Origin of the sequence: Nocardia sp. NPDC059154, from assembly GCF_042755705.1 — a bacterium.
Lineage (GTDB): Bacteria > Actinomycetota > Actinomycetes > Mycobacteriales > Mycobacteriaceae > Nocardia.
On sequence record NZ_JBHZCS010000084.1, the window covers coordinates 1 to 42369 of the forward strand.

Consider the following 42369-nt stretch of genomic DNA (forward strand, 5'->3'; position numbering starts at 1 on the left):
CACCCCGCCTCAAACCCTCACCCCGACACCGACCCTCCCACGCTCACCACACCATCGCCTGCCGGAAGGTCGATCCTTTGGCTTCACAACCGATCAGCACTGTCCCCCAACGAGCCCCAGGCCATCACGTGGCGACCCCAACCCCGTAATCCCAGCGAATACCTCCTGCAGTAACCCCACATGCGGCTTCAAAGGTGAGGGGGCTGGAAGGTGCAGGCGCGGACGTGAGCCCGACCCCCTCCCTTCTCCAGGCATCTTTAATCTTTTGATCTTTTGTCTTTTGGCTTTTGGGGTTTGTCTTTCGGGCTTGACCTGAACCTTGGTCGAGGTTGGAGAGTGGGGTCATGCCTACCGAAACCACACTCAGCGCAGCCCCTTTCGATACCACTACGATCGACACCCTCGCGCAGTCGCTGTCAGCCGCGACCGTGGTCGGGATCGGCGAGTCGACGCGTTTCGCTCAGGAGACGTTCGCGCTTCGCGACGAGTTGTTCCGGAATCTGGTCGCGCACCACGGATTCCGTACGCTCGCCGTCCAGGACAGTGCCGATGTCGGCGAGACCCTGGATGCCTACGTGCGGGAGGGCACGGGGACGGCGGTGTCGGCTCTCGAACTGGCCTGGCGTCCCTGGCGTACCGCGGAGATGGCTGCGGCACTGACCTGGATTCGTGAGTTCAACGAGGCCCACCCCGGCGATCAAGTGCGCGTCATCGGCGTCAAGCCGGCCCAGGCCAAGCCGGAGGATTACGACGCCGTGCTCGATGCGGTCCGGACCCAGGCTCCGGATCATGTGGCCGATCTCGCTGCCCATCTGGAGCCCATCCGCACCGCCCACACGCTGGACGAGCACGTCCAACGTGCCCGAGGCGTCCACCCGGGCCGCCCGTTCCTCGACCACGCCCGCGACGCCTCGACGCTCCTCGCCTCGATCCCGGACATCAGCGAAACCGTCCGGGCCCGAATGGCTCTGATCGAGGACTTCCACCGCCACAGCGTCGCGGGCCGCGGCAGCTATGCGGGTGAAGCCGAACTGTGGGCCTCCTCGATCATCGGCCACTACCAGCGCACCGGACTGCGAACCGTGTACTGGGACGGCATATCGCATGTCTCCGCCGATGCTGCGGCCCTGGGTCTGGCCCGGGACCAGGTCTCCCAATCCAGTGTCGGCAGTGTTCTCCGTGAGCATTTCGGCCGCGGCTATGCCCCGATAGCCATCGGCTTCCACCACGGCAATGTCGGTGTGGCCGAGATCCCCGCCCCCGCACCGGATTTCCTGGATGCGACGCTGGGTGAGATGGGCTTTCCGCAACTCTGGCTCGACATGCGCACCGCCCCGATCGCAGCCCCCGCCAAGATGCGCGTGATCAGCGGCGTCTACGACCCGGTCCGGGATGCGGACGAGCACTTGGCGATTCGCGACCTGTCGAAGGCCTTCGACATTCTCGTCCACATCCGGGAGGTGACCCCGGTCCACTGGCTGCCGTGAATCCCACGGCCATCCGATACGTCCCCGTCACATACGCTGCCGCGGTGAGCGAAGACCTGAGTGAAGACGTCCGGCACCCGACGGAAGAGCAACGGCGGCAACGCAATGCGGAGGCCAACCAGTGGTGGGCGCGGAACTACGGACGCCGCGTGGAACTCGGTAGCTTCGGTCAGACCATGTCGGTATTGCTGGCCGCCGAACTCGATACGTGGTCCCGGACCGAGATCGACGGTGTCTACGCGAAATTGGGGTGGGAATCGACCGGTGACGCAGCTGCGCTGACTGCGGAAGGCGCAGCGCTCGTCGCGGTCGAGACGCCGCATTCGATCACGGCGCCGGGCTTCGGATACGGGGAGATCAAACAGCTCCTGCTGTCGTACCCCTGTCCGCCCGCGCTGGTCGATCACGTGTTCACGACCGCGCTGGCCGAGTGCATCGGAATCCTCGGCGAACCGGATCTGGTGGGCGGCCCCGGCGCCCTGGCGATCTGGCTGCGCCCCGACGAGATCGTGACGCTGGGCCGATCGATCCGCCCGATCGAGGTGAGCCTGCGGATCGAGCCGCGCGGGCCGCGTACGGTCGAGCGCGAATTCGACTGGGAATACGACGAAGACCACCGGCCCACCGAGTGCTGGCTGGCGTGGCCGGACGAGTCGCGGCGCACAGAGGTCGGCGCCCTCGGCTACAAGGAGCCCGACGCACCGACCCTCGACGAACTCGACGACCACATCGACCGGTTGTTCCTCTCCCTGGCGGTGGATCTCCCGGTCCTGCATCCCCTGGTGCCGTACGCGATCTGGGTTCTCACCCTGGCCGACGAGCCGGAGTGGGTGGCGCAGGGCTTCTTCGCCTCCAACGCCCAGTCCCGCCTGGAGGTGCGCGAGGAGGGCGGGGTGCGCGGCCAGATGTTCAACCACGGTGTCGCCTCGGCGCGGCAGATCGCGGCGGAGACGAAGGCGGCGATCCGTCGGTCGGGCGCGAAATATCCGTCGGACTTGCGGTTTCAGGCGTGGCTGTCGCCCTCGAAGCCCGGGCTGCAGGCCTTCCGGCTCGGATTGCAGTGGGACGAGCGGGAACCGGAGGACACCTGACGCCCGCGCTACCGCGGCATGCGGCTACCCGACCGCGGGGATATGGGGGAGCTGATGGCTCATCCGATCGCGCTTGGTCGCGAGGTAGTGCACATTGTGCTCGGTCGGCTGGGTCTGCAGGGGGATCCGCGCGTGCACCGCGATGCCATTGGCCTGCAAGCCCGACTGCTTCGCCGGGTTGTTGCTCAGCAGGCGCACCGACCGCACACCCAGATCGGCGAGGATGCGGGCGGCGGCGCCGTAATCGCGGGCGTCGATGGGCAGGCCCAGGCGGACGTTCGCGTCCACGGTGTCCGCGCCCGCGTCCTGGAGTTCGTAGGCGCGGAGCTTGTTGAGCAGGCCGATGCCCCGGCCCTCCTGGCCGCGCAGATAGACGATGACCCCGCGCCCTGCCTCGGCGACGGCCTCCAGGGCGGCGTCGAGTTGCTCGCCGCAGTCGCAGCGCAGCGAGCCGAAGGCGTCGCCGGTGAGGCATTCGGAATGCACTCGGGCGAGCGTGTTCTCGCCCGACGGATCGCCCTGGACGAGGGCGAGGTGTTCCGCGCCGGTGTGGGCGTCGGAGTAGCCGTAGACGTGGAAGTCGCCGAAGCGGGTGGGCAGCCGGGTCTCGACCTCGCGGATGATGCCGTGCTCCAGCTGCTTCCGATGCGCGATCAGGTCGGCGATGGAGACGAGTGGGATACCCCATTCCCGCGCCATGACCAGCAGCTCGGGCAGCCGCGCCATGCTGCCGTCGTCGGTGACGACCTCGGCGATGACACCGGCCGGACGCAGCCCGGCCAGCCGCATCAGATCGACCGCGGCCTCGGTGTGGCCCGGACGGCCCAGCACGCCACGGGGATTCGCGCGCAGCGGGAACACGTGCCCGGGCCGGGAGAGCTGGGCCGCGGTGGTGCGCGGGTCGGCCAGCAGGCGCATGGTGCAGGCGCGGTCGGCGGCCGAAATGCCGGTGCTGACACCGGAAACGGCGTCCACCGAGACGGTGTAGGCGGTGCCCTTGGGATCCTCGTTGATCGAGGTCATCGGCGGTAGCTGGAGGCGGTCGCAGTCCTCGCCGGCCATCGGCACGCAGAGCACCCCGCTGGTGTGCCGCACCAGGAACGCGATGTTCTCCGCGGTCGCGTGCTCGGCGGCCAGGATCAGATCGCCTTCGTTCTCGCGGTTCTCGTCGTCCACGACCAGCACCATGCCGCCGCGGGCCACCGCCGCCACCGCGGCTGCGATCGAGTCGAGTTCACCGGTCATCGTCGACCACCTCCTCCGGCCGCACGGGCTGGCGACCTATTTCCAATCGAAATATGACGAGTGCGGAACAACGAGGTGAGGTCCCGCTCAGCGGTCAGGAAAGTGCGGTCAGTGCACGCTTCGGGTCATAGTGGTGACGGAGTTTTCCAGTACGCCACAACGGCCCGGAGGCGAATCGCCTCCGGGCCGTTGTTCATTCGGTTGTCAGTGCCTCACACGAGTGTCAATGCGCGGCACCACCGGTGGCCGGGGTCCGGCCGTGCTTCATGATGAGCGCTCCGATCAGTGCCACCGCGGCCGAGATGGCCACGAAGTAGAAGCTGATCTCGTAGCCCTTGTCGGCGTAGAGCAGCGGGATGTCCTTGGTGACCGGCGCCTGGCCCGCCACCGACACCACTGCCTTGACCGGATTCGCGGTCAGGAACGCGGTGGCCACCGCGAGGCCGATGCCGGCGCCCATGGCCTGCATGACGCCCAGCATGCCCGCACTGATGCCCTGCTGTTCCGCCGGAACGCCTTCCACTATCAGGTTCGGCGTGGATGCGTAGTACAGCGCGAACGCGATGCCGTACACGGCGCTGATCAGCGCCTGCGTCTGCCAGCCGTGTGAGAGCGCCGCATAGGCCAGGCCGCCGCCGACGAAGATGACCAGTGCCGTCACCAGTGGCCAGCGGGCGCCCGAGCGGCGGATCCACAGGCCGCCCAGGAAGCCGAAGATCATGGCGATCAACGATTGTGCGAGGGTCACGTGGGTGGCGTACTTCAGCAGCGAGAAGTTGTCGCCGTAGCTGTAGCCCGGCTGCAGATCCACCTTGACCATGTCCGGCGGCAAGTGCTGGTACACCATCTCCGGCGGCACCTGCGCGTTCACGACCTCCGGTGTCACCTGCGCATTCACCGTGTCCGTCAGCTTCTTGACCACATCCGGCGGCAGGTCCATGCCCGGCGGCAGCGCAGCCTTGGCCTGTGCCTCGGCCGCGGCGAGCCCCTGCGCTCGTGCCTGAGTGAGAGCCTGGGCCTGTGCCTGGGCCAGGGCGCCGGCCTTCACCTGATCCCAGGTGGCGTCCTTGACCTGCGACACGACCTGATCGGACGGTGGCGACTGGGTCATGTAGCCGGTCGCGTAGGACTGGTAGCCGATCATGAACGAGGCCAGCAGACCGATGAACAGCACCACGCTGACGCGCGGGTTGAACAGCAGCTTCATGTCCATGATCGGTTGCTTGGCACGCATTTCCACGATCGGGAACAGGGCCAGCAGCACCAGGCCGCCGATCAGCCACGCCAGCGTGGAGGGCTTGGTCCAGCCCCAGTCCTGGCCCTTGTCCAGGTAAAGCAGGGTGAGGGTGGCGCCCGCGCCGAGCAGCACCGCGCCGACGATGTCCAGGCGCTGCGGGGTGCGCAGCTTCGACTCCGGCACCACGATGATCAGCAGCGGAATCATGATCACGGTGAAGACGAACAGGAACCAGAACAGTCCGCGCCAGCTGTAGTGATCGGTGATGTAGCCGCCGATCAGCGGACCGGCGAGGGCGGATACGCCCAGACCCGTGGAGGCGATGCCGAGGCCGACGGGAACCAGCCTGCGCGGCATCAGGTCCCGGATCAGGCCGTAGGACACCACGGTCGTCGCGATGGCCGTCGCTTCCAGCGCGCGGCCCACGAGGAACACCGCCCAGTTGCTGGTGACGGCGCACAGGGCCGTGCCGATGAGGAACAGCACACCGCAGACCAGGAACATCTTCTTCTTGCCCCAGATGTCGCTGAGCTTGCCGATCAGCGGGGACACGGCGGCGCCGAAGATGCCGAAGACGATGATGGCCCAGTTGATGTTCGCGCCCTGGTCGGGGAAGGTGGGCGCGATCTGTCGCAGTGCCGACGCGACCATGACGTACTGCATCGGGGAGACCTCGGTGAACAGCACGATGACCGCGAGGACCGACCAGATCCTCAGATTCGAGGCGCCGTCGAGGCGCCCGGATTCGTTCGGCGCGGGACTCGTTGGTACCGCGGTGTCGACGGAGGTGGCTCTGTCGTCGTTCAAGGACATGTGGCGTCCTCCAGGGTGGGTAGTAACACGATCGTGTGAACCGTGTCACGGCCACTGGGCGCCGACTATCACCAAGTCCGTTCAGTGGGAATCGCTGGAATTCTGCTTCTTCGCAGGCTTCCGGCGGCTACGCTGTCTCGCCAATTTGTCCAAATCCGCCAGCAGTTCCTCGGCGAATTCCTTTTCGGCCTCGTAATGCTTGACGCACCAGCGCAATACGGCGCTGGGATATGCCCAGTCCGGATTCACATCCGCGCCCTCGGCGTCGGCCTGTGCACGCCGCCGCATGGTCTCGGTGTATTCGATGTGCTGGGTGAGGATCTCGCGCATGCGCTCGGGCTCGGCCAGGTGCCCCAGCCAGGCCCGCAGCATCACACTGTGCTTGAGGACGGGGGCCTCGACGGGGGAGTGGTTGACCCAGTTCGACGCTGCTTCGCGCCCGCTCTCGGTAATGGCATACATGCGTTTGCCGCGCATGCCGTCCTCGGACACCACGGTCCGGGAGATCGCGTAGCCGTGCTTTTCCAAACGCTTGAGCTCGGCGTAGATCTGGCTGAACGACGGACTCCAATAGAAGAACTGCAGACTCCAGTCGGCCCATTTCTTCAGGTCGTATCCGGACAGTTCTTCGGCGTGCGAGAGCATTCCGAGAACCGCCCACGCCGTTGTGGGAAGTTCCGGAATCGCCTGCGCCTCTTCGGCAGGCACGCCATCGGTCATGATCGAACTGTATCGCCCCCGCATGCCCTGGCTCCGCTCAACGCCAGTGGGCGCGACGCGGGAACAGGGTGCGGCCGGCCTCGTGCGCGACCTCGAGCACGACGCGGGCCAGCCGGTCGTAGCTCATGCCGTCGGCGCGGCCGGACAGCGACAGGGCGGCGGGCGCGGTGCCGCGGCCCCGCAGCGGCGCTGCGACACAGGCGATTCCGGCGACGGCCTCCTCGCGGTCGATGGCCACGCCCTGCCGCATGCGGATCTGCTGCAGTTCGCGCGAGAGCGCCTCGGGCTCGCAGATGGTGCGCGGGGTCAGGCGCGGCAGCCGGGTGCGCAGCGCGGCCTCGGCGATGTTCGGCTCCAGGCAGGCGAGCATCGCCTTGCCGAGCGCGGTGGCGTGCGCGGGCATCCGGCCACCCAGGCGGGTGGGCAGGCTGGCGGCGAAGCGGCCGCCGGCCTTGTCCAGGTAGACCACGTCGCGACCGTCGAGGACGGCCAGGTGTCCGACCATGCCGGTGCGCTGGCTCAGCTCGTGCAGCAGCGGGGACACGGCGTCGCGAATCTCGTTGTGGTCGGCGGTGAGTCCGCCGAGCTCGAGTGCGCGCATGCCCAGCCGGTAGCCGCCCGAGGTGTGGGCCAGCCAGCGCAGCTTGATCATCTGGTCGAGGATCCGGTGCACGGTGGACCGCGGCAGCCCGGTGCGCTCGACCAGGCCGAGCAGCGTGAGGGTGGGGGTGGATGCGTCGAATGCGTCCAGGATCAAGGTCATCCGCTCGATCATCGAGACGGGAACTTCAGCGCTGGCGCGAGATTCCTTGGCGCGCATGGGGTTGTGTGGGTGTCGAGTCTCCGCCGGGGGCAGCATGGTGACGGACATATGTACCTCCGTTGGTTCATATCCAGTCTAGGACTATTCCGATTAGGCATGTACCTAGTTCGGAGCTTGTGCTACCCATCACAGTGCCTCGTGCCACAACCTGCGGAATCGGGAGAACTACGTAAAACCTACGCATCCGTGTCCCGATCACCGAACCACGGAGTTGACGCCTCCTGCGCGCGACCTGCTGTCATGACTGCTAGCTATATTTCGGATCGAAATAAGGAGGCGCCGGTGCTTACTGGTGTCAATGTGCCCGGCGGCCGGACACCGGCCATCGACGCGACGGCATTCAAGACCGTTCTCGGCAGGTTCTGCTCGGGAGTCACCGTGATCGCCGCCCTTGACGAGGACGAACCCCTCGGCTTCGCGTGCCAGTCGTTCGCATCGCTGTCCATCGACCCGCCGCTGGTGAGCTTCTTCCCGGCGCGGACCTCGAGCACCTGGCCGAGGATCCGTGCGGTGGGCCGGTTCTGCGTGAACATCCTGGCCGACGATCAGGCCGAGATCTGCCGTCAGCTCGGGCGTCCGGGTGCCGACAAGTTCGCGGGCGTGGAGTGGACCGCCTCGGAGAACGGCTCGCCCTTGCTCGCCGGGGCCATGGCCTCCATCGACTGCGAGCTGTACGACGAAGCCGACGGCGGCGACCACACCATCGTCATCGGCCGCGTGACCTGCTTGAATGAGCATTCCGAGGCGAAGCCGCTGCTGTTCTACCGCGCGGCGTTCGGTCGTCTCGACACGCAGTAGGCACGGTCGTCCCGAACATCAGTGGGCGTAGTCGTCCCGGCCATCGGCCGGCGCGGTCGTCTCGTCCATCAGTAGTCACAGCCCGGCCAGTGAGACTGCGCTGTCGTCGCCGTCACATCGGCCGCAACCATCGAAGCAAGGCAAGGGAGAGGAATTCACATGACCACCATGGACGGTGAGGTGCGGGTCATCGACGCGGGCAAGCCCCCGGCGCGATTCGCGCGCGGCTGGCACTGCCTGGGCCTGGCCGACTCCTTCCGCGATGGAAAGCCGCACACCGTCAAGGCTTTCGGCACCGAGATCGTGGTGTTCGCGGCCGAGGACGGCACCCTCAACGTGCTCAACGCGTACTGCCCCCACATGGGCGGCAACCTGGCCGACGGCACCGTCAAGGGCGACTCCATCGCCTGCCCGTTCCACGACTGGCGCTGGAACGGCAAGGGCAAGTGCACCGGCATCCCGTACGCGCGCCGCGTGCCCCCGCTGGCCCGCACCAAGGCGTGGCCGACCATGGTCGAGAACAAGATGCTGTTCGTCTGGAACGACCCGGAGGGCAAGCAGCCGCCGGCCGAGCTGGCGATCCCGCGCATCGACGCCGCCTTCGACGACGAGTGGACCGACTGGACCTGGAACTCGATGATCGTCGACGCCAACTGCCGCGAGGTCGTCGACAATGTCGTGGACATGGCGCACTTCTTCTACGTGCACTACGGCTTCCCGACCTTCTTCAAGAACGTCTTCGAGGGCCACACCGCCAGCCAGTACATGACCTCCGTGTCGCGTGAGGACATGATGGGCGAGACCGCCAAGGCGCTGGGCGGCAAGAACGTCCTGCAGTCGGAGGCCTCCTACTACGGGCCCTCCTACATGATCGACTACCTGAAGAGCGAGAGCCCGAACGGGCTGGTCGTCGAGGGCTACCTGATCAACTGCCACTACCCGATCAACGAGAACCAGTTCGTGCTCATGTACGGCGCGATCGCCAAGAAGCCGGAGGGTGTGCCCGCCGCGCAGGCGCAGGAGATCGCCGAGAAGTTCGTGGGCGGCCTGGGCAAGGGCTTCGAGCAGGACGCGGCCATCTGGAAGCGCAAGTCGCGCATCAACAATCCGCTGCTGTGCGAGGAGGACGGGCCGGTCTACCAGCTGCGTCGCTGGTACGAGCAGTTCTACGTGGACACGGCCGAGGTCAAGGACGAGATGACCGACCGCTTCGAGTACGAGGTGGACACCACCCGCGCGGTCACCGCGTGGGAGGCCGAGGTCGCCGACAATATCGCCAAGCGCGAAGCCGCCGTTGCGAGCAACGTCTCCGACGCAGTGGCACAGGGCTGAGAGACGCTGCCATGGACAAGGTTTCGTGCCGGTCCTGCGGGACCTGCGTGCTGGTGGAGAAGTACAGCGACCAGCACACCAGCGTGCAGTGGAACAGGGACGCGCAGGCCGCCTGCACGGAACTCGCGGACACCGGACTGCGAGCTCACACGTGCCCGGCGCTGCGGGCCAGCATCGACGAGGCCGTCGCCTCGGGTGCGTTGACCGTCAGCACGCGTGACGTGGACGTGCGCACTCGCGGGCGAACTCTGGCCTGAGTGGAGTCGCCGGCTGCGGTCGGCGTCCTCCGGGTGGGCCTCCCGACATCGTCGGCGGTCGGCCCCGAGTAGCGGATACCCCTCCGGGACGGGGTCGAAACTGACAGCACAGGAATGGAACTGGTGGAACGGATGACGGTCACGGACTTCGAGGTGGACGCGGCTGTGGAAGCCGCGCAGGTGAGCGGGATCACATCGGTGCGGATCGTGCGCGTGGTGCGCGAGACGGCCGACGCGGTGTCGCTCGAGCTGGCGCCGGACGCCGCGCACGCCGACTGGTTCTCGTATCGTCCGGGACAGTTCCTGACCCTGCGCATCCCGAGCGATCTCACCGGGTCGGTGAGCCGCTGCTACTCGCTGTCGAGCGCGCCGCACGAGGGCGGTCCGCTGAAGGTCACCGTGAAGCGGACCGTCGACGGCTACGGCTCGAACTGGCTGTGCGACAACGCCACCGAGGGCCTGACCCTGGACGTGCTGCCGCCCGCCGGCATCTTCACCCCGGATTCGCTGGACACCGACCTGCTGCTGTTCGCCGGCGGCAGCGGTGTCACGCCGGTGCTGTCCATCCTGAAATCCGCGCTGGCGCAGGGCTCCGGCCACTGCACGCTGATTTACGCCAACCAGCACGAGAATTCGGTTATCTTCGCCGAGGAGCTCGCGGAACTGGCTGCCGCGCACCCGGATCGGCTCCTGGTGCTGCACTGGCTGCAGTCGGTGCAGGGCTTGCCGAGCGTGGCCGGTCTGGCCGCGATGGCGCGTCCATGGGCGGGCCGGGAGGTTTTCGTCTGCGGTCCCGGTCCGTTCATGGACGCGGTCGCGGCGGCCATGGCCGAGCTCGGCGCCGACCGCAAGCGCGTCCACTCGGAGAAGTTCGTCTCGCTGTCCGGCAACCCGTTCGAGATCGACACGGCCGCAACCGAGGTGGTGGCCGACGACGGTGACGCCGCCCTCGCGCGGGTCGAGCTCGACGGCGAGAACCACGAGCTGACCTGGCCGCGGCAGCAGACCCTGCTCGACACCATGCTCGCCAAGGGCCTGGACGCCCCGTACTCGTGCAAGGAGGGCGCGTGCAGCGCCTGCGTGTGCCGGGTGGTCTCCGGCGAGGTGAGCATGCGCCGCAATGAAATCCTGGAGGACGAGGACATCGCCGACGGCTATGTGCTCGCCTGCCAGGCCGTTCCGGTCACCGACGACGTCACCGTCACCTATTCCTGATATCCCGAATCTCCCGAGGAGTATCACCATGGCTGCCTTCGCCTCGCTCGGCTACGTGCGCGCCCAGATCGCCGATGTGGACGCCTGGCGCGCATTCGCCTTCGACACCATCGGTTTCGCCGAGGGCTCCGGCCCGAACGCCGATTCGGTGTACCTGCGCGTCGACGAGCACACCTACCGGCTCGAGCTGGTACCCGGCGACCGCGACGCGGTCATCGCCGTCGGCTGGCAGGTCGCCGACCGGCGCTCGCTGGAGCTGGTGCGCGAGATCCTGGAGAAGGCCGGCGTCGCGATCACCACGCTGACGCCGGCCGAGGCCGCCAACCGGCACGTCGAGGAGGCCATCGCCTTCGTCGATCCGTCCGGGTTCACCATCGAGGTCTTCCACGGCCCGCTGCTGGACCACAGCCCGGTGGTCGGCAAGTTCGGCAACCGGTTCGTCACCGGGGACCTGGGTCTGGGCCACGTGGTGCTGCCGGTGCGCGATATCGAACAGGCGCGCAAGTTCTACACCGAGGTGCTGGGCTTCGCCTCCCGCGGCTCGTTCCGGGTGGGCCCGCCCGAGCATCCGATCTGGATCCGCTTCATGGGCGTCAATGCCCGCCATCACAGCCTGGCGCTCATCCCGGGCTCGCGCCCGGACGGCCCGGGCATCGTGCACGTCATGATCGAGGTGGACTCGCTCGACGATGTGGGCCGCGCCCTGGACCGCGTGAACAAGGCGGGCTACCACCTGTCCTCCACGCTGGGCCGCCACACCAACGACAAGATGATCTCCTTCTACGTCCGCACGCCGGGCAACTGGGATCTCGAATTCGGTTGCGAGGGCATGCTCGTCGGCGACGACTACGTCGCCGAGGAGATGACCGCCGACAGCTACTGGGGCCACGAGTGGGCTAGGGGCTGACCCACCCGCACCCGCGCTCCCGGCACGGAAGGACAGTGACATGCGTGCGGTCGTCATGCGGAATCGGAAACTCGTAGTCGACGAGGTGCCCGAACCGGTCCCGGGACCCGGGCAGGTGCTGGTCGAGACGATCGCCTGCGGGATCTGCGGATCCGACAAGCAGGCGCTCGACCACACCGACGAGTTCCTGCAGGCCTCGCGCGACAGCGGCGTGCCGACCTTCCTGTTCGATCCGCACCGGGACCTGGTGCTGGGCCACGAGCTGGCCGCCCGGGTCATCGGCGCCGGACCGGACACGCCGTTCGTGGCGGGGCAGCACGTGGTCGCGCTGCCCTGGGCGCTGGACGCCGCGGGCGGGATCCACGGAGTCGGATACTCCAACGAGTTCCCGGGCGGCTTCGGCGAGCGCATGGTGTTGCAGGCCATGGCGCTCGAGCCCATTCCCGATCATGTGCCGCCGCATGTCGCGGCCCTGACCGAGCCGCTGGCGGTCGGGTTCGGCAATGTGGCGCGCACCGGCATCGGGCCGGACGGGACCGGGATCGTGATCGGTTGCGGGCCGGTCGGTCTGGGTGCGGTGGCCGCGCTGGCCGAGCGCGGCGTCGCACCCATCGTGGCCTCGGATCCGTCGAAGCTGCGCCGGGAGGCCGCGCTGCGGCTGGGCGCGCACCGGGTGGTGGATCCGGCCGTCGAGGATCCGGTCGAGGTGTGGCAGGAGCTGTCCGCGCCGGGGCAGAAGCTGCACGTGTGGGTGTGCGCCTCGGTGCCGGGATTGCTCAACGACCTCATGTACAGAGTCCCGCGCGAGACGGCCATCCTGCAGATCGGCGCGGTCATGACCGACGACGTCATCCGGCCCATCGTCGGCATCTACAAGGACATCTCGCTCCAGATGTGCATGGTGTACCCGCACGAGGAGTACGCGAAGACCCTGCGCCGCATCGCCGACGGCACCGTGGACGCCGCCTCGCTCATCACCGATCAGGTGGGGCTGGACGGGGTCGCGGGCGCCATCGAGTCACTGCGCAATCCCGACGATCACATTCAGATCCTGGTCCGTCCCGGAATGTGAGCGCGCACCAGCCGGCAGAAGTCGACCGGGTGCAGGCCGTCCGCACGCTGCCAGAGGGCGGCGTCGACGGCGGTGTGCTGCGAAATATGTTCGGCCACAGTGAATCCGTGCCGATCGAGCAGCGCCGTCACAGACTCGGGTGAGAAGAAGCTGAGCAGCGGCTCACCCTGTTCGGCGGTGGCGGCGAGCGCGAATTCGGCGAAGACACGGCCGGATTCGTCGCGCAGCTCCGGTAACAGCGCGTACTCCATCACCACTTCGGTGCCGGGCGCCCAGCCCGACAGCGTGTCCAGGGTGGCGCCGATCGCCGATTCGGTCAGATACATGGTGACGCCCAGCCAGCTCACCAGGGCGGGCCGATTCGGGTCGAAGCCGTGCGCGGCCAATTCCGCGGCCAGGTCGTCGCGTTCGAAATCGACGCCGACGAATTCGACCGTGTCGACGCCGATTCCGGCGGCGGCGAGCAATTCCCGCTTCCACGCCTGGGTGGCGGGATGGTCCACCTCGTAGACCGCGACCCGCCCTGCCAGGGGCGAGCGGTAGGCGAAGGTGTCCAGGCCCGCGCCGAGGATCACGTACTGCTCGAACTCGCCGGCCGCCAGCCGGGCCTCGGTGTAGTGACTGCGGGCGCTGACCTGGGATCTGGTGCCACTGAGCACCGGGTGATCGCCGGACTCCCGGTGATAGGAGATGAGTTCGGCGGCCCGCTCGCCCAGCAGCGTCTCGGCCACGGTGTCCTGGAACAGATGCGGTGGGCGATCCACGATCAGATGCGCGGCGCGTCCGGCCGCCGCCATCATCGCGGTCCGGCTCGGGCCCCTGTTGTCCGTCGAGCCGTTGTCCATCGAATTCTCCCTCCACGTACGGATGCGCGGCAGCCCATTATCGGTAATCGCTACCGCGAGACCCGATGGTAGACAGGAGAATTCGATTTCGCCTTCACCATATCACACGGAAATAAATTCCCGATTACGGTGAAATGCCGTCGGACTATCGATCGGTGAAGGTGATCCGGACCGTCACCGGATCGCTCTCCAGCGCCGCGAAGAAGCCGCGGGTGAACGGGGCCAGCGCCGGATGCGGGGCGAAGGTGCGGGCGCGGGCCACCACATCGTCGTCGGGGAGCAGCGCGGCGGTGCCGGTGCGCCAGTTATCACCCTGGCGGACACGGACATTCGGGTTGGCCGTGAGGTTCAGGCCCCAGCCCGACCGCAGGCCGTGCTGGCAGATGGCCCACGCGCCCTCGTCGTCGAACAGCAGCGACACCGGCACGCGGCGCGGCTGCCCGGACTTGCGGCCGACGGTTTCGATCTCGCTGGCGAAGGCGGTGCGGATGCCGATCCGGTCCAGGGCGCGGACGGTCGGGTTCATCACGTAGCGGCCCACGGCGCGCTCGGTGCGGAACTTGCGGGCCGCCCGGTCGGCGGTGGTGCGCGGGGCGGCGGATCGCTTGCTGCGGAAGGCGTCGAAGCCGTTGCGGCGCAGCATGGTCACCGCCGTCAGCCAGGGTGAGCGGTCCGGATCGGGATCCTTGCCCGCGCCGAGCCGGTGCAGCTGATCGGTGTGCCACTGCAGGTCGAGCGCGCCGTCGAAGGACTTCAGGCCGCCATTGGCGGCCAGGCGCGGGGGCAGGCCCAGCGAGATGTGCGGCGGGCGCAGCGCATCGGTGCGCTCGGTGAGCAGATCGGCTGCGGCGCTGGGGATCACGGCCGCGGGGCGGCCCAGGCCGACCAGGTCGCAGGTGCCGCCGGCCAGCGCGTCGGACATGGCGGCGCGGGAGCGGAAACCGCCGGTCACCGCGATCGGGACCGAGCCCGCGGCCTGCCGGGCGGTCTCGGCGTAGTCCAGGAAGTACGCCTCGCGGGCGCGGGTGCCGGCCGAGGCCGTGCGCGGCCGGCCCATCATGGCGGGGGATTCGTAACTGCCGCCGCTGATTTCGAACAGGTCCACCTGCTCGCCGGACAGCTCCTCGATGACCGTGCGCGACTCGTCCTCGGTGAAGCCGCCGCGCTGGAAGTCGGCCGAATTGAGTTTGATGCCCAGCCCGAAGCCCGGGCTCACCGCAGCGCGGATGCTGCGCGCCACCTCGACCACGAATTGCCGCCGCCGCTCGGCGTCGCCGCCCCAGGCGTCGGTGCGCTGATTCGACAGCGGGGACAGGAACTGCGAGACCAGATAGCCGTGCGCGCCGTGGATCTGGATGCCGTCGAATCCGGCGGCCTCGGCGACCCGGGCGGCGCGGCCGAAGCGGGCGATGATGTCGAGGATCTCGTCCTCGGTCAGCTCGCGCGGGGCGGGCACGCCGGGGATGCCCATGGCAATGGCCGAGGGTGCGACCGCGCGGGTGCGGGTGACGATCGGATTGGCCTGCCGTCCGGGATGATTCAGCTGCACCCAGACCTTGGCGCCGCCGTCCTTGGCGACCTTGGCCCAGCGGGTGAGGGCCTCCAGGTGCCGCTCGTCCTCGATGGCCACATTGCCGGGTTCGCCGCAGTGCCGGCGGTCGACCATGACATTGCCGGTGACGATGAGGCCGTAGCCGCCGCGGCTCCAGTGGCCGTACAGTCGTTCCAGCCGCGCGTCGGGGGCATTGTCGCCGTTGGCCAGCCCTTCGCTCAGGGCGGATTTCATGATCCGATTGGGTAGCACCTGACCGCTGGCCAGCGGCAGGGGATCGTGCAGGGTCGACTGTCGCGCGGTGGATGCTGACGGCATGGTGTGGCCCCGATTCCTCGTCGAAGAGTTGAGCGGCGGACTACACTGAGTAGACCAATCGGTATATCCGAAAACGCTAGTACACCGATCGGTATAGAGCAAGGAGGAACCGTCCATGGGTGCCCGCGACCGCCTCATCGACAGCGCCATCGCCCTGATGCGGTGCAATGGCATCGCCGGGACCGGCATCGCGCAGCTGCTCGAGCACAGCGGCATCTCCCGCCGGTCCATCTACCTGAACTTCCCGGGCGGCAAATCCGAACTGGTCGCCGAGGCCACCCGGACCGCCGGACAGGCCACCAGCGCACTCATGCGAACCGTCACCGCCGGCACCGATCTGGCCGGCGCCATCGCCGCCTTCCCGGCCCTGTGGCGGGACGTGCTGGTCTCGAGCGACTTGACCGCGGGCTGCCCGATCGTGGCCGCGGCGCTCGGCCGCTCGGAATCGCCCGAGGCGGCCGACGTGGCGGGGGAGACCTTCGGAGAGTGGGAGGGCATCCTGGCCGACCGGCTCGAGGCCGAGGCCGTGGAACCCGCCACTGCCCGCTCCCTGGCGACCACCATCATCGCAGCGGTCGAGGGCGCGGTCGTCATGTCGCTGGCGACCCGCTCGACCGCACCCCTGGAACGGGCCGGCCAGCAGATGGCCGACCTGGTCGCCCTGCACACGGGCAGGACGACCTCGGTCGCCTGAGCCTCAGATCAGGCTCAGGCCGCCGTCGATGGTGACGATGGTGCCGGTGGTGTAGCCGGACCGGTCCGAGGCCAGAAACGCTGCCATATCGGCGATTTCACGCGGATGGGCCGGGCGGCCGAAGGGGAAGTCCGCCGCCATCCCGGCGAAACGGGCATTGGTCTCGATGAGTGTGGTGATGCGCGAGGTGGCCACCGGGCCCGGATTGATGCCGACCACCCGGATGCCGTCGCGCCAGCTGCGGCTGCCCAGCGCGCGGGTGAACGCCATGAGCGCCGCATTGCCGGTGCTGCCCGCGATGTACTCGGCATCGGGCCGCTCGCCCGCCGAACCGATGACGTTCACGATGACGCCGCCGCCCCGCTGCGTCATGTCCGCGTAGACGCGGCGGCTCAGGTCGATGTAGCCGAAGACCTTGAGCTCCCATGCGTGCCGCCAGGTTTCGGCGTCGACGGCCGTCAGGGTTCCGGCCGGAATGTCGCCGGCATTGTTGACCAGAATGTCCGGCGCGCCGACCGCGTCCGCCAGCCCGGTGAGATCCTCGGCCGACCGCAGGTCCACCGGGTGGGAGCGCACCTGCACCCCGTACTCGGCGCGCAGCCGCTCGGCGATCTCGTCCAGCCGCTCCTTGTTGCGGGCGGCCAGATGCAGATGGCAGCCCTCCGCGGCGAGCACCCGCGCGATCTCCGCGCCGATGCCCGCCGACGCGCCGGTCACGAGCGCGGTTCTGCCGCCCAGTCTCAAATCCATTGGCCCATCTCCTGAATCTCGTGTCCGATGCCGATGTCAAACGGTGCGGACATTCGTCGGGTTCAACTTTTGGTCGAATGTCCACATTGATGGAAAAGGCGGATCGCCGCCATCTGTTCCCGGTGCCCGCTACGCCGTCGCGGCGGCGGTGGGCACTATGCCCGACAGACCGAGCGCGCGCTGGAATACCCTGTCGCGCAGCCCTGCCGGGATATGCGACAACAAGACCGCGAGTCGTGCATCGGATCCCGCTTCCGGCGGCTTCCGCGACGCTCGCGGAATCGGTGACATCGAGCGTGAGCTGGGTGATGCCGGTGGCGTCCAGGTCCGGTGTCGGGGTGCGGACCCCGGCGTAGACGTGGAATCCCTTGGCGGCCAAGGCCAGTGCGCAGGCACCCTTTCGTTGACCCTCACCACATAATCACACCCGGCTATCGCGCCCCGGACCCGCGAGCACGCCCTCGACCTCCGCCGACTCCGGAATCGAGGCACTGGCACCCAGTTTCGTCGTGGCCAGCGCCCCCGCGGTACAGGCCCAGGCCAGCGCGGAAGGGGGCCCCTCGTGCCAATGCGCGGCGAGCGCGCCGGTGAAGGTGTCGCCGGCACCGGTGGTGTCCACGACCTGCACGCGAATCCCCGGATGGGCGAGCTCGACACCGTCGGGACCGCGATAGCTCGCCCCCGCGCCGCCCAGCGTTGTGATGACGTGCGGCACGTCGGTGAGCGCAGAGGCCAGTCGAGCCGCCTCACCTTCATTGACAACCGCGACGTCGACCTCGGCCCACAACTCGTCCGGAAGCTCTTGCGCCGGTGAGGGATTCAGCACCACCGTGGTGCCATTGGCCCGCGCGTGCCGGGCGGCCGCGAGCACCGTGGGAATCGGAATTTCCAACTGGCACATGAGCACATCCGCGGCGGCGATCGTATCCAGGTCCGCCGTAGTAAGTTCCGTCATCCGCCCATTGGCGCCCGCCACCACGATGATGGTGTTCTCGCCATTCCGGTCCACCACGATCGTCGCGATCCCACTGGGCCCCTCGACCTCGCGCAGCCGTGAGACCCCAACCCCGGCCTCGTGCAACACCTTCCGCAGCGCGTCGGCGAACACATCCCCGCCGACCGCCCCCACGAACTCGACCTCGGCCCCCGCCCGCCGCGCCGCGATCGCCTGATTCGACCCCTTCCCACCCGGAACCAGCGCGAACCCGTCCCCGGCCACCGTCTCCCCGGCCTCCGGCCGCCGCCCCACGGTCGTCACCAGATCCATATTGATGCTGCCCACCACCGCAATTCGCGCCATGGTCCGGACCGTAGTGCAGGCGGCTCAGCCGAGGGCGGATTCGACGATGGACGTGGCCTCGGGGGTGACGGGGTCGAGGACGTCGTCGAAGTCGTGGTGTTTTTCGACGTAGGCCTTGACGAAGGGGCAGCTGGGGACGATGCGTTTGCCGGCGGCTCGGGTGGCGGTGAGGGCGGCGCCGATGAGTTTGGAGGCCAGGCCCTGACCGGCGAAGGCCTCGTCGATCTCGGTGTGGAAGAAGATGCGCTGGCGGCCTTGATCGACGTAGGCGGTCAGGCCGGCGCGGGTATCGCCGACCTTGATGGCGAAGTACTGGGGGACGGTGTCGGTGACCTGGGAGATGGTCGGCTCGGGCGCGGTCATGAGGGCTCGCTTCCAGTCGGGGTGGTGTGGTGGTCGGGTTCGAGGGGCGGGCTGGCGACGGCGGAGAAGGTGCGGCACTCCGGTTCACACGAGGGCGGGGCGGTGCGGAGGGCGTCGTCGCGGACGGTGAAGAAGGCCAGGGCGGCGGCCGCGATCATGAGGATGGCGCAGGTGAGGATGGCCAGGTGGAAGCCGTGGGCGAAGTCGGGCGGATGGGTGTACGCCGCGCCGGTGAGTCCTGCCAGGGGCGGAATGGCCGCCACGCCCAGCAGACCCGCGGCGCGGGCGACCGCATTGTTGACGCCGCTGGCCACGCCCGCATGGCGTTCGTCGGCGGTGGCGAGGACGGTCGCGGTCAGCGGCGCCACCGCCAGCGTCAGGCCGAAGCCGAAAACCAGTGCGGCGGGCAGCACATCGGCCAGGTAGGAGGTGTGGATGCCGATGCGGGCCATCAGCAGCATGCCCGTCGCGGCGAGCAGTACACCGACGGTGATCGGCCAGCGGGGTCCGATGCGCTGGGCCAGCGCGCCGGAGCGGGCCGAGAACAGCAGCATCAGAACGGTGACCGGCAGCATGGCCGTGCCCGCGGCGATCGGCGTGAATCCGGCCACCACCTGCAGGGTCAGCACCAGCAGGAAGAAGACCACGCTCATGGCCCCGTACATGACGAAGGTGACCACATTGATCGCGGTGAACTGCTTGGAGGCGAACACCACGACGGGCAGCATGGCGGCGGGATCCTGGCCGTCGCGCGACCGCCGCCGCTCCACTGCCACGAATCCCGTACCCGCGGCGACGCCCGCGATCGCGCTGCCCCACACCAGGATTCGACTCGTACCGTGCTCGGGCGCCATGGTCAGGGCGTAGGTGATCCCAGCCAGGCACAAGGCCGCCAGCACCGCGCCGAGCACGTCGAACCTCCCGTGCGCCTCGGCATCGCGGGTCTCGGGCACATGCCGGACCGTCACCGCCACCACCACAGCGGCCAGCGGAATATTGAGCAGGAACACCCACCGCCAGCCGGCCGCCTCCACCAGCCAGCCGCCCAGGAAGGGCCCGATGGCGCCGGCCACGCCACCCAGCCCGGACCAGGCCCCGACCGCGCGCGCCCGCTCCTCGGGCCGGAACGAGGCCTGAATGATGGCCAGTGAGCCGGGCGTCAGCAGCGCACCGCCCACACCCTGCAGGGCCCGTGCCGCGATGAGCATCGAAACGTCTTGCGCCGCACCGCACAATGCGGAGGCGATGGCGAACCACACCACCCCGATCAGGAACACCCGCCGCCGCCCGTACCGGTCACCCAGCGACCCGCCCAGCAGGATCAATCCGGCCAGCGTCAGCGTGTACGCGTTGACCGTCCACTGCAGTCCCGCCATCGATGCGCCGAACTCGTCACCGATCCGCGGCAGTGCCACATTCACGACGGTCGCGTCCAGCATGGCCATCCCCGAACCGAGGACGGTGGCCAGTAGAACCCATCGGCCGGTGCCCGAGGACAACCGGATGCTCGCGGTCATGCGCTCACGGTAACAACCTGCCCCCGACCGGCGGCAGATCGTCATCAGTAATCTGTCCTTATGACTGCTCCCACGACCACAGATCGGGACGCCGTCCGCGAGGTGGTGCACGACTCGGCGCGCCGGGCTCGGGTGGCGTCGCGGACGCTCGCTCAGCTCACCACCGCGCAGAAGGACGCCGCGCTGCACGCCGCGGCCGACGCGCTGCTCGCGGCCAAGGATGCGGTACTCGCCGCCAACACCGAGGACATCGAGATCGCCCGGGCGGGCGGCACCGCCGAGTCGCTGCTGGATCGGCTGCGGCTGACCGAGGCCCGCGTCGACGGCATCGCCTCGGGGCTGCGGCAGGTGGCCGGGCTGCCGGATCCGGTCGGCGACGTGGTGCGCGGGTCGACGTTGCCCAACGGTCTCGAAATCCGCCAGGTGCGGGTGCCGCTGGGCGTGGTGGGCATGGTGTACGAGGCGCGGCCGAATGTCACCGTCGACGCCTTCGGGCTGGCGCTGAAGTCGGGCAATGCGGCGCTGCTGCGCGGCTCGTCCTCGGCGGCGAAGTCCAATGCGGCATTGGTCCAGGTGCTGCGGGAAGCGCTTGCAGCGCAGGGGATTCCGTCCGACGCGGTGCAGCTGCTCCCGGCGGAGGACCGCTCCAGCGTCACCCACCTGATCCAGGCGCGCGGCCTGGTGGACGTGGTGATCCCGCGCGGCGGCGCGGGCCTGATCAATGCGGTGGTGCGCGATGCGCTGGTGCCGACCATCGAGACCGGCACCGGCAACTGCCACGTATTCGTCCACCGGGACGCCGATCTGGATATGGCCGAGTCGATCCTGATCAACGCCAAGACCCGCCGGCCCTCGGTGTGCAATACCGCCGAGACGGTGCTCATCGACCGGGCCATCGCCGAGACCGCGGTGCCGCGCATGATCAAGGCCCTCGAGGACAAGGGCGTCACCATCCACGGCGACCTGCCGGGCCTGGTGCCCGCCACCGACACCGACTGGGCCGACGAATATCTGTCCCTGGACATCGCTTTGAAGGTCGTCGAAGATCTCGACGCGGCCGTCGAGCACATCAACGAGTGGGGCACCGGCCACACCGAGGCCATCGTGACCGCCGATCTGAAGGCCGCCCGCGAGTTCACCGCTCGCGTCGACGCCGCCGCCGTCATGGTCAACGCTTCGACCGCCTTCACCGACGGCGAGCAGTTCGGATTCGGTGCGGAGATCGGCATTTCGACCCAGAAGCTGCACGCCCGCGGACCCATGGGCCTGCCCGAACTAACCTCCACCAAGTGGATTGTGTGGGGCGACGGGCAGATTCGCCCCGTCTAGCACCCGCTGGATACGAAAGGACCGCCGTGGCTCCCACCACCGCACCCAACCAGGAGCCGATCTTCTCGTCGGTCGACGATGTGATCGAGCGGCTGGCCCGCACCGGCTACCTGGCCGACAAGGCCACCGCCACTTCGGTTTTCCTCGCCGACCGGCTCGGCAAGCCGCTGCTCATCGAGGGACCGGCCGGTGTCGGCAAGACCGAGCTGTCCAAGGCCGTCGCGCAGGTCGCGGGTGCGGAACTGGTGCGGCTGCAGTGCTACGAGGGCGTGGACGAGGCGCGGGCGCTCTACGAGTGGAACCACGCCAAGCAGATCCTGCGCATCCAGGCGTCCTCGGAGAACGACTGGGCCGAAACCAAGGCCGACGTCTTCACCGAGGAGTTCCTGCTGGAACGCCCGCTGCTCACCGCCATCCGGCGCGACGAGCCGACCGTGCTGCTCATCGACGAGACCGACAAGGCCGACGTCGAGATCGAGGGCCTGCTGCTGGAGGTGCTGAGCGACTTCTCGGTCACCGTGCCGGAACTGGGCACCATCAGTGCGACCCGCAAGCCGTTCGTGGTGCTCACCTCCAATGCCACCCGCGAGCTGTCCGAGGCGCTCAAGCGGCGCTGCCTCTACCTGCACATCGACTTCCCGGACGAGGAGCTCGAGCGCCGCATCCTGGCCAGCCGGGTGCCGGAGCTGAAGCCCGCGGTGGCGGCGCAGCTGGTGCGGATCGTGCACGTGCTGCGCGGCATGCAGCTCAAGAAGCTGCCGTCGGTCGCGGAGTCCATCGACTGGGCGCGCACGCTCCTGGCCTTGGGCGCAAAGGATCTCGACGACAAGACCGTGCGGGCCACGCTCGGAGTGGTGCTGAAACACCAGGCCGATCACGTGCGTGCGCAGTCCGAGCTGAAGCTGGCCTGATCGTGGCCGGGGCGTCGGAGCCCTCGAAGGGCAAAGAGAACTCGCCGCGCGGGCTGGTTTCCGCCGCCATGCGGGCGATCTCGGGCGGTACGCCGGCCAAGCCGGTGCAGGTGTCGGGACCGACGGCCGAACACGGCCTGCCCGGGCATCTGGTCGGCTTCGTGGAGGCGTTGCGCGGCCGGGGAATTCCGGTCGGGCCGTCCGAAACCGTGGACGCCGGACAGGTTCTCACCGTCCTGGACCTCATGGACCGGGAGGCGCTGCGCGAGGGCCTGGCCTGCGCGCTGCTGCGCCGCACCACCCAGCGCGCCACCTTCGACGGCATGTTCGACCTGTGGTTCCCGGCCGCGCTGGGGGAGCGGATCGGGGCCGAAGAGGTGGAGCTGCCGATCAAACCGGACGGCTCGGTCGACATCCTCGAACTGCGGAAGATGCTGGCGGAGTTGCTGATCCAGGACCCGTCGGGTGAGCAGGCGCAGCAATTGCAGGCGCTGGCCGCGCAGATGGTCGACCAGATGGGCCAGTACCAGGCGGCGGGCGGGCCGTCCTTCTCCGCCTACCAGACGCTGAAGGATCTCCAGCCGGAACTGCTGGTGAGCAGGATTCTCGCCGGTCTCGCCCAGGGCATGGACAATTCCGACTTCGACAGCGAGATCGCCCGCCGCACGGCCCGCGGCCGGATCAAGGACTTCCGCAGCACCGTCGAAGCCGAGACCCGCCGCCGGGTCGCCGAGCGCATCGGCCGCGAGCGCGTCGCCACCTACGGCGTCGCCCGGCAGGCCGAGGACGCCGACTTCCTGCGCATCTCCCAGGCCGAACTCGACGAACTGCGCCGCAGCAGCCAGCGCCTGGCCCGGGTCCTGGCCTCCCGCCTGGCCGCGCGCCGCCGCCGCGCCCGCCGCGGCGAGATCGATCTGCGCAAGACCATGCGCAAATCCATGTCCACCGGAGGCGTCCCGGTGAATCTCGTCACTCGCAAGCCGCGTCCCGGCCGCCCCGATCTCGTCCTGCTGTGCGACATCTCGGGCTCGGTTGCGGGCTTCTCCAGCTTCACCATGCTGCTGGTGAACGCCCTGCGCGAGCAGTTCTCCCGGGTCCGCATCTTCGCCTTCGTGGACCGCGTCGACGAGGTCACCCAGCTGTTCGACGCGGCCACCCCGCTGGATCAGCTGACCCGCCGCATCTTCACCGAAGCCGAGGTCGTCGGCATCGAGGGCCACTCCGACTACGGCTCGGCCCTGGAGGGTTTCGCCGAGCGGTTCCCCGACGCCGTCACCAGCCGCACCTCCCTGCTCATTCTCGGCGACGCCCGCACCAACTACCGGGACCCGGCGCTGGACACCCTCCGGCAGCTGGTCGACACCGCCAAGCACGCCTACTGGCTCAACCCCGAGGCCGAGAAGATGTGGGGCACCGGCGATTCCGCCGCCGACCGCTACGCCGACATCATCGAGATGCACGAATGCCGTTCGGCCCGCCAGCTGACCGCCCTCGTGGGCCGCCTGCTGCCGGTCTGAATCCGGATGGCCGGCCGGCTGAGCCCCGCCGGTGCGGGGGCGGCGCAATCGCCCCCGGTAAGCTCGCTTTTCGTGCATACGAACGGCCGCCGCAAGCTGGGCGTGATGGGTGGCACCTTCGACCCCATCCACCACGGGCACCTGGTCGCGGCCAGTGAGGTCGCGAATCGGTTCGACCTGGACGAGGTGATTTTCGTACCGACCGGTCAGCCGTGGCAGAAGGGTGATCGCGCGGTCAGCCCGGCCGAGGACCGGTATCTGATGACGGTCATCGCGACCGCGTCCAATCCCCGGTTCCAGGTGAGCCGCGTCGACGTGGACCGCGGCAAGGAGACCTACACCGTCGACACCCTGCGCGACCTGGCCGAACTCCACCCGGACGCGGATCTGTACTTCATCACCGGAGCGGACGCGCTGGCCAGCATCCTGACGTGGCAGGATTGGTCGGAACTGTTCGAGCTGGCGAAATTCGTCGGCGTGACCCGTCCGGGCTACGAATTGAATATCGACCATCTCGCCGACCACCTCCGCGACTACCCGGAGGGCACGGTCACGATGATCGAGATTCCGGCCCTGGCCATCTCGTCGAGCGAATGTCGGCGGCGGGCGGCGGAGGGCCGGCCAGTCTGGTACCTCGTCCCGGACGGGGTCGTCCAATACATATCGAAACGGCACCTGTACGTGCCGCAAGACAGTGCATGGTGAAAGTGCGCAGGGAAGAGGTATCAGGGTGACAGCATCGGCAGAAGCGGTCTCGATGGCGACGGTGGCCGCACGGGCCGCCGACGAGAAACTGGCCGCCGACGTGGTCGTGCTGGATGTCTCCGAGCAGCTGGTCATCACCGACTGCTTCGTCATCGCGTCCGCGCCCAACGAGCGCCAGGTCAACGCGATCGTCGACAATATCGAGGACAAGCTGCGCGAGGCCGGATACAAGCCGGTGCGCCGCGAGGGCACCCGTGAGGGCCGCTGGGCGCTGCTGGACTACGTCGAGATCGTGGTCCACGTCCAGCACGAGGACGAACGCGACTTCTACGGCCTCGAGCGCCTGTGGAAGGACTGCCCGGCGGTGCCGGTCGACGGCATCGGCGATCCGCGCGCGACGACCGAGGAAGACAAGGGCGGGGACGACGAGTGAGCAAGATGGCCGGCGTCCGCCGGTTGATTCTGCTGCGGCACGGACAGACCGAATGGAACGCCGGCGACCGCATGCAGGGCCAGATCGACACCGAACTCGATGACATCGGCAGACGGCAGGCCAAGGACTGCGCGCCCGACATGGCGACCAGCGACCTGATCGCCATCGTCTCCTCCGATCTCAAGCGCGCCCACGACACCGCGCTCGCCGTCGCCGAATGCGCGGCCATGCCGGTCGTCACCGACGAGCGCTTGCGCGAGACCAACCTCGGGGACTGGGAGGGCCTGGACCACCACCAGGTCGACGCCGAGTACCCGGGCGCCCGCAAGGCGTGGCGGCTCGATGCCCGCTTCACCCCGCCCGGCGGCGAATCCAAGCTCGAGGTGGGCGCGCGAGCACTGCCCGTGGTGACGGAACTCTTCGCCGCGCGGGAGGACTGGCCCGGCCGTACCATCATGCTGGTTGCGCACGGCGGGCTGATCGCGGCGCTGACCGCGGCCCTGCTCGACCTGCCCGAGGCGAACTGGCCGGCCCTGGGCGGCCTGGCCAATACCAGCTGGGTGCAGCTGACCAGCCACGGTCCCGGCGTCGACAAGCCCGGCTGGCGCCTGGATGTGTGGAACGCGGTCGCGAAGGTAGCCCCTGATGTCCTCTGAGAGTTCGAACGCCCAACCGGCGCAGGACGGTTCGCCGCAGCGCAAGGTGCTGGTGGTGGTGGCGGACTCGCTGTCCTACTTCGGTCCCAAGGGCGGGCTGCCCGCCGACCATCCCGGCATCTGGCCCAATCTCGTTGCCGCCGAGCTGGACTGGGACGTCGAACTGGTGGCCCGCATCGGCTGGACCTGCCGTGACGCCTACTGGGCGCTGATCGGCGACCCGCGCATCTGGGCCGCGGTGCCGCGGGCCGGGGCCGTGGTGTTCGCGACCGGCGGCATGGACTCGCTGCCCTCGCCACTGCCGACCGCGCTGCGCGAGCTGATCCGCTATGTGCGGCCGTCCTCGGTGCGCCGGCGGGTGCGCGACGCCTACAACTGGGTGCAGCCCAGGCTGTCCCCGCTGGGCTGGCCGGTGGCGCTGCCGCCCGCGGTGAGCGTCGACTACCTGGAGCAGTCGCGGCACTCGCTGGCCCAGCTGCGGCCCGAGCTGCCGTTCGTGGCGGTGCTGCCCTCGGTGCACAGGTGCGAGGCCTACGCCGGGGTGCACACCGGGCGCGAGCCCATGGTGCGGGCCGTGTCGGCCTGGGCCGCCGAGCACGCGGTGCCGCTGGTGGATCTCGGTGACGCCGTGCGCGACAACGTGTTCAACGGCCCCGCCAACCCGGACGGCATCCACTGGGGCTGGGAGGGCCACAGCGCGGTCGCGCGGGCCATGGTGAAGGTGCTGACCGAGGCCACGGCCGACGAGGTACACACTGCATGACCGTGGTGGTGGTGACCGACTCGTCGGCCAGCCTGCCGGCCGGCCTCACGGCTGATCTTGGTGTGCTGGCCGTGCCGCTGCACGTGCTGGTCGACGATCGCGAGATTCGGGAGGGGATCGACGACTGCGACATCGACTACGGCTCCTCCCAGGTCACCACCTCGGCCGCCTCGCCGGGTGATCTGCGCAGCGTCTACGAGCGGGCCCTGGAGCTGTCCGACGGCGACGGCGTAGTGGCCGTGCACATCTCGCGGCAGCTGTCGGGCACCTGGGAGGCCGGGCGGCAGGCCGTGCGGGACATGGATGCCGCCGATCGGATCCGGCTGGTGGACTCGCTGAGCGCCGGGCTGGGGACCGGGCTGCCGGTGCTGGCGGCGGCGCGCCGGGCACGGGCGGGCGAGCCGCTCGATGTCGTGTACGACTCGGCGGTGGCGGCGGCCAGCCGCGGGCGCGCGTTCATCGTCGTCAACCGGACCGAGCAGCTGCGGCGCGGCGGGCGGCTGAGCACGGCCGCGGCGTTCTTCGGCACCGAGCTGGTCACCAAACCGATCATCCAGATCGTGAACGGGCGGCTGGAACTGCGCGAGAAGGCCCGCACGCGCTCCAAGGCGTTCACCAAACTCGTTGCGGCCGTAGTGGATGCGGCCGGCGAGGACGGGGCGGCGGTCGCGGTCCAGCATCTCGGGGCCGAGGAGGCCGCCAACACCATCGCCGGTCAGCTGCGGGATCTGATTCCCGGTATCCGGGAGGTCATCATCGCCGAATTCGGCCCCACCCTGGGGGTGCACCTGGGCGTGGGCGCGGTCGGCGCGCTGGTGGTTCCGGGCGGCTGCGGCTAGTGGAAACGGCGTTGTCCACAACGTGATTCGCTATCCACAGGTCGGCTGAAAGCCCAGGTCGCGTGGGCGGCCGGGGTCGTCGTCGCTCCTACCGTGAGCTGCATGCCACGACTCGACGAACTCACCCCGCTGCAGCGCCTCAACGCCCGCACCGCCGCCGACCCACGCCCCGGCCCGGCCGAGGTCACCGCCGATCCGGCGGAATTCGCCTCCGGCCGTCCACATCCCGGCCGTTGGGACGAGGACTCGCTCGACCAGCTCATCGACCCTGATCGCCGGGGCGCTGATCGGCATCCCGGCGGATCCTCGCCCGACTGGCTGTCCGAGCCCTGCGGCAGCGTGTCCCTGTGGCACGAACGACTGGTCCCCGAACGTTTCCGCGGCACCCGCTGGGATCCGGGCCCGCGCGGTGTCCTCGTCATCGCCGCCCTCGGCATTCTGGCCATCCTTTTCGCCGGCTACGTCACCCTGCGCGAAAAGCCTGTCTCCCAACCGGTCCCGCCCATCGCCGCGCTCAGCGAAACCGCGCCCGCCGACCAGGATGGTGCCGCACCCGAAGCCGCCGCTTCCGCCGCGACGGTCACAGCCACGCCCGTGCCGGGCGTGGCCCAGCCGCCCGCGTCGCGGCCCGCCGCCTCGCAGCCGGATCGAATCCCGCTCGCTACCACGGCAACCGGCGCTCCGGGGGCTGCCGCCGCCCCCGGCGAGCTTGTCGTCAGCGTCGTCGGTCTCGTCGAGCACGGCGGGCTCCGCCGCTTCCCCGCCGGAGCCCGGATAGCCGACGCCCTCCGCGTCGCCGCTCCCCGTCCCGAAGCCGACCTCTCCACCCTCAACCTCGCCCAGCCCCTCACCGACGGCGATCAGATCATCGTCGGCCGCACCACACCCCGCCCCACCACCCAGCAGGTCGGCACCACCATCGTGAATTCCGCCCACCCCCCGGCGAACTCACCCCCATCCTCCGGCCCGCCCCGCTCCACCGCCCTCCCCGCGAAGGTGAACCTCAACACCGCCACCGAATCCGACCTCGACACCCTCCCCGGCGTAGGCCCCGTCACCGCCCGCGCCATCCTGACCTGGCGCACCCGCCACGGCCGCTTCACCTCCATCGACCAACTCTCCGAAATCGAGGGCATAGGCCACTCCCGCCTCAACCGCCTCCGCGACCGGGTGACGATATGACCACCGTGAATTGCCTTGCCGCGCACCAGTACGTTCGCACCGGTTGCCGGAAAGCCGAATCGGAGGGCGTGAGCACGACTCGGACAGCGAGGCGTGCGGGCGCTCATCGGGGCCGGCAGGCGACGGCCTGCGCCGAGCAGGGCAGTCGCGCAGAGTTGCTGGGGCGCAACGATCGCGCCGCCGGTGGACAATCGGCACCCGGAAGTGGAATGGCGCCGGTAGCGAAGCTGCGGTCAGAGCCGGGGCGGTGGCGATGACAGCGGGGGCGACCGACCGCGTCGATGCCGGGGATCGCGGGCCCGTCGAAATACCCGAGGTGCTGGATGCGCGACTGGTTCCGGCGGCGGTATGTGGTTGGGGCGCGACGGTGGCGCCGCTGGTGGCGGGGTGGCGGGCCGGGGTCGGGGTAGCGGCCGGGTGTGGGCTGGTGGGGATGTGTGTGGCGGCGTGGGCGATTCGGCGGGTGCGGGCGGGGCGGGGGAGTGGGGTGGCGTGGGTGGTGCTGGGGGCCTTGGTGATCGGGGCGGGGTTCGGGGTGGCGGGGGCGTGGCATGCGCATCGGGTGCAGACGCATCCGTTGCGGGCGGTGCGGGCCGGGCAGCGGCTGGTCGCGGTCGTGGAGCTGACCGATGATCCGAAGCGGGTGTCCGCCAGGCCGTTCGGCGGGCCGAAGGTGATGGTGCGGGCCGGGCTGGTGGATTACCGGTTGGGTGGACGGATTGTGCATTCCGGCGGATCGGTGCTGGTGATGGCGCCTGCGGCCGGGTGGCGGACCCTGCTGCCCGGCCAGCGGGTGGAATTCCGTGCCCGCGTGGCCCGTCCGTGGCGTCCGGACATGACGGTCGCCATCCTGCGGGCGGAGGCCGCTCCCACCTCGGTGAGCACCCCGCCCTGGTGGCAGCGCCTCGCCGGACAGGTGCGCGGCGACTTCGCGACCTCCGCCCACCGCGCGCTCTCCGACGATGCCGCCGGCCTGCTCCCGGGCCTGGTCATCGGCGACACCTCGACCCTCACCGACCACGTCCAGGAGAACTTCCGTGAGTCCGATTTGACGCACTTGACAGCTGTCAGCGGGGCCAATGTGACGATTTTGCTTGGGGCCGTGCTGGTTTCGATGCGCACCCTCACGGTGGATCCACGGGTCGGCGCGGTGGCCGCGGGTGCGGCTCTGGTCATGTTCGTGATCCTGGCCCGCCCATCGCCCAGTGTCCTGCGTGCCGCCGTCATGGGAGCCATTGCGCTGCTGGCTCTCTGCACGGGCCGCCGTAAGCAGGCCCTACCCGCCCTGTGCGCCGCCATCATCGGATTGCTGGCCTGGTCACCGGGTCTCGCGGTGGACGCGGGATTCGCCCTGTCGGTGCTGGCCACCGCGGGACTGATCGTGATCGCCCCGGGCTGGTCGGATTGGCTTCGCGCCCATGGCTGGTGGCGGATCCCCGCCGACTCCTTCGCGGTGGCGGCCGCGGCCTTCGTGGTCACCACGCCGCTGGTGATCGCCATGACCGGCCACCTCAGCCTGGTCGCGATCGTGGTGAACATGCTGGTCGAACCGGTGATCGCGCCCATCACCATCCTCGGCGCGCTGGGTGCGCTGCTCGCCTGCGTGTGGTCGCCTCTCGCTGCGGCGGTCATGCACTGCACCGCACCGCCACTGTGGTGGCTGCTCACGGTCTCCGACCGAGCCGCCGCCCTGGGAGCCTCGGTCTCACTACCGACCGGTCTGCGTTCAGGTCTGGTCGCAACGGTGGTGTGCGCCTTGGTGATCGCGGCTCTGCGCCCTGGCCGCTCGCGGGCGGATCCGGACGCCGTGACGGGATCGGTGCCGCCTCGGCCGGGTCGAGACGAGGACTCGCCGTCCGGCTAGAGGGAGTTCAGGAACTCGTTGACGGCGTCGGCGAAACCAGCGGGGTCGTTCGCGTAGACGAAGTGGTCGGTATCGAGTTCGACCACGCGGGTGCCCGGGCGCCGGTCACGCATGGCCTCGGCCATGTCGGCGGGGATGACGCCGTGCGCGGCACGGATGAGCAGGGCCGGGCAGGTGCCGGCGACCCAGTCCGACCAGTGGTCGCCGTGCACCAGGTCTTCGGAGGCGACGATGTCGAGGGGGTGGAAGGGCAGGCTCCAGGAGCCGTCGGCACGCTCGCGAACCAGCGCCCCGAAGTGCGCGGCCATCGGGCCCATGGCCTCGATCAGCTGCTCACGGGTCGCCGCTTCGTAGGGGAGGCCGGCCACGAAGCCCAGCGGGTTGTGGCCGTCGAGGCCGAGCGCGGCGGGTGCGTCGATATCGATGATCGCCGCCACCCGCTCCGGGTGGCGGGCCGCGAACTGGTAGGCGTTGATGCCGCCGAGCGAATGGCCCAGCAGCACAGCGCGTTCCAGGCCGAGGTGGTCGAGCAGGGCCAGGATGTCGGCGAGGTAGCCGTCGCGGCTGTAGTCGGCGGCGCGATCGGAGTGGCCGTGGCCGCGCTGGTCGAGCGCGACGAGCCGCCACCCCGCGGACAGCCGCGTGGCAAGGTCGGCGAAGCTCTCGCCGTCGGACATGTGCCCGTGCAGCGCGATGACGGTCCGGCCCGTACCCCCGAAATCCACGTAGGACAGTCCGCGGCCGTCGATGTCGAAGCTGGTGCGGGTGGCGGTGCGTGTGGTCATTGTCTGCTCCGATCCTTGTTCCGGTGTGCTGAGCATGACCCTAACCGATGATTAGACATTTGTGCAAGACGTATGAGTAATACATATGTGTCACACGTTTGTGTGCCGGTGCTGACCGGGTGCGGGATGCATGGGTTGTCGGAGCGGGCTCGTAGGATCGGGGCGTGAACCAGCGACCCGCGCCCCTGCATCTCGTGCTCGGTGAAGAGGAATTGCTGATCGAGCGGGCGGTGGCGGGAATTACCGCGCAGGCCCGGGCCGGCTCGGCGGACGCTGATGCGCTGCCGGTGGATCGGCTCCGGGCGGGGGATGCCAGCACGGCGGAATTGGCTGAGCTGCTGAGTCCTTCGCTGTTCGCCGAGGATCGGGTGATCGTGCTGGAGTCGGCGGCCGACGCGGGCAAGGACGCGGTCGCGGTCATCCAGGATGCGGCGTCCGCGCCGCCCGAGGGCGTGGTGCTGGTGGTGCTGCACAGCGGGGGCGGGCGCGCCAAGGCGCTCGCGCCGGCCCTGCAGAAGCTGGGCGCGGTGGTGCACGACTGCGCGAAGCTGACCAAGGCGGGGGAGCGGGTCGAGTTCGTGCGCAACGAGTTCCGGGCCGCCAATGTGCGGGTGCCGGCGGACGTGGTGCAGGCCATCATCGAGGCCGTGGGCTCGGACCTGCGCGAACTCGCCGCCGCCAGTTCGCAATTGGCGGCCGACACCGGCGGCAAGGTGGATCTCGCGGCGGTGCGGCAGTACTACTCGGGCAAGGCCGAGGTGACCGGGTTCGATGTCGCCGATCTGGCCGTGTCGGGGGATCGGCCCGCTGCCATGGAGGCGCTGCGCTGGGCCATCGATCGCGGCGTCCCGGCGGTCCTGCTCGCGGACGCCCTCGCGGATTCGGTGCACACCATCGCCCGCGTCGGCTCGGCCGGGCGCGGCGACCCGTTCAAGATGGCGGGTGATCTGGGGATGCCGCCGTGGAAGGTGAAGAAGGCGCAGGGCCAGGCGCGCGGCTGGACCGGCGCGTCCATCGGGGCGGCGCTGCAGGTGGTGGCCGCGCTCAATGCCGACGTCAAGGGTCAGGCGGCCGACGCGGATTACGCACTGGAGCACGCGCTCTCGCGCATTCTGGACCTGCGCGAGAGCGCCTCGTAGCGGGAAGGCCCGGGACTACTCCGGCTTCCAGGTGATCTTGCCGCCCTGGAACTCCTGGGCCTTGCCGCCCTGGTAGTCGTACTCGTCGCTGGTCGGGTAGCCGTAGCGGCCGTTCTCGGCGCCATTGCGCACCCACTCGTCGCGGATCGAGCCCCAGACGACATGGGTCCCGGTCTTCTGGGTGGAGTAGACGGCCCCGCCCTCGAACAGCTGCTCGTGGGTGGTGGCGCTGTTGGTCTTGTTCTCATCGGCGATGGGGAAGCCCAGCGGGCTGCTCTCCCAGCCGACCGCGGAGTACTTGTCGCGGATCACACCGCTCACCACATGGGTGCCCGCACCCACCGACCAGTAGATCGAGCCGCCCTGGAAGTGCTGGAAGCGGCCGGGCTTCGAGGTCTGCCCCTCGTCCACTACCGGGTACTTCAGCGCGCCCGACTCCGCACCCGCGCCCTTCCACTTGTCGCGGATGGCGCCGCCGATGGCGTGCGCATCGGTAGCCGGGGTCCAGTAGATGGAGACGTTGTTGACGAAGTCCTGCTTCTTGCCGCCGCCCGCGGCGTCGGTCTCCGGAGTGGTGGGATCACCGAAGAAGTCCGGTCCGCCCGCGCCGTCGTATTCGACCTCGATGGCCCCGCCCACCTCGAACGGGCCGATGGGACGCGCGGCTGCCACCCCCATTCCGGTGGTCAGCGCGACCGCGGCCACGCTGACGGCCAGCGTGCCCCGGGTCCAGGACGAACGGTTGTCACGACGCAGCGTTGCCAAGAGATCTCTCCCAGTGCAGGTTTACAGGTAGCCCCCGACGGTTCGCGGCCATCCTGCTGCCAACCGCGCGTTCGCGCAAGTCTCCAGCTCCGGACACGACAAAAGCCGCCGCGGTCTTCGTGGCCACGGCGGCTGTGAGCAGCATGATGCCGGTAGGTGTACCGGGCGGAATCAGCCGAGCTTGTTGAAAGCCAGCGACAGGGCCGACTTCTTGTTGGCGGCCTGGTTGGTGTGGATGACGCCCTTGGAGGCGGCCTTGTCCAGGCTCTTGCTCGCGGACTGCATCAGCTCGAGCGCCTTGTCCTTCTCGCCCGCCGCAGCGGCCTCGCGGAACTTGCGGATCGAGGTGCGCAGCGCGGACTTCACCGACTGGTTGCGCTGGCGCGCAAGCTCGTTGGTGCGGATCCGCTTCATCTGGGACTTGATGTTGGCCACGCCGGTTTCCTCGTGTTCCTTCACTTGGTGGTGTATGCGGGATGCAAAGTCTTCGGGCGCGCACTACGAGAGGGGCAGTTGCAGCGCCGACAGTCGAGGTTACCAGGCGACGCGGCGAGGTATGAAATCGAGCCTGTCCGCTATCTGGTCGAAACCAGAAATTTATCGCCGTCCAACTGCGTGTTGCCCCTGCGTGATGGACTATTTTTGCATGACCCCCGCCGCACCCGCACCGGGTCTCTCCAGAGTAGACAGATCCACCGCGTCAGCCTCCGCCGCGCTCGCTCCTTCCGGACTGGAACGCGAAAAATCGGATAAATCAGGCGTCTTCGCGGGGTATCAACCGGGCCGCTACGACCGTGCCTATGACGAGATGTTCGATTCCGCGGGCCGCCCGCGGGCGCCCTACCGGGGGATATTCAACGCCCTGGCCACCATCGACGCCGAGGATCTGGCCGCCCGCGCCGAGGCGCTGGACCGCGCATTCGTCGATCAGGGCATCACCTTCTCGCTCTCCGGTCAGGAGCGGCCGTTCCCGCTAGACCTGGTGCCGCGGGTGATCGCCGCCGGCGAATGGACCAAACTCGAACGCGGCATCAGGCAGCGGGTGCGCGCGCTCGAGGCCTTCCTCGCCGACGTCTACGGCGAGCAGACCATCCTGCGCGACCGCGTGATTCCGAAACGGCTGGTGACCTCCTGCGCGCACTTCCACCGCGAGGCCGCCGGCCTGGTGCCGCCCAATGGCGTGCGCATCCACGTGGCCGGGATCGACCTGGTGCGCGACGAGCACGGGGATTTCCGTGTGCTGGAAGACAATCTGCGCTCGCCCTCGGGCGTGTCCTACGTCATGGAGAACCGGCGCACCATGGCGCGCGTGTTCCCCGACCTGTTCGCCTCGCACCGGGTGCGCGCCGTCGGCGACTATCCGACCCACCTGCTGCGCGCCCTGCGCGCCGCCGCCGCGCCCAACGAGGCCGACCCGACCGTGGTGGTGCTCACCCCCGGCGTCCACAACTCCGCCTACTTCGAGCATTCGCTGCTGGCCCGGCAGATGGGCGTGGAACTGGTCGAGGGCCGGGACCTGTTCTGCCGCGACAATGTCGTCTATATGCGCACCACCGCGGGGGAGCGGCAGGTGGATGTCATCTATCGGCGCATCGACGACGACTTCCTCGATCCCATGCAGTTCCGCCCGGACTCCATGCTCGGGGTGGCCGGGATCCTGAACGCGGCCCGCGCGGGCACCGTGGTGCTGGCCAATGCCGTCGGCAACGGGGTCGGCGACGACAAGCTCGTCTATACCTATGTGCCCGCGTTCATCGAGTACTACCTGGGTGAGAAACCGATCCTGCCCAATGTGGACTCCTACCGCTGCTGGGAACCGGCCGAACGCGAGGAGGTGCTGGACCGGGTGGCGGAACTGGTGGTCAAACCGGTGGAGGGATCCGGCGGCTACGGCATCGTGATCGGCCCGGCGGCCGGCACCCGGGAGCTGGAGGCGACCCGGCGCAAGGTGCGGGCCAATCCGCGCGGCTGGATCGCGCAGCCGGTGGTGCAGCTGTCCACGGTGCCGAGCAAGATCGACGGGCGGCTCGCGCCCCGGCACGTGGACCTGCGTCCGTTCGCGGTCAACGACGGCGACGACATCTGGGTGCTGCCCGGCGGGCTGACCCGGGTGGCGCTGCCCGCGAACTCGCTGGTGGTGAATTCCAGTCAAGGGGGCGGGAGCAAGGACACCTGGGTGCTCGCACCCAGAACCTCTGTGGCGCAACGGGAATTGGCGGGTTCGCAGCTGGTCGGCGAACTGCAGATCGCCCCGGAACGCGACCAGTCGCGGGATGTCTCTTCCGCGCGGACCCATCAGCAACAACAGTAGTAAATCGAGAACATCGGCAGCAATGGCGCTCGGCAGGTGGTTACAGCGTTAGGTGGTCGGATCATGTTGGCGCGCAATGCCGAATCCCTCTTCTGGATCGGGCGCTACGTCGAGCGAGCCGAATATACGGCGCGCATTCTCGATGTCGCGGTCCATCAGCTGTTGGAGGACGCCACGGTCGATCCGGACCGAACCTCCCGCGTGCTGCTGCGGGTACTGGGCATCGAGCCGCCCGAAGAGGACCGGGAACTGGATGTGTGGTCGGTGACCGAGCTGGTGGCCTTCGGCCGCGACGGCGGCTCCATCGTCGATTCCATCAGCCGGGCGCGTGAGAATGCCCGGGGCGCACGGGAAGTCACCTCCACCGAGATGTGGGAGTGCCTCAATGCCACTTTCAACGGGCTGGCGGCGGCCGAGCGGGCGGCGCGGGCGCTGGGGCCGCACGAGTTCTGCCACTACATCACCGATCGCGCCGCCATGTTCGCCGGACTCTCCGATTCCACCCTGAGCCGCGACGACGGTTATCGATTCCTGCTGCTGGGCAGATCCATCGAACGCGTGGATATGACTGTGCGTCTGTTGCATTCGCGCGCCGGTGACCGCACCTCCTCGCCGGCCTGGGTGACGGTGCTGCGTTCGGCGGGGGCCCACGACCCGTATCTGCGCACCCATCGCGGCGTGCTCGACGCCAATCAGATCGCGGAATTCATCCTGCTCGACCGCCTGTTCCCGCGGTCGGTATTCCATTCGCTGCGGGTGGCCGAAACGTGTCTGCAGGAATTGGATCAGCGCCCCAACAGCCGGTTCGCGGCGCGTCACGAAGCGCATCGCCTGCTCGGCCGGGCGCGCAGCGAACTGGAATTCCTGCCCTCGTCGGTGCTGCTGGAGGATCTGCCCAGCCGGCTGCTGTGGCTGCAGCAGACCTGCCGCGAGGTGGGGGAGGCCGTGGCGCTGCAGTACTTCCACGCCGAATCGTGGGTGGCGTGGACGGGGCTGCACGGTCGCGGCGCGGACCGGGTCGAGGAGATGGCGTGAACAGTCAGGCCTGGAGGCGGAAGCGCAGTGTAACCACGGAAGGCCCTGTTCACGCCAAGGAGGGCACAGCGTGAGCTGGCGGATGCGGGTGGTGCACACCACCGGATATGTGTACGACACACCGGTCACCCGGTCGTTCAACGAGGCTCGGCTCACCCCGCGCGCCGACAGCCGGCAGACCGTGATCCTCAATCGGGTCGACACCGTGCCGTCCACCCGGTCCTACCGCTACATCGACTACTGGGGAACGGCGGTGACCGCCTTCGACCTGCACGCCCCGCATACCGAGCTGGAGGTCACCAGCGCCTCGGTCGTCGAGACCGAGCCGTTCGCCGGGCCGCCCGAGGAGCTGGCCTGGGAGGAGCTGCGCGACGACGCCATTGCCGACCGCTTCGACGAACTGCTCGAACCCACCGTCTACGTCCCGCGCGAGAAGCGGCGGCTGGCCCCGGTGGCCCGGCAGCTGGCACGCGGCGTGTCGCCGGCGAAAGCGGTTGTCCGGGCCGCGGAATGGGTGCACCGGGAGATGAACTACCTGGCCGGGACCACCTCCGTGCACACCTCGGCGGTGCAGGCCTTCGCCGAACGGCAAGGCGTGTGCCAGGATTACGCGCACCTCACGCTGCTGCTGTTGCGCGGCATGGGGATTCCCAGCCGCTATGTGTCCGGCTACCTGCATCCGGACCCGTCCGCCGAGGTCGGCCACACCGTCGCGGGCCAGATGCACGCCTGGGTGGAGGCCTGGACCGGGCAGTGGTGGGGCTACGACCCGACCAACAACATCCCGGTCACCGAGCAACACGTATCAGTCGGGGTGGGGCGTGATTACGCGGATGTGCCCCCTCTCAAAGGTATCTTCAGCGGGAGCGGCTCGACCGATCTCGAGGTCGTAGTGGAGATAACTCGCCTGGCCTGAGGCGTTTTCGGCTCGCGCCGCCGGTTCTTGTCGGTGCGTTGTCCATGCCAGCGGAAGGTAGCCGATGTCCCCCACAGCTCAGGAAGTCGCCGAGGATCTCACCGATCTGACACCGCCCACCCTGGGGCGCAAGGTATTCGCCGAGGCATTGGGCACATTCGTGCTGGTCCTCGGTGGTGTCGGCACCGCGGTGCTGGCGGGGAGCCGGGTCGGCGCGCTCGGCATCGCACTGGCTTTCGGCCTGACCCTGCTGCTCCTGGTCTACTCCATCGGGCCCATCTCGGGTTGCCATGTGAACCCGGCGGTCACGGTCGGCCAGCTGCTGCTGGGCCGGGTGACCATCGTGGTGGCGGCGGCCTACTGGGTCGCGCAGATCATCGGCGGCCTGCTCGCGGGCACGGTCGTCTACGCCATCGCCAAGAACCTGCCGTCCTACGATCGCGCCAAGGACGGCCTGGCAGCGAACGGTTGGGGCGAGCACAGCCCGTCGAAGCTGGTGCTCGGTGACGTCACCACCAATGGCTACGGTCTTGCGGCGGCCATCACGGTCGAGGTGATCCTGACCGCGCTGCTGGTGTTCGTGGTGCTGGCCTCCACCGATCAGCTCTCCGACATTCCGCTGGCCGGGCTCTCGATCGGCTTCACGCTCGCCGTGATCCACCTGATCTCGATCCCGGTCGACAACACCTCGGTGAACCCGGCCCGCAGCCTGGCCGTCGCGTTCTATCAGGACGGCGCACCCGCGCAGCTGTGGGTGTTCATCGTCTTCCCGCTGATCGGCGGCGTTCTCGGGTCGCTGGTCTACGGCATGATCTACGGTCGCTCCCGCAATATGGTGAGCTGACCGTTCTCGGTCCCGAACCCCGCTCCGCCGGAGCGGGGTTCGCTCGTCTCCGGGATGGCGCTAGTGCCAGTGGTATTCGGCGCAGAGCCGGTGCGCCACCCGGTCGAATGTCTTGCGGGGGAGGATCGCACCCTCGCGGCGAATGCCCATCTCCGGGACATCCAGGACACGATCCAGCCGCACCCAGCTGTCGCGCTCCGCGCTGTCCCACGGGCCGGAGCCGATGCCCACCCAGTTGGGATGGTGCGCGTGTTCGGAATTCGAGGACAGCATGAGCCCGAGCAGCGTGTCGCCCTCGCGGCCGACCACCAGCACCGGGCGGTCCTTGCCGTTGTCCGGGTCCTCCTCGTAGGGGACCCAGGTCCACACGATCTCGCCGGGATCGGCCCGGCCGTCGAGCTGCGGGCTGTAGACGATGCGGCGCGCCCGTTCGTGCGACGGCACCCCCGCCGAGGATGTCGGCCGGACATTGACGCCCGGACCCTTGCGCGGCGTCCCCACCGCCTTCAGCGCACGATCCAACATCGTCGACTGCCGCACCCGCCCGATCAACTTCGGGGCCTGCTGCGTGACGAGCTGGGTGCCCTGCTCCTTAGCCACGATCCCCAACTGCTTCCCCAGAGCGTTCCACCTGCCGGCCATGCCCGGCAGCCTAACGGCGGACAACCGGAATCTCACCTGCACCGGATTCGCCTGCGCCTGAAGGTAGCTCACCTGCAGGTTCGCGGCCGTCTCGATTCTGGACTGCGGCTTGATAGACCTCCGCCTTGGAGCGGGGGAGCGAAGCGGAGGAGGGAAGAATCGAGACCTCGGGGCCGCGAACTCGCCGGAGCGGAGCGGAGGCCAAGAATGCAGCACCGTAGACTTCGGGGTTGACATGCCGCTGTTTCGCCATGCCGAGGAGTGACTCCGATTAGCAGCTTCGCCGACAAGACGTTCACCGATCCCAGCCGGATCAGGAACTTCTGCATCATCGCGCACATCGACCACGGGAAATCGACCCTGGCCGACCGCATGCTGCAACTCACCGGAGTGGTCGAGGAGCGGGCCATGCGCGCCCAGTACCTGGACCGCATGGATATCGAGCGTGAGCGCGGCATCACCATCAAGGCCCAGAACGTGCGGCTGCCGTGGCAGGTCGACGGCGAGGACTACGTCCTGCACCTGATCGACACCCCGGGACACGTCGACTTCACCTACGAGGTGTCGCGCGCGCTGGAGGCATGTGAGGGCGCGATCCTGCTCGTCGACGCGGCGCAGGGCATCGAGGCGCAGACCCTGGCCAATCTCTATCTGGCCATGGACAAGGACCTGACCATCATTCCGGTCCTGAACAAGATCGACCTCCCGGCGGCCGATCCGGACCGCTACGCCGCCGAGCTCGCCCACATCGTGGGCTGCGAGCCCGAGGACGTGCTGCGCGTTTCCGGCAAGACCGGTGTCGGCGTGGCCGAACTGCTCAATGAGGCGGTCCGTGTGGTGCCGCCGCCGGTCGGACAGGCCGACGCCCCGGCCCGCGCCATGATCTTCGACTCGGTCTACGACACCTACCGCGGCGTCGTCACCTATGTGCGCGTGGTGGACGGCAAGCTCGTCCCGCGCCAGAAGATCAAGATGATGTCCACCGGCGCGACGCATGAACTGCTCGAAATCGGCATCGTCTCACCCGAACCCAAGCCCACCCAGGGCCTCGGCGTCGGCGAGGTCGGCTACCTCATCACTGGCGTGAAGGACGTGCGTCAGTCCAAGGTCGGTGACACCATCACCACCGCCCGCGATGGCGCGACCGAGGCGCTGACCGGCTACCGCGAACCGCGGCCGATGGTCTACTCCGGTCTGTACCCGGTCGACGGGTCGGACTACCCGAACCTGCGCGATGCCCTGGACAAGCTGCAGCTCAACGACGCCGCGCTGACCTATGTGCCGGAAACCTCGGTCGCCCTGGGCTTCGGCTTCCGGTGCGGCTTCCTCGGCCTGCTGCACATGGAGATCACCCGCGAGCGGCTCGAGCGCGAGTTCGGCCTCGACCTGATCTCCACCGCCCCGAACGTGATCTACCGCGTGGTCATGGAGGACGGCACCGAGCACGTCGTCACCAACCCGTCGTACTGGCCCGAGGGCAAGGTGCGCGAGATCTACGAGCCCATCACCCGGTGCACCGTGATCGCGCCGAGCGAGTTCATCGGCACCATCATGGAGCTGTGCCAGTCCCGCCGCGGCGAACTGCTGGGCATGGACTACCTGTCGGAGACCCGCGTCGAGATGCGGTACACCCTGCCCATGGCCGAGATCATCTTCGACTTCTTCGACTCGCTGAAGTCGCGCACCCGCGGCTACGCCTCGCTCGACTACGAGGAGGCCGGCGAACAGCAGTCCGCATTGGTCAAGGTGGACATCCTGCTGCAGGGCGAGGCGGTCGACGCGTTCTCGGCCATCGTGCACAAGGACGCCGCCCAGGCCTACGGCCACAAGATGACCACCAAGCTGCGCGAGCTCATCCCGCGCCAGCAGTTCGAGGTGCCGATCCAGGCCGCCATCGGCTCGAAGGTCATTGCGCGCGAGAACATTCGGGCCATCCGCAAGGACGTGCTGGCCAAGTGCTACGGCGGTGACATCAGCCGTAAGCGCAAGCTGCTCGAGAAGCAGAAGGAAGGCAAGAAGCGTATGAAGACGATCGGCCGCGTCGAGGTGCCGCAGGAAGCCTTCGTGGCCGCGCTGTCCACGGATTCCGCCACGGACAAGAAGAAGTAGGAGAATCCCGGTCGGCCGGTCAGGCGCAAGGTTCGGTGTGCAGCCGAAAAATGGGTCTTCCGTACTGATATGCCGGGTGACAAGCTATGTGACGCACCGCTGAGCACACCGCCTCCGACCTGGTGGATGTGACAGACCGGTTATCCGGAAATAGGGTGTGAAACGAGTTTGGTTCAGCGGCCCGCACGGCGGGTCGCCGAAGCCCTGAGAGCGGAGCCCAGATGACGCGTGATCTGCCCTTCGACGATGCTGCCGGTGCCGGTGACGACGACGGAGACGCCGCCTACCGCATTGCCAACGGAGTCGCGCGCGTGGCCAGGGCAGGCGCGTACGTCACCGGTGGCGCGCTCATCGCCGCCGGCGGCAATCGCGGCGGCACCCCGGCCATCAACCACGACAGCAAGAACGTGGGCTGGTCGCAGGTCGAGGACCCGCAGCCGAATGTGCCGAGCCCGACCATCACCTTCCCCGACCTGACCGCGGATTCGGTGCTCTCGCACCACGGTCCGGCCGCCGCCGCGCCGGTGAACGGGCACTTCGGCCCGCTCGGCGACTACCAGCACGGCACCGACGCGGGCCTGTTCCCGTCGCTCGACGCGATCCCGGCCAACGACCCGGCGATCTCCGGCTTCCACGGCCTCGGCCTGCCCGACACCGACACCGGCGCGTCCGGCCTGCCGACCTATGGCCCGCGTCCCGGCTGGGGTCTGCCGCTCGACACCGAGCAGCAGTCGGAATCGGTTCCGGGACAGGCGCAACCGCAACTGCCGACGCTCGACCAGCAACAGCCGGGGATGCTGCCCGGCCTGCCGACCCTGCCGGGCACCGCGCTGCCCGGGATGGGTCTGCCCGGGCTCGGCCTGCCCGGCACCGATGCCATGCACCTGCCCGGCGCGGGCGGGGCGATGCACCTGCCCGGAATGAACGGCGCGTCGTTCGCGCCCAACGGGCAGACCGGCCTGCCCGACCACTCGGGGGCCTTCGACGGCGTCGGCGCCACCGGCGGCGACGGCGCCGGCATGTTCGTCGGCACCAACTGGGCCTTCGACGCGCACGTCGGGCTGGACGGCATGTGGTTCCACTCGAACCTGTCGGCCGATGTCGGCGTCGGCGCGGTCGGGCATCAGCTCGATGCCTTCGGTCAGCAACTGGGACAGGGGATTTCGCACATCCCGGCGAACACCACACTGCCCAACAACGGCGGCGCGCCCAGCCTGCCGGGTGCGGACAAGCCCAACAATATGGGCCAGCCATTCGGCTCCTCGAACTCGTCGGCCACCACCGGCAC

Annotated in this window: 39 protein-coding genes and 1 pseudogene; 26 read left to right on the plus strand and 14 right to left on the minus strand. The window is 68.8% G+C overall.

All coding sequences use genetic code 11. The features are described from left to right. The first annotated feature begins 344 nt into the window (after positions 1 to 344). Together ACFXN1_RS43910 and ACFXN1_RS43915 are read left to right on the plus strand one after the other, a co-directional pair. Complete coding sequence (locus ACFXN1_RS43910; protein WP_379438875.1) at positions 345 to 1487, plus strand: erythromycin esterase family protein; 1143 nt, start codon at positions 345 to 347, stop codon at positions 1485 to 1487. Between the two features lie 44 nt (positions 1488 to 1531). Continuing rightward, positions 1532 to 2578 carry a hypothetical protein gene (locus ACFXN1_RS43915; RefSeq protein WP_379438877.1) on the plus strand — a complete coding sequence of 349 codons (1047 nt, stop codon included), beginning with the start codon at positions 1532 to 1534 and terminating at the stop codon, positions 2576 to 2578. A 24-nt stretch (positions 2579 to 2602) separates the two neighbouring features. Here ACFXN1_RS43915 and ACFXN1_RS43920 read toward each other — a convergent pair whose 3' ends face one another. The 4 genes from ACFXN1_RS43920 to ACFXN1_RS43935 all read right to left on the minus strand — a co-directional run bounded on the left by ACFXN1_RS43920 (position 2603) and on the right by ACFXN1_RS43935 (position 7464). After that, positions 2603 to 3823, minus strand: a complete 1221-nt coding sequence (locus ACFXN1_RS43920; RefSeq protein WP_379438879.1) for a bifunctional 3,4-dihydroxy-2-butanone-4-phosphate synthase/GTP cyclohydrolase II — start codon at positions 3821 to 3823, stop codon at positions 2603 to 2605. A 223-nt stretch (positions 3824 to 4046) separates the two neighbouring features. Beyond that, on the minus strand, positions 4047 to 5873 hold the full coding sequence (locus ACFXN1_RS43925) for an MFS transporter (RefSeq protein WP_379438881.1): 1827 nt from the start codon (positions 5871 to 5873) through the stop codon (positions 4047 to 4049). Positions 5874 to 5954: 81 nt separating this feature from the next. Continuing rightward, complete coding sequence (locus tag ACFXN1_RS43930; protein ID WP_379398845.1) at positions 5955 to 6593, minus strand: PadR family transcriptional regulator; 639 nt, start codon at positions 6591 to 6593, stop codon at positions 5955 to 5957. Between the two features lie 37 nt (positions 6594 to 6630). Continuing rightward, positions 6631 to 7464 carry an IclR family transcriptional regulator gene (locus tag ACFXN1_RS43935; protein WP_354834982.1) on the minus strand — a complete coding sequence of 278 codons (834 nt, stop codon included), beginning with the start codon at positions 7462 to 7464 and terminating at the stop codon, positions 6631 to 6633. A gap of 234 nt (positions 7465 to 7698) precedes the next feature. Here ACFXN1_RS43935 and ACFXN1_RS43940 point away from each other — a divergent pair, with 234 nt between their 5' ends. From ACFXN1_RS43940 to ACFXN1_RS43965, 6 genes are all read left to right on the plus strand, one after another. Beyond that, positions 7699 to 8214 carry a flavin reductase family protein gene (locus ACFXN1_RS43940; RefSeq protein ID WP_379438882.1) on the plus strand — a complete coding sequence of 172 codons (516 nt, stop codon included), beginning with the start codon at positions 7699 to 7701 and terminating at the stop codon, positions 8212 to 8214. 159 nt (positions 8215 to 8373) lie between these two features. Further along, entirely contained in the window at positions 8374 to 9546 is a 1173-nt protein-coding gene (locus tag ACFXN1_RS43945) for a Rieske 2Fe-2S domain-containing protein (RefSeq protein ID WP_379438884.1), read from the plus strand. An 11-nt stretch (positions 9547 to 9557) separates the two neighbouring features. After that, a complete protein-coding gene (locus ACFXN1_RS43950) occupies positions 9558 to 9803 on the plus strand; it encodes a hypothetical protein (RefSeq protein ID WP_354834988.1) in 246 nt (81 codons plus the stop codon). Between the two features lie 132 nt (positions 9804 to 9935). Beyond that, on the plus strand, positions 9936 to 11018 hold the full coding sequence (locus ACFXN1_RS43955) for a 2Fe-2S iron-sulfur cluster-binding protein (RefSeq protein ID WP_379438886.1): 1083 nt from the start codon (positions 9936 to 9938) through the stop codon (positions 11016 to 11018). A 28-nt stretch (positions 11019 to 11046) separates the two neighbouring features. After that, positions 11047 to 11925: a VOC family protein gene (locus ACFXN1_RS43960; RefSeq protein ID WP_379438887.1), complete on the plus strand. Its 879-nt coding sequence runs from the start codon at positions 11047 to 11049 to the stop codon at positions 11923 to 11925. A gap of 40 nt (positions 11926 to 11965) precedes the next feature. Further along, positions 11966 to 12997 (plus strand): zinc-binding dehydrogenase, encoded by a 1032-nt coding sequence (locus tag ACFXN1_RS43965; RefSeq protein WP_379438889.1) that lies wholly within the window; start codon positions 11966 to 11968, stop codon positions 12995 to 12997. Here the strand turns inward: ACFXN1_RS43965 and ACFXN1_RS43970 are convergent. Next, positions 12970 to 13842 (minus strand): class I SAM-dependent methyltransferase, encoded by an 873-nt coding sequence (locus ACFXN1_RS43970; RefSeq protein ID WP_379438891.1) that lies wholly within the window; start codon positions 13840 to 13842, stop codon positions 12970 to 12972. The genes ACFXN1_RS43965 and ACFXN1_RS43970 overlap by 28 nt on opposite strands. 145 nt (positions 13843 to 13987) lie before the next feature. Next, the gene (locus ACFXN1_RS43975) at positions 13988 to 15712 is read right to left on the minus strand and encodes a nitroreductase family deazaflavin-dependent oxidoreductase (RefSeq protein WP_379438892.1); all 1725 of its coding nucleotides are present in this window, start codon (positions 15710 to 15712) and stop codon (positions 13988 to 13990) included. 115 nt (positions 15713 to 15827) lie between these two features. Between ACFXN1_RS43975 and ACFXN1_RS43980 the strand changes: the two genes are divergently transcribed. Then, on the plus strand, positions 15828 to 16406 hold the full coding sequence (locus ACFXN1_RS43980) for a TetR/AcrR family transcriptional regulator (RefSeq protein ID WP_379438894.1): 579 nt from the start codon (positions 15828 to 15830) through the stop codon (positions 16404 to 16406). A gap of 3 nt (positions 16407 to 16409) precedes the next feature. Here ACFXN1_RS43980 and ACFXN1_RS43985 read toward each other — a convergent pair whose 3' ends face one another. The 4 genes from ACFXN1_RS43985 to ACFXN1_RS44000 form a co-directional block, all read right to left on the minus strand. Beyond that, positions 16410 to 17156, minus strand: coding sequence for a short-chain dehydrogenase/reductase (locus tag ACFXN1_RS43985; RefSeq protein ID WP_379438895.1), 747 nt, complete (start codon positions 17154 to 17156; stop codon positions 16410 to 16412). Between the two features lie 421 nt (positions 17157 to 17577). Beyond that, positions 17578 to 18456, minus strand: a complete 879-nt coding sequence (locus tag ACFXN1_RS43990) for a ribokinase (RefSeq protein ID WP_379438897.1) — start codon at positions 18454 to 18456, stop codon at positions 17578 to 17580. Positions 18457 to 18480: 24 nt separating this feature from the next. Next, entirely contained in the window at positions 18481 to 18819 is a 339-nt protein-coding gene (locus ACFXN1_RS43995; RefSeq protein ID WP_379438899.1) for a GNAT family N-acetyltransferase, read from the minus strand. Beyond that, positions 18816 to 20336: an MFS transporter gene (locus ACFXN1_RS44000; RefSeq protein WP_379438900.1), complete on the minus strand. Its 1521-nt coding sequence runs from the start codon at positions 20334 to 20336 to the stop codon at positions 18816 to 18818. The genes ACFXN1_RS43995 and ACFXN1_RS44000 overlap by 4 nt, the downstream gene beginning before the upstream one ends. 60 nt (positions 20337 to 20396) lie before the next feature. On the opposite strand from ACFXN1_RS44000, the gene ACFXN1_RS44005 reads away from it, so the two are divergent. From ACFXN1_RS44005 to ACFXN1_RS44050, 10 genes are all read left to right on the plus strand, one after another. Next, on the plus strand, positions 20397 to 21665 hold the full coding sequence (locus tag ACFXN1_RS44005) for a glutamate-5-semialdehyde dehydrogenase (RefSeq protein WP_379438902.1): 1269 nt from the start codon (positions 20397 to 20399) through the stop codon (positions 21663 to 21665). Between the two features lie 26 nt (positions 21666 to 21691). Then, entirely contained in the window at positions 21692 to 22576 is an 885-nt protein-coding gene (locus ACFXN1_RS44010; protein ID WP_379382360.1) for an AAA family ATPase, read from the plus strand. A gap of 68 nt (positions 22577 to 22644) precedes the next feature. Beyond that, positions 22645 to 24093, plus strand: coding sequence for a VWA domain-containing protein (locus ACFXN1_RS44015; RefSeq protein WP_379438941.1), 1449 nt, complete (start codon positions 22645 to 22647; stop codon positions 24091 to 24093). Positions 24094 to 24165: 72 nt separating this feature from the next. Continuing rightward, positions 24166 to 24798, plus strand: a complete 633-nt coding sequence (nadD, locus tag ACFXN1_RS44020) for a nicotinate-nucleotide adenylyltransferase (protein ID WP_379398830.1) — start codon at positions 24166 to 24168, stop codon at positions 24796 to 24798. Between the two features lie 25 nt (positions 24799 to 24823). After that, positions 24824 to 25231, plus strand: coding sequence for a ribosome silencing factor (gene rsfS / locus ACFXN1_RS44025; RefSeq protein ID WP_379382356.1), 408 nt, complete (start codon positions 24824 to 24826; stop codon positions 25229 to 25231). 5 nt (positions 25232 to 25236) lie between these two features. After that, positions 25237 to 25887 carry a histidine phosphatase family protein gene (locus tag ACFXN1_RS44030; protein ID WP_379399022.1) on the plus strand — a complete coding sequence of 217 codons (651 nt, stop codon included), beginning with the start codon at positions 25237 to 25239 and terminating at the stop codon, positions 25885 to 25887. Then, a complete protein-coding gene (gene octT / locus ACFXN1_RS44035) occupies positions 25877 to 26650 on the plus strand; it encodes a diglucosylglycerate octanoyltransferase (protein ID WP_379438903.1) in 774 nt (257 codons plus the stop codon). Before ACFXN1_RS44030 ends, octT begins: the two co-directional genes overlap by 11 nt. Beyond that, a complete protein-coding gene (locus ACFXN1_RS44040) occupies positions 26647 to 27489 on the plus strand; it encodes a DegV family protein (protein ID WP_354835024.1) in 843 nt (280 codons plus the stop codon). Before octT ends, ACFXN1_RS44040 begins: the two co-directional genes overlap by 4 nt. 102 nt (positions 27490 to 27591) lie before the next feature. After that, the gene (locus ACFXN1_RS44045) at positions 27592 to 28671 is read left to right on the plus strand and encodes a ComEA family DNA-binding protein (RefSeq protein WP_379398827.1); all 1080 of its coding nucleotides are present in this window, start codon (positions 27592 to 27594) and stop codon (positions 28669 to 28671) included. Between the two features lie 253 nt (positions 28672 to 28924). Further along, positions 28925 to 30535, plus strand: a complete 1611-nt coding sequence (locus tag ACFXN1_RS44050; RefSeq protein ID WP_379398826.1) for a ComEC/Rec2 family competence protein — start codon at positions 28925 to 28927, stop codon at positions 30533 to 30535. On the opposite strand, the gene ACFXN1_RS44055 is transcribed toward ACFXN1_RS44050, so the two are convergent. Further along, entirely contained in the window at positions 30532 to 31320 is a 789-nt protein-coding gene (locus tag ACFXN1_RS44055) for an alpha/beta fold hydrolase (RefSeq protein ID WP_379438904.1), read from the minus strand. The two genes, ACFXN1_RS44050 and ACFXN1_RS44055, sit on opposite strands and share 4 nt — an antisense overlap. Positions 31321 to 31484: 164 nt before the next feature. Between ACFXN1_RS44055 and holA the strand changes: the two genes are divergently transcribed. Further along, the gene (gene holA, locus ACFXN1_RS44060; RefSeq protein WP_379438905.1) at positions 31485 to 32459 is read left to right on the plus strand and encodes a DNA polymerase III subunit delta; all 975 of its coding nucleotides are present in this window, start codon (positions 31485 to 31487) and stop codon (positions 32457 to 32459) included. A gap of 15 nt (positions 32460 to 32474) precedes the next feature. Here holA and ACFXN1_RS44065 read toward each other — a convergent pair whose 3' ends face one another. Both ACFXN1_RS44065 and rpsT read right to left on the minus strand, forming a co-directional pair. Further along, positions 32475 to 33224: an LGFP repeat-containing protein gene (locus ACFXN1_RS44065; RefSeq protein WP_379438907.1), complete on the minus strand. Its 750-nt coding sequence runs from the start codon at positions 33222 to 33224 to the stop codon at positions 32475 to 32477. Between the two features lie 171 nt (positions 33225 to 33395). Continuing rightward, positions 33396 to 33659, minus strand: coding sequence for a 30S ribosomal protein S20 (gene rpsT / locus ACFXN1_RS44070; protein ID WP_379426268.1), 264 nt, complete (start codon positions 33657 to 33659; stop codon positions 33396 to 33398). Between the two features lie 211 nt (positions 33660 to 33870). Between rpsT and ACFXN1_RS44075 the strand changes: the two genes are divergently transcribed. The 4 genes from ACFXN1_RS44075 (at position 33871) to ACFXN1_RS44090 (ending at position 38330) form a co-directional block, all read left to right on the plus strand. Continuing rightward, entirely contained in the window at positions 33871 to 35535 is a 1665-nt protein-coding gene (locus ACFXN1_RS44075) for a circularly permuted type 2 ATP-grasp protein (protein WP_379398823.1), read from the plus strand. A 63-nt stretch (positions 35536 to 35598) separates the two neighbouring features. After that, positions 35599 to 36570: an alpha-E domain-containing protein gene (locus ACFXN1_RS44080; RefSeq protein WP_379382341.1), complete on the plus strand. Its 972-nt coding sequence runs from the start codon at positions 35599 to 35601 to the stop codon at positions 36568 to 36570. An 82-nt stretch (positions 36571 to 36652) separates the two neighbouring features. Next, complete coding sequence (locus ACFXN1_RS44085) at positions 36653 to 37486, plus strand: transglutaminase domain-containing protein (RefSeq protein ID WP_379399021.1); 834 nt, start codon at positions 36653 to 36655, stop codon at positions 37484 to 37486. Positions 37487 to 37550: 64 nt separating this feature from the next. Further along, entirely contained in the window at positions 37551 to 38330 is a 780-nt protein-coding gene (locus ACFXN1_RS44090; protein ID WP_379438908.1) for an aquaporin, read from the plus strand. A 60-nt stretch (positions 38331 to 38390) separates the two neighbouring features. Here ACFXN1_RS44090 and ACFXN1_RS44095 read toward each other — a convergent pair whose 3' ends face one another. Beyond that, the gene (locus ACFXN1_RS44095; RefSeq protein ID WP_379438910.1) at positions 38391 to 38972 is read right to left on the minus strand and encodes a type II toxin-antitoxin system PemK/MazF family toxin; all 582 of its coding nucleotides are present in this window, start codon (positions 38970 to 38972) and stop codon (positions 38391 to 38393) included. A 261-nt stretch (positions 38973 to 39233) separates the two neighbouring features. Here ACFXN1_RS44095 and lepA point away from each other — a divergent pair, with 261 nt between their 5' ends. Both lepA and ACFXN1_RS44105 read left to right on the plus strand, forming a co-directional pair. Continuing rightward, positions 39234 to 41081, plus strand: a complete 1848-nt coding sequence (gene lepA, locus ACFXN1_RS44100) for a translation elongation factor 4 (RefSeq protein ID WP_379382335.1) — start codon at positions 39234 to 39236, stop codon at positions 41079 to 41081. Between the two features lie 221 nt (positions 41082 to 41302). Next, positions 41303 to 42369, plus strand: a pseudogene (locus tag ACFXN1_RS44105) (hypothetical protein); the annotation flags it as partial.

Bases quoted from the DNA above. Each gene is read 5' to 3' on its own strand.
- ACFXN1_RS43910 (WP_379438875.1), top strand. From the start codon at position 345: ATGCCTACCGAAACCACACTCAGCGCAGCCCCTTTCGATACCACTACG.
- ACFXN1_RS43920 (WP_379438879.1), bottom strand. From the start codon at position 3,823: ATGACCGGTGAACTCGACTCGATCGCAGCCGCGGTGGCGGCGGTGGCC.
- ACFXN1_RS43925 (WP_379438881.1), bottom strand. From the start codon at position 5,873: ATGTCCTTGAACGACGACAGAGCCACCTCCGTCGACACCGCGGTACCA.
- ACFXN1_RS43930 (WP_379398845.1), bottom strand. From the start codon at position 6,593: ATGACCGATGGCGTGCCTGCCGAAGAGGCGCAGGCGATTCCGGAACTT.
- ACFXN1_RS43935 (WP_354834982.1), bottom strand. From the start codon at position 7,464: ATGTCCGTCACCATGCTGCCCCCGGCGGAGACTCGACACCCACACAAC.
- ACFXN1_RS43945 (WP_379438884.1), top strand. From the start codon at position 8,374: ATGACCACCATGGACGGTGAGGTGCGGGTCATCGACGCGGGCAAGCCC.
- ACFXN1_RS43950 (WP_354834988.1), top strand. From the start codon at position 9,558: ATGGACAAGGTTTCGTGCCGGTCCTGCGGGACCTGCGTGCTGGTGGAG.
- ACFXN1_RS43955 (WP_379438886.1), top strand. From the start codon at position 9,936: ATGACGGTCACGGACTTCGAGGTGGACGCGGCTGTGGAAGCCGCGCAG.
- ACFXN1_RS43960 (WP_379438887.1), top strand. From the start codon at position 11,047: ATGGCTGCCTTCGCCTCGCTCGGCTACGTGCGCGCCCAGATCGCCGAT.
- ACFXN1_RS43965 (WP_379438889.1), top strand. From the start codon at position 11,966: ATGCGTGCGGTCGTCATGCGGAATCGGAAACTCGTAGTCGACGAGGTG.
- ACFXN1_RS43970 (WP_379438891.1), bottom strand. From the start codon at position 13,842: ATGGACAACGGCTCGACGGACAACAGGGGCCCGAGCCGGACCGCGATG.
- ACFXN1_RS43975 (WP_379438892.1), bottom strand. From the start codon at position 15,712: ATGCCGTCAGCATCCACCGCGCGACAGTCGACCCTGCACGATCCCCTG.
- ACFXN1_RS43980 (WP_379438894.1), top strand. From the start codon at position 15,828: ATGGGTGCCCGCGACCGCCTCATCGACAGCGCCATCGCCCTGATGCGG.
- ACFXN1_RS43985 (WP_379438895.1), bottom strand. From the start codon at position 17,156: ATGGATTTGAGACTGGGCGGCAGAACCGCGCTCGTGACCGGCGCGTCG.
- ACFXN1_RS43990 (WP_379438897.1), bottom strand. From the start codon at position 18,456: ATGGCGCGAATTGCGGTGGTGGGCAGCATCAATATGGATCTGGTGACG.
- ACFXN1_RS43995 (WP_379438899.1), bottom strand. From the start codon at position 18,819: ATGACCGCGCCCGAGCCGACCATCTCCCAGGTCACCGACACCGTCCCC.
- ACFXN1_RS44000 (WP_379438900.1), bottom strand. From the start codon at position 20,336: ATGACCGCGAGCATCCGGTTGTCCTCGGGCACCGGCCGATGGGTTCTA.
- ACFXN1_RS44005 (WP_379438902.1), top strand. From the start codon at position 20,397: ATGACTGCTCCCACGACCACAGATCGGGACGCCGTCCGCGAGGTGGTG.
- ACFXN1_RS44015 (WP_379438941.1), top strand. From the start codon at position 22,645: ATGCGGGCGATCTCGGGCGGTACGCCGGCCAAGCCGGTGCAGGTGTCG.
- ACFXN1_RS44030 (WP_379399022.1), top strand. From the start codon at position 25,237: ATGGCCGGCGTCCGCCGGTTGATTCTGCTGCGGCACGGACAGACCGAA.
- octT (WP_379438903.1), top strand. From the start codon at position 25,877: ATGTCCTCTGAGAGTTCGAACGCCCAACCGGCGCAGGACGGTTCGCCG.
- ACFXN1_RS44040 (WP_354835024.1), top strand. From the start codon at position 26,647: ATGACCGTGGTGGTGGTGACCGACTCGTCGGCCAGCCTGCCGGCCGGC.
- ACFXN1_RS44045 (WP_379398827.1), top strand. From the start codon at position 27,592: ATGCCACGACTCGACGAACTCACCCCGCTGCAGCGCCTCAACGCCCGC.
- ACFXN1_RS44050 (WP_379398826.1), top strand. From the start codon at position 28,925: ATGACAGCGGGGGCGACCGACCGCGTCGATGCCGGGGATCGCGGGCCC.
- ACFXN1_RS44055 (WP_379438904.1), bottom strand. From the start codon at position 31,320: ATGACCACACGCACCGCCACCCGCACCAGCTTCGACATCGACGGCCGC.
- ACFXN1_RS44075 (WP_379398823.1), top strand. From the start codon at position 33,871: ATGACCCCCGCCGCACCCGCACCGGGTCTCTCCAGAGTAGACAGATCC.
- ACFXN1_RS44080 (WP_379382341.1), top strand. From the start codon at position 35,599: ATGTTGGCGCGCAATGCCGAATCCCTCTTCTGGATCGGGCGCTACGTC.
- ACFXN1_RS44085 (WP_379399021.1), top strand. From the start codon at position 36,653: ATGCGGGTGGTGCACACCACCGGATATGTGTACGACACACCGGTCACC.
- ACFXN1_RS44090 (WP_379438908.1), top strand. From the start codon at position 37,551: ATGTCCCCCACAGCTCAGGAAGTCGCCGAGGATCTCACCGATCTGACA.
- ACFXN1_RS44095 (WP_379438910.1), bottom strand. From the start codon at position 38,972: ATGGCCGGCAGGTGGAACGCTCTGGGGAAGCAGTTGGGGATCGTGGCT.